General features: G+C 59.1%; 56 protein-coding genes and 1 riboswitch (2 of these 57 only partly in view). Of the genes, 36 read left to right on the plus strand and 20 right to left on the minus strand.

Annotated features, from left to right (window positions below; genetic code table 11):
- Together ACZ25R_RS07285 and ACZ25R_RS07290 are read right to left on the minus strand one after the other, a co-directional pair.
- Positions 1-445, minus strand: partial view of an amidohydrolase family protein gene (locus ACZ25R_RS07285; protein WP_472460585.1) — the 5' portion only. The gene continues 389 nt to the left of window position 1, outside the view; the window shows 445 of its 834 coding nt (coding positions 1-445); its start codon is at positions 443-445; the stop codon falls past the left edge of the window.
- Between the two features lie 17 nt (positions 446-462).
- Positions 463-1,266 (minus strand): IclR family transcriptional regulator, encoded by an 804-nt coding sequence (locus tag ACZ25R_RS07290; protein WP_374042760.1) that lies wholly within the window; start codon positions 1,264-1,266, stop codon positions 463-465.
- Between the two features lie 167 nt (positions 1,267-1,433).
- Between ACZ25R_RS07290 and ACZ25R_RS07295 the strand changes: the two genes are divergently transcribed.
- The 14 genes from ACZ25R_RS07295 (at position 1,434) to ACZ25R_RS07360 (ending at position 15,585) form a co-directional block, all read left to right on the plus strand.
- On the plus strand, positions 1,434-2,750 hold the full coding sequence (locus ACZ25R_RS07295; RefSeq protein ID WP_464661421.1) for an ABC transporter substrate-binding protein: 1,317 nt from the start codon (positions 1,434-1,436) through the stop codon (positions 2,748-2,750).
- Between the two features lie 108 nt (positions 2,751-2,858).
- The gene (locus tag ACZ25R_RS07300; RefSeq protein WP_288194393.1) at positions 2,859-3,755 is read left to right on the plus strand and encodes a carbohydrate ABC transporter permease; all 897 of its coding nucleotides are present in this window, start codon (positions 2,859-2,861) and stop codon (positions 3,753-3,755) included.
- A 1-nt stretch (position 3,756) separates the two neighbouring features.
- Entirely contained in the window at positions 3,757-4,623 is an 867-nt protein-coding gene (locus tag ACZ25R_RS07305; protein WP_464661420.1) for a carbohydrate ABC transporter permease, read from the plus strand.
- Positions 4,624-4,634: 11 nt separating this feature from the next.
- Positions 4,635-5,732 (plus strand): ABC transporter ATP-binding protein, encoded by a 1,098-nt coding sequence (locus ACZ25R_RS07310; RefSeq protein WP_472460586.1) that lies wholly within the window; start codon positions 4,635-4,637, stop codon positions 5,730-5,732.
- Positions 5,733-5,734: 2 nt separating this feature from the next.
- Positions 5,735-6,847, plus strand: coding sequence for a mandelate racemase/muconate lactonizing enzyme family protein (locus ACZ25R_RS07315; protein ID WP_472460587.1), 1,113 nt, complete (start codon positions 5,735-5,737; stop codon positions 6,845-6,847).
- Between the two features lie 4 nt (positions 6,848-6,851).
- Positions 6,852-7,181: an L-rhamnose mutarotase gene (locus tag ACZ25R_RS07320; protein WP_472460588.1), complete on the plus strand. Its 330-nt coding sequence runs from the start codon at positions 6,852-6,854 to the stop codon at positions 7,179-7,181.
- 195 nt (positions 7,182-7,376) lie between these two features.
- Complete coding sequence (locus tag ACZ25R_RS07325; RefSeq protein WP_472460589.1) at positions 7,377-8,465, plus strand: Gfo/Idh/MocA family protein; 1,089 nt, start codon at positions 7,377-7,379, stop codon at positions 8,463-8,465.
- The gene (locus ACZ25R_RS07330) at positions 8,466-8,915 is read left to right on the plus strand and encodes a MaoC family dehydratase (protein ID WP_472460590.1); all 450 of its coding nucleotides are present in this window, start codon (positions 8,466-8,468) and stop codon (positions 8,913-8,915) included.
- A 38-nt stretch (positions 8,916-8,953) separates the two neighbouring features.
- Complete coding sequence (locus ACZ25R_RS07335) at positions 8,954-9,688, plus strand: SDR family oxidoreductase (RefSeq protein ID WP_105731930.1); 735 nt, start codon at positions 8,954-8,956, stop codon at positions 9,686-9,688.
- A gap of 166 nt (positions 9,689-9,854) precedes the next feature.
- Positions 9,855-10,700 carry a fumarylacetoacetate hydrolase family protein gene (locus tag ACZ25R_RS07340; protein ID WP_472460591.1) on the plus strand — a complete coding sequence of 282 codons (846 nt, stop codon included), beginning with the start codon at positions 9,855-9,857 and terminating at the stop codon, positions 10,698-10,700.
- A gap of 37 nt (positions 10,701-10,737) precedes the next feature.
- Entirely contained in the window at positions 10,738-12,015 is a 1,278-nt protein-coding gene (locus tag ACZ25R_RS07345) for an L-fuconate dehydratase (protein WP_472460592.1), read from the plus strand.
- Between the two features lie 79 nt (positions 12,016-12,094).
- On the plus strand, positions 12,095-12,805 hold the full coding sequence (locus tag ACZ25R_RS07350; RefSeq protein WP_464661414.1) for a DUF1868 domain-containing protein: 711 nt from the start codon (positions 12,095-12,097) through the stop codon (positions 12,803-12,805).
- Positions 12,806-12,916: 111 nt separating this feature from the next.
- A riboswitch (cobalamin riboswitch) is annotated at positions 12,917-13,116 on the plus strand.
- A 125-nt stretch (positions 13,117-13,241) separates the two neighbouring features.
- On the plus strand, positions 13,242-14,486 hold the full coding sequence (locus ACZ25R_RS07355; RefSeq protein ID WP_288193477.1) for an aromatic ring-hydroxylating oxygenase subunit alpha: 1,245 nt from the start codon (positions 13,242-13,244) through the stop codon (positions 14,484-14,486).
- Positions 14,487-14,493: 7 nt separating this feature from the next.
- Positions 14,494-15,585 (plus strand): FAD-binding oxidoreductase, encoded by a 1,092-nt coding sequence (locus tag ACZ25R_RS07360; RefSeq protein WP_223612483.1) that lies wholly within the window; start codon positions 14,494-14,496, stop codon positions 15,583-15,585.
- A gap of 218 nt (positions 15,586-15,803) precedes the next feature.
- On the opposite strand, the gene purU is transcribed toward ACZ25R_RS07360, so the two are convergent.
- The 5 genes from purU to ACZ25R_RS07385 form a co-directional block, all read right to left on the minus strand.
- Positions 15,804-16,700, minus strand: coding sequence for a formyltetrahydrofolate deformylase (gene purU, locus ACZ25R_RS07365; RefSeq protein ID WP_346307385.1), 897 nt, complete (start codon positions 16,698-16,700; stop codon positions 15,804-15,806).
- A 4-nt stretch (positions 16,701-16,704) separates the two neighbouring features.
- A complete protein-coding gene (locus tag ACZ25R_RS07370; protein WP_472460593.1) occupies positions 16,705-17,502 on the minus strand; it encodes a 3-methyl-2-oxobutanoate hydroxymethyltransferase in 798 nt (265 codons plus the stop codon).
- Positions 17,503-17,518: 16 nt separating this feature from the next.
- Entirely contained in the window at positions 17,519-18,751 is a 1,233-nt protein-coding gene (locus tag ACZ25R_RS07375) for an NAD(P)/FAD-dependent oxidoreductase (protein ID WP_472460594.1), read from the minus strand.
- Positions 18,752-18,753: 2 nt separating this feature from the next.
- Positions 18,754-19,071, minus strand: a complete 318-nt coding sequence (locus tag ACZ25R_RS07380) for a MocE family 2Fe-2S type ferredoxin (protein WP_403184044.1) — start codon at positions 19,069-19,071, stop codon at positions 18,754-18,756.
- A gap of 74 nt (positions 19,072-19,145) precedes the next feature.
- Positions 19,146-20,240 carry a fatty acid desaturase family protein gene (locus ACZ25R_RS07385; protein WP_472460595.1) on the minus strand — a complete coding sequence of 365 codons (1,095 nt, stop codon included), beginning with the start codon at positions 20,238-20,240 and terminating at the stop codon, positions 19,146-19,148.
- 162 nt (positions 20,241-20,402) lie between these two features.
- On the opposite strand from ACZ25R_RS07385, the gene ACZ25R_RS07390 reads away from it, so the two are divergent.
- Both ACZ25R_RS07390 and ACZ25R_RS07395 read left to right on the plus strand, forming a co-directional pair.
- Complete coding sequence (locus tag ACZ25R_RS07390) at positions 20,403-21,434, plus strand: LacI family DNA-binding transcriptional regulator (protein ID WP_472460596.1); 1,032 nt, start codon at positions 20,403-20,405, stop codon at positions 21,432-21,434.
- Between the two features lie 126 nt (positions 21,435-21,560).
- A complete protein-coding gene (locus ACZ25R_RS07395; protein WP_472460597.1) occupies positions 21,561-22,394 on the plus strand; it encodes a TIM barrel protein in 834 nt (277 codons plus the stop codon).
- A 73-nt stretch (positions 22,395-22,467) separates the two neighbouring features.
- Here the strand turns inward: ACZ25R_RS07395 and ACZ25R_RS07400 are convergent, their stop codons facing one another.
- Positions 22,468-25,662 carry a GH92 family glycosyl hydrolase gene (locus ACZ25R_RS07400; protein WP_472460598.1) on the minus strand — a complete coding sequence of 1,065 codons (3,195 nt, stop codon included), beginning with the start codon at positions 25,660-25,662 and terminating at the stop codon, positions 22,468-22,470.
- Positions 25,663-25,699: 37 nt separating this feature from the next.
- On the opposite strand from ACZ25R_RS07400, the gene ACZ25R_RS07405 reads away from it, so the two are divergent.
- The 5 genes from ACZ25R_RS07405 (at position 25,700) to iolG (ending at position 30,794) form a co-directional block, all read left to right on the plus strand.
- Complete coding sequence (locus ACZ25R_RS07405) at positions 25,700-25,837, plus strand: hypothetical protein (RefSeq protein ID WP_464661406.1); 138 nt, start codon at positions 25,700-25,702, stop codon at positions 25,835-25,837.
- Between the two features lie 312 nt (positions 25,838-26,149).
- Positions 26,150-27,079, plus strand: a complete 930-nt coding sequence (locus tag ACZ25R_RS07410) for a sugar ABC transporter substrate-binding protein (RefSeq protein WP_223612491.1) — start codon at positions 26,150-26,152, stop codon at positions 27,077-27,079.
- A gap of 75 nt (positions 27,080-27,154) precedes the next feature.
- Complete coding sequence (locus tag ACZ25R_RS07415; RefSeq protein WP_472460599.1) at positions 27,155-28,696, plus strand: sugar ABC transporter ATP-binding protein; 1,542 nt, start codon at positions 27,155-27,157, stop codon at positions 28,694-28,696.
- A 28-nt stretch (positions 28,697-28,724) separates the two neighbouring features.
- A complete protein-coding gene (locus tag ACZ25R_RS07420; RefSeq protein ID WP_346307380.1) occupies positions 28,725-29,750 on the plus strand; it encodes an ABC transporter permease in 1,026 nt (341 codons plus the stop codon).
- 54 nt (positions 29,751-29,804) lie between these two features.
- Complete coding sequence (gene iolG, locus ACZ25R_RS07425; RefSeq protein WP_472460600.1) at positions 29,805-30,794, plus strand: inositol 2-dehydrogenase; 990 nt, start codon at positions 29,805-29,807, stop codon at positions 30,792-30,794.
- Between the two features lie 227 nt (positions 30,795-31,021).
- Here the strand turns inward: iolG and ACZ25R_RS07430 are convergent, their stop codons facing one another.
- Complete coding sequence (locus ACZ25R_RS07430) at positions 31,022-32,155, minus strand: Gfo/Idh/MocA family protein (protein ID WP_472460601.1); 1,134 nt, start codon at positions 32,153-32,155, stop codon at positions 31,022-31,024.
- 160 nt (positions 32,156-32,315) lie between these two features.
- On the opposite strand from ACZ25R_RS07430, the gene ACZ25R_RS07435 reads away from it, so the two are divergent.
- The 6 genes from ACZ25R_RS07435 (at position 32,316) to iolB (ending at position 39,175) form a co-directional block, all read left to right on the plus strand.
- Positions 32,316-33,158 (plus strand): MurR/RpiR family transcriptional regulator, encoded by an 843-nt coding sequence (locus ACZ25R_RS07435; RefSeq protein ID WP_472460602.1) that lies wholly within the window; start codon positions 32,316-32,318, stop codon positions 33,156-33,158.
- A 135-nt stretch (positions 33,159-33,293) separates the two neighbouring features.
- A complete protein-coding gene (locus ACZ25R_RS07440) occupies positions 33,294-35,225 on the plus strand; it encodes a bifunctional 5-dehydro-2-deoxygluconokinase/5-dehydro-2-deoxyphosphogluconate aldolase (protein WP_472460603.1) in 1,932 nt (643 codons plus the stop codon).
- Positions 35,226-35,248: 23 nt separating this feature from the next.
- Positions 35,249-37,099 (plus strand): 3D-(3,5/4)-trihydroxycyclohexane-1,2-dione acylhydrolase (decyclizing), encoded by a 1,851-nt coding sequence (iolD, locus tag ACZ25R_RS07445; RefSeq protein WP_472460604.1) that lies wholly within the window; start codon positions 35,249-35,251, stop codon positions 37,097-37,099.
- Positions 37,100-37,273: 174 nt separating this feature from the next.
- Positions 37,274-38,158 carry a myo-inosose-2 dehydratase gene (gene iolE / locus ACZ25R_RS07450; RefSeq protein WP_426137185.1) on the plus strand — a complete coding sequence of 295 codons (885 nt, stop codon included), beginning with the start codon at positions 37,274-37,276 and terminating at the stop codon, positions 38,156-38,158.
- Positions 38,155-38,376, plus strand: a complete 222-nt coding sequence (locus ACZ25R_RS07455) for a DUF3329 domain-containing protein (RefSeq protein ID WP_403184014.1) — start codon at positions 38,155-38,157, stop codon at positions 38,374-38,376. The genes iolE and ACZ25R_RS07455 overlap by 4 nt, the downstream gene beginning before the upstream one ends.
- Positions 38,377-38,380: 4 nt before the next feature.
- Positions 38,381-39,175, plus strand: coding sequence for a 5-deoxy-glucuronate isomerase (gene iolB, locus ACZ25R_RS07460; protein ID WP_472460605.1), 795 nt, complete (start codon positions 38,381-38,383; stop codon positions 39,173-39,175).
- A 169-nt stretch (positions 39,176-39,344) separates the two neighbouring features.
- On the opposite strand, the gene ACZ25R_RS07465 is transcribed toward iolB, so the two are convergent.
- Complete coding sequence (locus tag ACZ25R_RS07465) at positions 39,345-39,986, minus strand: NrsF family protein (protein ID WP_472460606.1); 642 nt, start codon at positions 39,984-39,986, stop codon at positions 39,345-39,347.
- The gene (locus tag ACZ25R_RS07470; RefSeq protein WP_472460607.1) at positions 39,973-40,530 is read right to left on the minus strand and encodes a sigma-70 family RNA polymerase sigma factor; all 558 of its coding nucleotides are present in this window, start codon (positions 40,528-40,530) and stop codon (positions 39,973-39,975) included. Before ACZ25R_RS07470 ends, ACZ25R_RS07465 begins: the two co-directional genes overlap by 14 nt.
- Positions 40,531-40,738: 208 nt before the next feature.
- On the opposite strand from ACZ25R_RS07470, the gene ACZ25R_RS07475 reads away from it, so the two are divergent.
- From ACZ25R_RS07475 to ACZ25R_RS07490, 4 genes are all read left to right on the plus strand, one after another.
- Positions 40,739-41,452 carry a DUF1223 domain-containing protein gene (locus tag ACZ25R_RS07475; RefSeq protein ID WP_288192640.1) on the plus strand — a complete coding sequence of 238 codons (714 nt, stop codon included), beginning with the start codon at positions 40,739-40,741 and terminating at the stop codon, positions 41,450-41,452.
- 143 nt (positions 41,453-41,595) lie between these two features.
- A complete protein-coding gene (locus ACZ25R_RS07480) occupies positions 41,596-41,883 on the plus strand; it encodes a pentapeptide MXKDX repeat protein (RefSeq protein ID WP_472460608.1) in 288 nt (95 codons plus the stop codon).
- Positions 41,884-41,952: 69 nt separating this feature from the next.
- Entirely contained in the window at positions 41,953-42,813 is an 861-nt protein-coding gene (locus tag ACZ25R_RS07485; RefSeq protein WP_346307678.1) for a cytochrome b/b6 domain-containing protein, read from the plus strand.
- Entirely contained in the window at positions 42,810-43,583 is a 774-nt protein-coding gene (locus tag ACZ25R_RS07490; RefSeq protein ID WP_472460609.1) for a molybdopterin-binding protein, read from the plus strand. Before ACZ25R_RS07485 ends, ACZ25R_RS07490 begins: the two co-directional genes overlap by 4 nt.
- Before the next feature lie 15 nt (positions 43,584-43,598).
- On the opposite strand, the gene ACZ25R_RS07495 is transcribed toward ACZ25R_RS07490, so the two are convergent.
- Complete coding sequence (locus tag ACZ25R_RS07495; protein ID WP_472460610.1) at positions 43,599-43,985, minus strand: RidA family protein; 387 nt, start codon at positions 43,983-43,985, stop codon at positions 43,599-43,601.
- A gap of 245 nt (positions 43,986-44,230) precedes the next feature.
- On the opposite strand from ACZ25R_RS07495, the gene ACZ25R_RS07500 reads away from it, so the two are divergent.
- Positions 44,231-45,652 (plus strand): coniferyl aldehyde dehydrogenase, encoded by a 1,422-nt coding sequence (locus ACZ25R_RS07500; RefSeq protein ID WP_472460611.1) that lies wholly within the window; start codon positions 44,231-44,233, stop codon positions 45,650-45,652.
- Positions 45,653-45,700: 48 nt separating this feature from the next.
- On the opposite strand, the gene ACZ25R_RS07505 is transcribed toward ACZ25R_RS07500, so the two are convergent.
- Positions 45,701-47,248, minus strand: coding sequence for an MFS transporter (locus tag ACZ25R_RS07505; protein WP_472460612.1), 1,548 nt, complete (start codon positions 47,246-47,248; stop codon positions 45,701-45,703).
- 228 nt (positions 47,249-47,476) lie between these two features.
- On the opposite strand from ACZ25R_RS07505, the gene ACZ25R_RS07510 reads away from it, so the two are divergent.
- The gene (locus ACZ25R_RS07510; RefSeq protein WP_472460613.1) at positions 47,477-48,355 is read left to right on the plus strand and encodes a LysR family transcriptional regulator; all 879 of its coding nucleotides are present in this window, start codon (positions 47,477-47,479) and stop codon (positions 48,353-48,355) included.
- A gap of 18 nt (positions 48,356-48,373) precedes the next feature.
- On the opposite strand, the gene ACZ25R_RS07515 is transcribed toward ACZ25R_RS07510, so the two are convergent.
- Entirely contained in the window at positions 48,374-48,985 is a 612-nt protein-coding gene (locus ACZ25R_RS07515) for a LysE family translocator (RefSeq protein ID WP_472460614.1), read from the minus strand.
- A 111-nt stretch (positions 48,986-49,096) separates the two neighbouring features.
- Between ACZ25R_RS07515 and ACZ25R_RS07520 the strand changes: the two genes are divergently transcribed.
- A complete protein-coding gene (locus ACZ25R_RS07520) occupies positions 49,097-49,558 on the plus strand; it encodes an Lrp/AsnC family transcriptional regulator (protein ID WP_223612513.1) in 462 nt (153 codons plus the stop codon).
- A gap of 754 nt (positions 49,559-50,312) precedes the next feature.
- Here ACZ25R_RS07520 and ACZ25R_RS07525 read toward each other — a convergent pair.
- From ACZ25R_RS07525 to ACZ25R_RS07535, 3 genes are all read right to left on the minus strand, one after another.
- Complete coding sequence (locus tag ACZ25R_RS07525; protein WP_472460615.1) at positions 50,313-51,323, minus strand: hypothetical protein; 1,011 nt, start codon at positions 51,321-51,323, stop codon at positions 50,313-50,315.
- A gap of 105 nt (positions 51,324-51,428) precedes the next feature.
- Positions 51,429-52,028: a hypothetical protein gene (locus ACZ25R_RS07530; RefSeq protein WP_472460616.1), complete on the minus strand. Its 600-nt coding sequence runs from the start codon at positions 52,026-52,028 to the stop codon at positions 51,429-51,431.
- Positions 52,029-52,088: 60 nt separating this feature from the next.
- On the minus strand, positions 52,089-52,313 hold the full coding sequence (locus tag ACZ25R_RS07535; RefSeq protein ID WP_472460617.1) for a hypothetical protein: 225 nt from the start codon (positions 52,311-52,313) through the stop codon (positions 52,089-52,091).
- A gap of 1,160 nt (positions 52,314-53,473) precedes the next feature.
- Between ACZ25R_RS07535 and ACZ25R_RS07540 the strand changes: the two genes are divergently transcribed.
- Positions 53,474-54,088 (plus strand): hypothetical protein, encoded by a 615-nt coding sequence (locus ACZ25R_RS07540; RefSeq protein ID WP_472460618.1) that lies wholly within the window; start codon positions 53,474-53,476, stop codon positions 54,086-54,088.
- A 117-nt stretch (positions 54,089-54,205) separates the two neighbouring features.
- Here ACZ25R_RS07540 and ACZ25R_RS07545 read toward each other — a convergent pair whose 3' ends face one another.
- From ACZ25R_RS07545 to ACZ25R_RS07555, 3 genes are all read right to left on the minus strand, one after another.
- Positions 54,206-54,703 (minus strand): hypothetical protein, encoded by a 498-nt coding sequence (locus ACZ25R_RS07545; RefSeq protein WP_472460619.1) that lies wholly within the window; start codon positions 54,701-54,703, stop codon positions 54,206-54,208.
- Between the two features lie 285 nt (positions 54,704-54,988).
- Positions 54,989-55,243 (minus strand): hypothetical protein, encoded by a 255-nt coding sequence (locus ACZ25R_RS07550; RefSeq protein WP_472460620.1) that lies wholly within the window; start codon positions 55,241-55,243, stop codon positions 54,989-54,991.
- Complete coding sequence (locus ACZ25R_RS07555; RefSeq protein WP_472462454.1) at positions 55,240-55,422, minus strand: helix-turn-helix domain-containing protein; 183 nt, start codon at positions 55,420-55,422, stop codon at positions 55,240-55,242. The genes ACZ25R_RS07550 and ACZ25R_RS07555 overlap by 4 nt, the downstream gene beginning before the upstream one ends.
- Before the next feature lie 289 nt (positions 55,423-55,711).
- Between ACZ25R_RS07555 and ACZ25R_RS07560 the strand changes: the two genes are divergently transcribed.
- On the plus strand, positions 55,712-56,828 hold the 5' portion of the coding sequence (locus tag ACZ25R_RS07560; protein ID WP_472462455.1) for a recombinase family protein. 503 nt of this gene lie beyond the right edge of the window; only the first 1,117 of its 1,620 coding nucleotides appear in the window; it begins with the start codon at positions 55,712-55,714; the stop codon falls past the right edge of the window.

Raw genomic sequence — 56,828 nt, forward strand, 5'->3', positions numbered from 1 at the left:
TGTCCATCTGGCGCGGCAGCACGCACAGATCAAAGGTCAGGCCCGATCCGCCCATACGCCGGATGTTCTCGCGGAACAGGGAACTTTCCGACAGATCGTCCGGCATGGTGTGCAGGATGCGGCGAAAACCCTTGACGAACGGGTTGGCCTGCTGGCGTTCAAGATAGGCGGCAAAACCGGCCTCTTCCGGGCGGCATGCGGCAATCGCCCCGGCAATCAGGTTGCCCTCCTGCTTCGCCAGGCTGGCGACGTAATCGATTTCGGTCTGGATTTCGGATGGGGTCACATCCACTTCCATGTGCAGTGCCCGGACTATTCCTGCCCGCTGCGCCTGCAGTGCATACTCGCCATAGAGAAAATCCCGGTTGAGCGCTTCGACGCCGGCAAGCCACGGATAATGCAGGGCCGACTGGTCGATGAGGTGAAGGTGTGTGTCGATGAACATGCCTGATCTGCTCCCGTTCACGCGTGGCGCACAACGCTGGAATGGATGACATCCGCGCCCGCAAGCTCGGAGAGTTTGTGTGCCGTCGTCACCAGCATTTCGCGCGCCTGATCGACGTCCGGGGCATCGGGGATGTTCAGGAGCTTGATATAGGGACAGGTCAGGGCCGCGATGGACCGGCCATCGGGGCCGAGAATCGGCGCGGATATATTGTAGACGCCCGCGGTCTGGGCGCTGGGCATGATTTCATAGCCGCGTGCGCGGATATGATCGAGCCGCTCGCGAAAATCCGCCGGCTGGGCAATGTCATCGGCATGTTTTTCATATTCGGCAATCATCATGGCGCGTTCCTCATCCGAGCGGAACGCCAGCAGCACGTGACCGGAGCCGGTATTGAAGAGGCTGATATGCGAGCCGACGCGGATGGAAATGCCCCAATAGTCCGGCGCCTCCTGCTGGGCGATGACGACCGCGGCGCCGCGGTCAAAGACGCTGAGCTGGTTGGCCTGCTTGGTCAGGACGGCAAGATCGCGCATCAGCGGCGTGGCATAGGAAGCGAGCCGGCGAACTGGCGCATGCAGCTGGGCGAGGCCGAACAGTTTCAGCGTCAGGGAGTAGCGGTCGCCTTCGAGCCGGGTGACATAGCCGCGCCGGACCAGCCGGTCGAGCATGCGGTAGAACTCATTGGGGCTACGGCCGAGATGCTTGGCAATTTCCGCCTGGGTAAGGCCGCCGTCAATGCCCGAAAGCAGTTCGAGAATGTCCAGTCCCTTGTCGAGTGCCGGGGCGCGATACCGGTCGCTGTCGTCTTCTTCCAACATGGTTGTCCCCCTCATTTCACTCAATGCATATACGAAGATTATCTTCATAGGAAAGCGTTTCCGCGCTTGACGGTCAAGCCTGTAAATGTTTGTATATGAATGACACGCCCATATATGGGTGAAGAAAAGTGCCGGGAGGCGGCACTCTGGATGTTGGGAGGAACTGCATGAAAAACCTGCTAGCCAGTGTTTCGGCCGGCGCTATCGCGCTGTTGAGCACAAGTTTTGCCTTTGGCGCCGAACTGCCGGGCAAATTCGCGGGCGTCACCATTGACGCCAAACTGATCGGCGGCCAGCAATATGAGCCGCTGTACGAGCGCATCGGTGAGTGGGAGAAGCTGACCGGCGCCAAGGTCAACATCCTGTCCAAGAAGAATCACTTCGAGCTCGACAAGGAGATCAAGTCGGATATCGCCTCGGGCAGTCTGAAATGGTGCGTCGGTTCGAACCATTCATCCTTCGCGCCGCAATACCCGAAGATCTATACGGATCTGACGGCGCTGATACCGGCGGCGGAAGTCGCGGCTTTCGTGCCGGCCAACATCAAGGCCTCGACGCTTGACGGCAAGCTGGTGATGCTGCCGCGCGCGCAGTTCGACGTTTCCGCGCTGTACTACCAGAAGAGCATCTATGCCGACGAAGCCAACAAGAAGGCGTTCAAGGCCAAGTATGGCTATGACCTGACGCCGCCCGATACCTGGCAGCAGGTGACGGACCAGGCGCTGTTCTTCACCAAGGCGCCGGATTTCTACGGCACGCAGTTTGCCGGCAAGGAAGAAGCGATCAATGGCCGCTTCTATGAAATGCTGGTCGCCGAGGGCGGCGAGTACATCGGCAAGGATGGCAAGCCCGCCTTCAACTCGGCCGCGGGCATCAAGGCGCTCGACTGGTTCGTCAATCTCTACAAGGCCAAGGCGGTTCCAGCGGGAACGACCAACTATCTGTGGGACGATCTTGGCCAGGGTTTTGCCTCCGGCTCCATCGCCATCAATCTGGACTGGCCGGGCTGGGCAAGCTTCTTCAACGATCCGAAGTCCTCGAAGGTTGCGGGCAATGTCGGTGTCAAAGTTCAGCCGGCGGGATCGTCCGGCAAGCGGACCGGCTGGTCCGGCAGCCATGGCTTCTCGGTCACGGAAGCCTGCGCCAACAAGGAAGCCGCCGCTTCGCTCGTCTGGTGGCTGACCAACGAAGACAGCCAGAAGCTGGAAGCGAAGGCCGGCCCGTTGCCGACGCGCACGGCGGTCTGGGCCTGGGATATAGAGCAGGCCAAGAGCGATCCGTACAAGACGGAAGTTCTGGCGGCTTTCCAGGAAGCGGCGAAGAATGCCTTCCCGGTTCCGCCGCTCGCCGAATGGATCGAGATTTCCAACGCTGTTTATCCGGAGCTGCAGGCTGCCATCCTCGGAGACAAGACCTCCAAGGAAGCGCTCGACACTGCTGCTCAGAAGGCAACCGATATCCTCAAGGATGCCGGCAAGCTTTGATGCGGTTGGGAGGCGGGGTGATGAATGTCACCCCCCTCTATCCTGCCGGACAGGGGGGTAACGCATGCGACCTACCCGAGAGCAGAGATTAAAAGGCCAATATCTCCGATGAAATTTCCCAAACTATCAGCACCGACGCTCCTGCTGCTGCCTGCCATTATCGTTCTGGCTGCGGTCATCGTCCTACCCCTGCTGTTTTCGCTCTACTCCAGCTTCACGCCGTTCCGGCTGACCAAACCCGAGACGATCTGGGTTCTCATCGGGTTCCGCAATTATATGAGCGCGCTGACGAGCCTGGAGTTCTGGACCGCGTTCGGACGGACCGTTCTCCTCCTGACCATCGCGCTCAACGCCGAAATGTTCCTTGGCCTTGGCCTTGCCATGCTGGTCAACAAGGCCACGCGCGGCCAGCGCCTGTTGCGCACGCTGATGATGTTCCCGATGATGTTCTCGCCGGTGCTCGTCGGCTTCCAGTTCAAGTTCCTGTTCAATGACAATATCGGCTTCGTCAACAATGTGCTGCAGTCGCTGGGGATAACCACATCGGCCATCCCGTGGCTGATCGACGGCAATCTGGCGCTGTTCTCGATCATTGTCGCGGAAATCTGGTCCTCGACCTCGGTCTTCGCCATCCTGATTCTGGCGGGCCTGCTCGCCATGCCGCAGGAGCCCGTGGAAGCCGCGCGGGTTGACGGCTGCACGCCGTGGCAGACCTTCCGCTATGTCACCTGGCCTTACCTCATGCCCTTCGCCATGATCGCCATGACCATCCGCTCGCTCGACGTGGCGCGCGCCTATGACATCGTCAAGATCATGACCGATGGCGGCCCAGCCAAACGCACGGAACTGTTGTGGACGCTGGTCGGCCGCACGGCCTACAGCGATGCGCGCATGGGCATGGCCAACGCCATGGCCTATATCTCGATCCTGCTTTCCATCCTGTTCACCGTGTATTTCTTCAGAAAGCTCGCCGCGGCGCGCCAGCAGATCGGAGCGGAGTGGTAAGATGGATCAGAACAACGCACATCGTCTCAAGCGTCGCGGCCTGAAAATCCTGCATCTGGTCGGCCTGTTCCTGGCCATGCTGGTCATCTGCCTGCCGGGGCTGTGGATCGTTCTCAATTCGCTCCGACCCACGGTGGAGATCATGGCCAAGCCGCCAGTGTGGATTCCGCAGGATATTTCGCTCGATGCCTACCGCTCCATGTTCGGCGGCGCCGGGCAGGGCGGCATTCCGGTCTGGGAGTATTTCCGCAATTCGCTGATCATCTCCATTACCTCCACCGTGATCGCGCTCATCATCGGCATGGCCGGCGGCTACGCCTTTGCCCGCTACAAGTTCAAGGGCAAGTCGGCGGTGTTCCTCGGCTTCATGCTGACGCGTGCGGTTCCCGGCATCGCGCTGTCGCTGCCGCTGTTCATGATTTTTGCCCGGCTCGGCATCATCGATACCCATTTTTCCATGATCCTGATCTATGTGGCCCTCAACGTGCCCTTCACCATCTGGCTGATCGACGGGTTCTTCCGCCAGGTGCCGAAGGATCTGGCCGAGGCCGCGCAGATCGACGGCTGCACGCGCTGGCAGGCATTCTGGCAGGTGGAGTTTCCGCTGGCGGGTCCGGGTATCGCCTCGGCAGGCATTTTCGCCTTCCTGACCTCGTGGAACGAATATGCGCTGGCGTCGCAGATCACCCGCTCGGTCAATTCGAAGACGCTTCCCGTGGGGCTGCTCGATTACACGTCGGAATTCACCATTGACTGGCGCGGCATGTGCGCGCTCGCCGTGGTCATGATCGTTCCGGCGCTGACCCTCACATTCATCATTCAAAAGCATCTGGTGTCCGGACTGACGTTCGGCGCGGTGAAAGGTTAAAGGCTCTACCCATGGCACCCGTAACCCTGAAAAAGCTGGTCAAGCGCTACGGCAATGTGGATGTCGTCCACGGCATTGATCTTGAGGTGAAGGACCGCGAATTCATCGCGCTGGTCGGACCGTCCGGCTGCGGCAAGTCGACGACGCTGCGCATGATTGCCGGGCTGGAAGACATCAGCGACGGCGTCATCGAAATCGGCGGCAAGCCGGTCAACGACCTGCCGCCGCGCGCCCGCAACATCTCGATGGTCTTCCAGTCCTATGCGCTCTATCCGCATATGACCGTGCGCGAGAACATGGGTTTTTCGCTGAAGATCGGCAAGGTGCAGCAGGCGGAGATCGACCAGCGCGTCAATGAAGCGGCTGCCATTCTCGATCTGGAAAAGTACATGGACCGCCGTCCGTCGCAGCTCTCCGGCGGCCAGCGCCAGCGCGTGGCCATGGGCCGCGCCATCGTGCGCAAGCCGGAAGTGTTCCTGTTCGATGAACCACTGTCCAACCTCGATGCCAAGCTGCGCACGCAGGTGCGCACAGAAATCAAGCGTCTGCACGCCAAGGTGCAGGCGACGATGATCTACGTGACCCACGATCAGGTGGAGGCCATGACGCTGTCCGACCGCATCGTCATCATGCGGGACGGCTATATCGAACAGGTCGGCACGCCGGAGGAAGTGTTCAAGCGTCCCGCCACGCGCTTTGTCGCCGGGTTCATCGGCTCGCCGCCGATGAACCTCAACGAGGCCACGGTCGATGGCGGCAGGCTGATATTGAAGGGCGGCCAGAGCCTGCCTTTGCCGCTCGAATTCCGCAACAAGGTTGTTGCGGGCGAAAAAGTCATCTTCGGCCTGCGTCCCGACGATATCTATCCGACCGGCCATGGCCTGAGTTCCGGCGAAGCAACCGACGTTCATGAACTGTCGCTGCCGGTCTCGATCACCGAACCGCTCGGCAACGAGACGCTGGTGTTCATCACGCTGGGCGAAAAGGAATGGGTATCGCGCATGCTCAATCCGCGCCCGCTCGCGGCGGGCGAAACGATCAAGCTGAGTTTCGACCTGTCGCAGGCGCATCTCTTCTCGGCTGAAACCGGCAAAACCCTGCGGAGCTGACCATGGCCAGAATTGAACGCGTCGAATTGCGGATGGTCGACCTGCCGCCGAAAGTGCTGCGGACCGATGCCATCCAGAGCTTTGTTTCGCAGGAAACGCCGATTGTCACGATCACCGACAGCGACGGTGCTGTGGGTACGGGGTACAGCTACACGATCGGCACCGGCGGCTCCTCGGTGATGCGCCTGCTCTCGGACCATCTGGTGCCGCGCCTGCTCGGCAGGGATGCCGACCAGATCGAGGCGATCTGGCGCGAGCTCGAGTTCGCCACCCACGCGACAACCATCGGTGCGATCACCGCGATTGCGCTCGCCGCCATCGATATCGCCCTGTGGGACCTGCGGGCGAAGAAACAGAACCTGCCTTTGTGGAAGCTGGCGGGCGGGGCAAAAGACCGCTGCCCGCTCTACACCACCGAAGGCGGCTGGCTGCATATCGAAAAGCAGGCGCTGGTGGATGATGCGCTGCAGGCGCAAGCCAAGGGTTTCAAGGGCGCCAAGGTGAAGATCGGCCGCCCGCACGGGTCGGAAGATCTCGACCGTCTGTCGGCGGTGCGCGCTGCGGTGGGTGCCGGTTTCGAGATCATGACCGATGCCAACCAGGGCTTTACGCTGGACGAGGCCATCAGGCGCTCGCAGGTGCTGCGCGATATTGACCTCGCCTGGCTGGAAGAGCCGCTGCCCGCCGACGACATCGACGGACATGTGCGCCTGTCCGCGGCGACGCAGACGCCGGTGGCCGTCGGCGAGTCGCTCTATTCGATCCGGCATTTCCGCGAATACATGCAGAAGCGCGCCTGTTCCATCGTGCAGGTGGATGTGGGCCGCATCGGCGGGATCACGCCCTGGCTGAAGGTGGCGCATACGGCGGAAAGTTTTGACATGCCGGTTTGCCCGCACTTCCTGATGGAGCTGCATGTCAGCCTCGCCTGCGCGGTGCAGAACGGCAGGTATGTCGAATATATCCCGCAGCTGGACGACCTGACACGCACGCAGATGCGCATCGAAGATGGCTACGCCATCGCGCCATCGGAACCCGGTATCGGCATCGATTGGGACTGGGATGCGGTGAAGGCACGCAGCATCGATGAATTCACCACGGAAATCCGGAGTTAGGCTGATGCAGCGCATGGGCATGATGATCGGACTGAAAGGTGACAAGGTGGCGGAATACAAGCGCCTGCACGCGGCTGTCTGGCCGGAAATCCTGGCGCTCATTTCAAGCTGCAACATCCGCAACTACACGATCTTCCTGCGCGAGCCGGAGAATATCCTGTTCGGGACGTGGGAATATCACGGCACGGATTTTGACGCGGATATGGCCCGCATGGCTGCCGATCCGAAAAACAAGGAATGGTGGGACGTCTGCATGCCGTGCCAGGTGCCGCTGGCAACGCGGGCGCCGGGCGAATGGTGGGCGATGATGGATGAAGTCTTCCATCTGGATTGAGGAATACAAATGAACAACCGTCCTTTCACCCCCCTCTGGGCTGCCGCCCATCTCCCCCACAAGGGGGGAGATCAGCCTGCATTGCCGTCTTCGCGAAAATTGAAACATTTCCTACTGTGCAAAGGTGTTGATGCCAATGTGATCTCCCCCCTTGTGGGGGAGATGCCCGGCAGGGCAGAGGGGGGTATCTGAAGCGTGCAAACACCTGCAAAATCCTTCAATCCATCCACCCTGCAGCAAAGCTGGCCGCTTCCGGCGACGCCGCGCCCTATCGTGACCTTCGGGGCGGGCAGCATTGTCGGCGATGCGCATTATCCGGCCTACCGGAAAGGTGGCTTTCCCATCGCCGGCCTGTTCGATCCCGATCAGGCGAAGGCCGCGAAAATTGCCGCTGAATGGAATGTGACTGCCTATGCGTCGGTGGTGGAAGCCGCAGCCGTGGAAAACGCCATCTTCGATCTGGCAACACCGCCCGCGCGCCATGCGGACGTGCTGAAAGCCCTGCCGGAGGGGTCCTTTGCCCTGATCCAGAAACCGATGGGCAGCGACCTTGTGCAAGCCTCGGAAATTCTTGCGATCTGCCGGGAGCGTAACATCACCGCTGCCGTCAATTTCCAGTTGCGGTTCGCCCCGATGATGCTGGCGCTGAAAGACGCGATCGCGCAGGGCTGGCTGGGCGAGGTGATCGATTTCGATGCCTGGCTGGCGCTCGACACGCCGTGGTCGCTGTGGCCGTTTCTCAACGGCCTGCCGCGCGTCGAGATCGCCATGCATTCGATCCACTACATCGATGTGATCCGTGAGATTCTCGGCAATCCGCTGGGCGTGCACGCGAAGACGCTGGGACATCCCGGCCACGCGGTGGCGCAGACGCGGACGAGCGCGATCCTGGACTATGGCGATCGGGTACGCTGCTCGCTGTCGATCAATCACGACCACAAATTCGGCCGCACATTCCAGGCCTGCGAGTTCCGCATCAGCGGCACCGAAGGCGCCGCCTATGTGAAGCTCGGGGTCAATCTCGACTATCCGCGCGGTGAACCGGACGCGCTGATGATCTATCCGAAGGGCGGCTCCGATTGGATCAATGTTCCGCTGCACGGCGCATGGTTCCCCGACGCCTTTGTCGGGCGCATGGCCAATCTGCAGCGCTTTGCCAGCGGCGAGGACAAGGCGCTGGTGAGTTCGGTCGAAGACGCGTGGCATACCATGGCGCTGGTCGAGGCCGCCTATCAATCAAGCGCGGCGCCGGCGACGCCGTTGGCGCGAAAGCCGGAGGCGTGAATGTCTGAACAGGCCATCTATTTCGAGGATTATGCCATCGGCCATGTGCGCACCACGACGGGCCGCACGATCACCGAAACCGATTTCGTCGTGCATGCGGGCCATACCGGGGATTTCTTCCCGCACCATATGGATGCCGAATTTGCCAAGACCACGCCGTTCGGCCAGCGGGTTGCGCATGGCACGATGATCTTTTCCATCGGTGTCGGCCTCACCGCCAGCCTGATCAATCCGGTGGCATTTTCCTATGGCTATGACCGTCTGCGATTCGTGCGGCCGGTCTTCATCGGCGACACGATCCGCACGCGCGTGACCATCAGCGCCAAGGAAGACGATCCGAAACGCCTCGGGAGCGGGCGCGTGGTCGAGCGCTGTGAAGTTCTCAATCAACGTGATGAAGTCGTGCTTGCGGCGGACCATATCCTGATCGCCGAGCGCAGAACAACTTGATATGACGGGCACCTCAATGTGCCAAATGGAGGTTTGAAATGACGGGTAAGCTTGCAGGCAAGCGGGTTTTGATCACAGCGGCAGGGCAGGGCATCGGCCGGGCTTCAGTGCTGGCTTTTGCGCGCGAAGGCGCGATCGTCCATGCCACTGACATCAACCAGCAATTGCTCGATGCGCTGCCGAAAGAGGCAGGGATCAAACCGCGCAAGCTGGATGTATTGAAAACCGAAGAGGTCAATCAGGTTGCAGGCGAGATCGGTCCGATTGACGTGCTCTTCAACTGCGCGGGGTTCGTCCATGGCGGTTCCATCCTGGAAATGCCCGATGCGGACCTGGATTTCGCCCTCGATCTGAATGTCCGGGCGATGATCCGCACGATCCGCGCCGTTCTGCCCGGCATGATCGAACGCGGCGATGGCGCGATCATCAACATGTCGTCGGTGGCCAGCAGCGTGAAGGGCGTGCCAAACCGTTTCGCCTATGGCGTTACCAAGGCGGCGGTGCTCGGCCTGACCAAATCGGTGGCGGCCGAATACATCACGCAGGGCATCCGCTGCAACGCGATCTGCCCCGGCACGGTGGAAAGCCCGTCGCTGGAACAGCGCATGCGCGCTGGCGGCGACTACGAAGCCGCGCGCGCGGCTTTCATTGCGCGCCAGCCGATGGGCCGTCTCGGCCTGCCGGAGGAAATTGCCGACCTTGCCGTCTATCTCGCCGGTGCGACCTACACGACGGGGCAGGCTTACAACATCGATGGCGGCTGGACCGTCTAGGAGACTTTGCCAATCCACCCTGATGGGCATCTGATGCGATTTTCTGCGCTTCCGGTGCTCATGGACGAAAATGTCCACTGCGCTCCGGTTCTCGAAAACCGCACCAGCTCCCTCATCAGGATGAATTGTCAGAAGCCTCCTCCCATGCAATCGGAAGGAACAGACGATGAAATTTCTACGTTATGGCGAACCGGGACAGGAAAAGCCTGGTGTGCTGGATGCCGAGGGGCACATCCGCGATCTCTCCGGCAAGGTGAACGATCTTGCCGGGGCCGTGCTCGACCCGGAAGCGCTGGCAAAATTGTCGGCGCTGGATGTGGAGAGCCTGCCTGCCGTTGAGGGCAATCCGCGCCTCGGCCCCTGCGTTGCCGGAACCGGAAAATTCATCTGCATCGGCCTCAACTATGCCGACCACGCGGCGGAATCCGGCATGGCCGTGCCGCCGGAGCCGGTGATTTTCATGAAGGCCACATCGGCGATATCAGGGCCGAATGACGATCTGGTCATTCCGCGCGGTTCTGAGAAGACCGACTGGGAAGTCGAGCTCGGCATCGTCATCGGCCGCACGGCAAAATATGTCGGCGAAGCCGAGGCGCTGGATTATGTCGCGGGGTACTGCACCGTGCACGATGTCAGCGAGCGCGCCTTCCAGACGGAGCGGGCAGGGCAATGGACCAAGGGCAAATCCTGCGACACGTTCGGTCCGACCGGCCCCTGGCTGGTGACGAAAGATGAAGTGGCCGACCCGCAGAACCTCGGCATGTGGCTGAAGGTGAATGGTGAGACGATGCAGAACGGCTCGACCCGGACCATGGTCTACGGCGTTGCCTTCCTCGTCTCCTATCTCAGCCAGTTCATGTCGCTGCATCCCGGCGACATCATCTCGACCGGGACGCCGCCCGGCGTCGGCATGGGCATGAAGCCGCCGCGCTACCTCAAGGCAGGTGACGTGATCGAGCTCGGCATTGACGGCCTTGGCACCCAGAAACAGGTGGCACGCGCCGACGTCTAACGCGTGCTGACCCGCAACATTATTCAAGAGGCATATTGTGACCCGCATTACCGATCTTCGCGTCTTCGACGTCCGCTTTCCCACCTCGCAGAGCCTGGATGGATCGGACGCCATGAACCCGGACCCGGATTATTCCGCCGCCTATGTCATCCTCGATACGGACAACAAGGCTTTGTCCGGCCATGGGCTGACCTTCACCATCGGTCGCGGCAATGAAATCTGCTGCCTGGCGATTGAAGCGATGAAGCATCTCGTCGTCGGGCTGGAACTGGACTGGGTGAAGGAAAATCCCGGCCGTTTCTGGCACTTCATCACCGGCGACAGCCAGTTGCGCTGGATCGGGCCCGACAAGGGCGCGATGCATCTGGCGACGGGCGCGGTGGTCAATGCGGTCTGGGACTTGCTTGCCAAGGAGGCGGGCAAGCCGGTCTGGCAGCTGGTCGGCGAGATGACGCCGGAAGAAATCGTCGATATCGTCGACTTCCGCTACCTCACCGACGTGCTGACGCGCGAGGAAGCGCTCGCTATCCTGCGCAAGGCGGAGAACGGCAAGAAGGAGCGGATCGCCGCGCTGCAGGCGGAAGGCTATCCCTGCTATACCACATCGGCGGGCTGGCTCGGCTATTCCGACGAAAAGCTGCGCCGTCTCTGTCAGGAAGCGGTCGACGCCGGTTTCAACCACATCAAGATGAAGGTCGGCCGCGATCTTGAAGACGATATCCGCCGCCTGACCATTGCCCGCGAGGTGATCGGGCCGGACCGTATCCTGATGATCGATGCGAACCAGGTCTGGGAAGTGGGCGAGGCCATCGACTGGGTCAACAAGCTTGCCTTCGTCAAGCCGTTCTTCATCGAGGAGCCGACCAGCCCGGATGACGTGGCGGGCCACCGCAAGATCCGGCAGGCAATCAAGCCTGTGAAGGTCGCGACCGGCGAGATGTGCCAGAACCGCATCATGTTCAAGCAGTTCATCGCCGAAGGCGCCATCGATGTGGTGCAGATCGATTCGTGCCGGATGGGCGGCCTCAATGAAGTGCTCGCCGTGCTGCTGATCGCCGCCAAATATGAACTGCCTGTCTGGCCGCATGCGGGCGGTGTCGGCCTGTGCGAATATGTGCAGCATCTGTCGATGATCGACTACATCGCCGTGTCGGGGACGAAGGAGGGGCGGGTGATCGAATATGTCGACCATCTGCACGAACATTTTGTCGATCCCTGCAACATCCGGGATGCCGCTTATATGCCGCCGTCGCTGCCGGGTTTCTCGATTGAAATGAAACAGGCGTCGATCGAGGAATATCTCCACCGGCCATAGAAAAGGGGCGGGGCTTCATCAGTCTGACAAAGAGCTGTCCTATGGCGGTTGCATCGTCTTCTCTCGTCACGGGGTTCCCATGCTCGACCTGATCAAGCCTTCGCTTGCCCGCTTTGCCGCCAGCCTGCATCCGGAACCGCCGGTGCATCTCGGCCGGCGCTACAACGGCGCGGGCGTCTTTCAGCCGGAACCCGGCAATACGGTGGTCTGCCATCTGGTGAAGGGCTCCGAGTCGGAAGCCTCGGTCATTGCCGTGCGCGACCGGATGCTGGCGATGCCCGATGCCGGCCAACTGGCCTTTACCCCCGTCTCCAGCCTGCACATGACGCTGTTTCAGGGCATTATCGAATATCGCCGCCGCCCGTCCTATTGGCCGGATGATGTTCCACTGGAGACAAGCATCGACGACATGACGCGGCTTTATGTGGATCGCCTGCAGGATTTCGAGGGATGCGGGCCGTTCAACGTCGAGGTGATCGACGTCACGCCCGCGGGCCTGACGGTGGCCGGTGCGAGCGAATATGACGAGCGCATCATGCGCGCCTGGCGCGACGAACTGGCCGTGCCGTTCGGTTACCGGCATCCTGATCACGACACCTATGTCTTCCACATCACGCTGGCCTATCCGATCGCGCGGTTCCCGGACGAAAGGCTCGGGGCCTGGCAGGAACTTCTGGATGATTGCCTAGCATTCATCCGGCGTGAATCGCCGGTCATTGCGTTGAATCCGCCCGCATTCTGCAGTTTTGCCGATATGAATCATTTCGAGGAACTGGTGGTTCTGGATTGAATCAGAGGCCGTTTGATCGCCAATCTGCGACATAGTGTACACGCGCCCGGCGTGTCGTCTTACGTAAATGCGATGTCGTTTCCGCACCTATTCTTTTTGGGTGCCGGATGCTTTTATCGGGGCACTTGAGGTGCCGCTTTTCTAGGGAAGCGGAGAATTGGGAAGCCGGTCGGAAACCCGGCGCTGCCCCCGCAACGGTAGTGGAGTGAAACACGGCATAACAGCCACTGGGTCACAACCCCGGGAAGGCGTCGTGACAGCCGATACGGCAACTCCAGAGCCCGGAAACCAGCCTCGGTACCAAAAACCGACTGATCGCGGTGGGCGATCAAGGAGCATGATTCTGTGCGGGCACCAGCCGGTGGCTGGCCGTGCAGGCGTTCTTCCTCCGTCACCACCAGTCAGTTCTTTCGCAACATCGAGGCGAGGACACGACATGGATATACGCAACGAACTGCTCCGGAACCTGAGAAACCGGAAACCCGGCTACGGCCTTGAACAGTCTTTCTATTCCGATCCGGATTATTTCCGGCTGGATATGGAGAACATCTTTTATCGCGACTGGCTGTTCATCGGCCATGATTGCGAAGTCGCCAAGCCCGGCAACTTCTTCACGGTGCAGGTCGGCGACTATCCCGTGGTCATCGTGCGCGACCGCCAGGGCCAGATCCGGGCTTTTCACAATTCCTGCCGCCATCGCGGCTCGCGCGTCTGCTCAGCCGAGCGCGGCACGTCGGCCAAGCTCGTCTGCCCCTATCACCAGTGGACCTACGAGCTCGACGGGCGCCTGCTGTTCGCCCGCCAGATGGGCGATGATTTCGACGCCAGCCAGCACAGCCTGAAGCCGGTGCAGTGCGAAAGCGTCGGCGGTTACATCTTCATCTGCCTGGCGCAGAATCCTGTCGATTTCAGCGCGACGCGCGCACTGATCGAACCCTATCTCGCGCCGCACCACCTCACCGAAACCAAGGTCGCCTATCAGAGCACCATCGTCGAAAAGGGCAACTGGAAGCTGGTCTGGGAAAACAACCGCGAGTGCTATCACTGCGTGGCCAATCATCCCGAGCTGTGCAAGACCTTCCCGGAAGCGCCGAGCGTGAGCGGTGTCCAGGGCGCCGCAGACGATCCGGAAATTGCCGCGCATTGGCAGCGTTGCGAAGCGGCAGGCCTGCCCAGCATTTTCCGCATGTCCGATGACGGCCAGTACCGCGCCACCCGTGTGCCGCTGCTGCGCGATGCGGAAAGCTATACGATGAGCGGGCGCCGCGCCGTCGGCCGGCAGCTCAGCGACAGTGTCAACGAGAAGCAGATCGGCTCGCTGCTGCTGTTCCATTACCCGACCACCTGGAACCATATCCTCGGCGACCATGCCATTTCCTTCCGGGTGCTGCCGCTCGGCCCGGATGAAACGCAGGTCACCACCAAATGGCTGGTGCATAAGGATGCGGTCGAGGGCGTGGATTACACCATCGAGGAACTGACGCATGTCTGGCTCGAGACCAATGACCAGGACCGCCGGATCGTCGAGGAAAACGCCTTCGGCATCCGCTCGCCCGCCTACGAGCCCGGACCCTATTCGCCCGAGCATGAAGGCGGCGTGCTGCAATTCCTCGAATGGTACTGCAGGTTCATGGAAGAGCGTCTCTCCGGCGGCGATACGCGGCTCAGCAAGGTAGCATAGGTACACAATGAACATGGGCGTTCCTCAGTCTTACCCGCACCTCGACCAGATGCAGCCATGGAATGACCGGCTGCATCTGCTGGAGTGTCTGTCGATCATCGAGGAAGCGCCGAATGTGAAGACCTTCACATTCCGTTCCGACAACCAGAACTGGTTCCGCTATGAGCCGGGCCAGTTCATGACCTTCGAGCTGCCGGTGCAGCCCGAAGCCGTCCTGCGCACCTATACGCTCTCCTCCAGCCCGTCACGGCCCTTCACCATCGCCGTGACGGTCAAGGCGCAGGAGAACAGCATCGGCACCCGCTGGATGCTGGATCATCTGACCCCCGGCATGCGGCTGAAGGCCTTCGGTCCGCTCGGCGATTTCTCCATGCGCAGGCATCCGGGGGAAAAGTACCTGTTCATCTCGGCCGGGTCCGGCATCACGCCGATGATGTCGATGACCCGCTGGATGCATGATTGCGCCCCGCAGAGCGATATCAGCTTCGTCACCTGCGCCCGCCGGCCCAGCGACATCATTTTCCGCCGGGAACTGGAATATCTGACAAACTGCATGCCCAACCTGAAACTGTCGTTCCTGATCAAGGAACACGAGATGGGGCAGGTGTGGACCGGTATCCGCGGGCGGCTGGAAGCGCCCAAGCTGCCGCTGCTGTCGCCGGATTTCAAGGACAGGACGATCTTCTGCTGCGGTCCGGAAGGTTTCATGCGCGATGTGCGCGGCATGCTTGAAGCCAGTGGTTTCGACATGGCGCACTATCATCAGGAAAGCTTCGGCCCGGCTGCCGAACCCGTCCTGCCCGCATTCGATGTGATGTCCACCGACGCCGTGGAAGCGTCGGCGACGATCACCTTTTCCATGTCGGGCATGGACGTGCCGTGCATGCCGGGAGATACGATCCTCAAGGCGGCGCGCGGCGCCGGTATCCGCATTGCGGCGGCCTGCGAATCCGGCCTGTGCGGCACGTGCAAGGTGATGAAACTCTCGGGCAAGTCCGAAATGGATCACAATGGCGGTATTCTCGACGAGGAAATCGACGAGGGATTTGTCCTCGCCTGCTGCACGAAACCGCTCGGCAATGTGGAGATCGAAGCCTGAGCGCCGCCTTTTTGAGGTATACTTCGTTCTCAAGTGCAGGCAATAACTGGCGGTGAAGGCTCGCATTGCGATTGTGCGTGGTTCGACAAGCTCACCGTGAGGGAGAGGGTTGGGCTGCAATGCTTAGTCACAAGGATTGCAGGATATGACTCCCTGAAGTCCTCATCCTCCCTCATGGTGAGCTTGTCGAACCACGCACCCTTAAAAAATGCCTGTGCTTAGAACACCACGGTCTTGTGGCCGTTGAGCATGACGCGGGATTCGAGGTGCTTCTTGACGGCACGGGCGAGCACCCGGCTCTCGATATCGCGGCCGGTGGCGACAAAGTCCTCGGCGCTCATGGCATGGCTGACCCGCTCGGTCTCCTGTTCGATGATCGGGCCCTCGTCGAGGTCGGGCGTGACATAATGCGCCGTCGCGCCGATCAGCTTCACCCCGCGCTCGAACGCCTGGTGATAGGGCTTTGCCCCCTTGAAGCTCGGCAGGAATGAATGGTGGATGTTGATCACCTTGCCGAACAGCCGTTTTGACAGGTTGTCCGACAGCACCTGCATGTAGCGGGCGAGGATGACGAGATCGGCGCCGGTGTCCTTGACGATCTTCAGCAGCGCCTCCTCCTGCGCCGTCTTGTTGTCCTTCGACACGGGCAGCACGTGGTAGGGGATGCCCTCATGCTCGGCAAAGCGGCGGCTGTCCTCGTGGTTGGAGACGATGGCGGCCACTTCCGCATCGAGCCAGCCGACCTTGATCTGGTAGAACAGGTGCAACAGCGCATGGTCGAACTTCGACACCATGATGACGATCTTCGGCTTCTTGGCCTGGTCGATCAGCGTGGTCTTCATGCCGAAGCGCTCGATGGCTGGCTTCAGCGCCCGCTCGACATCGTCCTTGGAGGTTTCTTCCGAGGCGGCAAAGGCGATGCGCATGAAGAAGCGGTTGGTCTGGCGGTCCCAGAACTGGTTGCTCTCGGCGATATTGGCATCCAGCGCCGCCAGCTCCGTCGTCACCGATGCCACGATCCCCGGCTTGTCTTCGCACGACAGGGTGAGGACGAAACCGTGCGTATAATCAGACGGCTGACGGGTGACGGGCGAGGTGGGGGACTGATGATCCATCGGTTCAAACTCCAGGAAGCTCTTTGAGAAAACGGTCCAGTTCGTCATGCGGAATTCCGACCACATGTTCGGCTGCCGGATAGTTTTTTGCGTGCACGTCTGCGACAAACTCGGAAAAGGCTGCGACCCTTTCCTGCTGCAGGCGGTCATATTCGGCGGAAAAGTTGCGGTAGGTCTTGGCATGGCGCGGATAATGGCCGCGGTTCGATCCAAGAATATCCTCGGCGAAGAGATATTGCGCATCGCAGCCGGCGCCTGCGCCCATGGAAATCATGAACAGCGGGGTGCGCTCGGAAATGGCGGTTGCAACCGCCACCGGCACCACCTCGATTTCGGCGGCAAACGCCCCGGCCTCTTCCAGTGCCTTGGTCTGGCGCCAGATATCGAGCGCGCTTTGCGCCGTCTTGCCGACAGCTTTGAAGCCGCCGGTCCAGGTCGCCTTTGACGGGATCAGGCCGACGTGGCCGCAGACAGGAATGCCTTCATCGCGCATGCGCCGGATGGTGGACAGGCTGGCCGCGCAATAGACCGCATCGCCGCCCGCACGCAAGACGGAAAAGGCGGCACGCACATAATCCTCCGCCGTGGCGAAATCGCCATATTCAAGCCCGGGAATGGTGAAACAGGATGGCGCGGCATCGCGGAAAGCGGGAGAGAGCAGCGCCGGCGGCACGGAAAGAATATCGACCCGCGCGCGCTCGGCGGCTTCCGCCTCCTCAAGCGTTTCGACCCGCAGCATGGTCAGCTGGCGACGGCCCTTCATTGCGAGAATGTCCGCCACCGTGGGGCGTTTGCTGGTCATGGTGTCTCCGTCCGTTTCAGGCTGCGAGCAGCGATTTGAGTTTGATGTCCGGGGCGGCAAGATGAGCCTGATCAGGACAGGCGCTGCGGGCAATCAGCATTTCCGCCAGCCTTATATCCCGGGCGACGCTGTTGCCGGGACCAATGCCGCTGGCAGCGACAAGGCGTCCATCCGCCGCGAGATGGAACAGGATGAACGCGCCGTCGCCGAGATCCCGGCGGATTGTCCGGGCACCTTCGTCGGCAAGCCCGGCGACCTGCAGCCCCAACTCGTACTGATCGGACCAGAACCATGGAACGGCGAGATGCGGCTCGCAAAGCCCAAGCATGTTGCGGGCGGCGAGCGTGCCCTGTTCCTGCGCATTGCGCCATGCTTCCAGCCGCACCTGGCGACAGCCATAGAGGGCAAGCGGAAACGTACAGCAATCGCCAGCAGCAAAAATATCGGGGTCTCTCGTCTGCAGATGCGCATTGACGAGGATGCCGTTGGCGGTTTCAAGACCGGCTGCCTCGGCGAGCGCCGTTACCGGTAGGGCGCCGATGCCGATGACGGCGAGGTCCGCGTCAAGCTTTTCACCATCGGCAAGCGTCATGGTGATGCCGTTGTCCCGGTCGGTGATCGCTGCAATGGCAACGCCGCAGCGGATGAGAACGCCTTCCCGCCGGTGGCGTGCCGCGATGACTGCGGCGATTTCCTCCGGTACGCCGCGCATCAGAATGCGCGCCTGGGTTTCGAGCACGGTCACCACGGCGCCGCGCTGGCGCGCACTGGCCGCAAGTTCAAGGCCGATGAAGCCGCCGCCGACAATGACAATGTGTGCGCCCGGCTGAAGGTGCGCCCGGATGGCCAGTGCGTCGTCATAGCTGCGCAGACAGGTGCAATGCCTGCTTGCCGCCGCCAGCGGCAGCGGGCGGGGGACGGCACCCGTCGCGAGCAGCAGCCGGTCATAGGCAAGACGTTTGCCACCGGCGAAGATGACGTCCTTCGCTTCCCGGTCTATTCCAATCGCGGTCGTGCCGGCAACGAAGCGGATGTCCTGTTCGGCGAACCGGTCCTCTCCCGCGATGGTTCTGGCGAGGGGATGCTCCGGTGAAATCATGGCGTCCTTGGACAAAGGCGGCCGTTCATAGGGAAGGTGTTTTTCCGCGCCGATCAGCGTGACCGGCCCGGCATATCCGTTCTCCCGCAGCGCGAAGGCGGCGCGGGCGCCGCATTCGCCGCCGCCGATGATGACCATACCGGCGGTCATCGTCAGGAAGCCAGCTGGATGAGGACCTTGCCGTCCTCGACTTTCACCGGATAGGTCTTCAGGTTGACGCAGACCGGCGCACCCTTGGCCTGGCCGGTCTTGTAGTTGAAGCGGCCATTGTGCTTGGGACACTCGATGATATCGTCCATGACGAGCCCGTCGGCCAGATGGATATGCTCATGGGTGCAAAGCCCGTCGGTGGCGAAGAATTCGTCATCGGGGCTGCGATAGATCGCAAAGGTCCGGCCCGCGTGGTCGAAACGCATGACATCCTCCTCGTCGATATCGTCCGCCGTGCAGGCCTCAATCCAGTCGCTCATGCTCTTTCCTCCCTTTGGCAGGAGCCGCGCAGGCCCTGCTATTGGTCTTGTTTGTAAGCTTTTTCTTACCAATTCTATTCCGCTGCAGCACGGGCATCCTCGCCGTGGAACTCCTCGCGGTAGGGTTTTGCCGTCAGCGGCAATTCACGCCTGAGGTAATAGTCTTCATTGCGCAGCTGGCGCAGGAAGGCGGGGATCATCTCGCGGTAGCCGTCGAGGATGGACGGATTGGGGGCGGGCAGGTCGTGCCTGATCATGGCATGCAGGCGTGGCAGCGCATGATAGGGCACCATGGGAAACATGTGATGCTCGACGTGATAATTCATGTTCCAGTAGATGAAGCGGCTGACGGGGTTCATCAGTACCGTGCGGCTGTTGAGGCGGTGATCGATGACATTGTCGGCAAGCCCGCCATGCTGGAGCAGGCCGGTCAGGACATGGTGCCACGCGCCATACAGGCGGGGCAGGCCGACCAGCATCAGCGGCAGGATCGAGCCTGTGTACACGGCCAGCGCAATGGCGGCGGCATAGATCGCCAGCCAGATGCGGGCGAAGCGCACGACCTTGTGCTGCTCCTGCGCGGGGATGAAGCTCTTTTCCTCGGCGCTGACAAACCCGGCGGCGTTGCGCAGCATATCCGCAACGGCATGCCATGCATCGAGAAGGCCGAAGAAATTCAGGAGGATGCGGACGAGATCGGGCGGGCGCATGACGGCAATCTCCGGGTCGCGGCCGACGATGACCGTGTCGGTGTGGTGACGCGCATGGCTCCAGCGCCAGGTCACCGGATTGCGCATGATCATGAAGCAGGCGATCTGATAGACCGTATCGTTCATCCAGCGGGTCTTGAAGGCGGTGCCGTGGCCGCATTCGTGCCAGCGCGAATCCGAAGCGGAACCGTAGAGCACGCCATAGGCGAGAAAGACGGGGATGCACCAGATCGTGCCCCAGAGAACAATGCCCAGCCCGGCAAGGACAACCATGCTGCCGAGCCAGATCGCCGTGTCGCGTATGGCCGGCCCGTCCTCGCGCTTCATCAGCTCCTTCATGGCCTTGCGCGGCACATCAGTGTGATACCACTCGGCGGCGGCCAGCCCGGTCTCGATGGCGCGCTGTGAATCGCGGCCAACGAGGCTGTAATCGCGTGATGCCGGTAATGCTGCGTCCATGGCAGGACCTCCCAATCCTTCGGCACACACTTCAAACACTGCGGCCCGATGGGAGAAGTGTAGCGATGGCAGGGGGCATGCTCAATTCGTGATGATAAAATCCTATCAATCTCCATCATCGGATGATACGGTTTCATGATAGAATCTATCATTCGAGACGATATGGCCAACAGACCGACAATTGCCGATCTTGCCCGGGTTTCCGGGGTCAGCGTGGCGACGGTGGACCGCGTGCTCAACAACCGCCTGCCCGTGCGCGAGGAAACGGCGCGGCGCGTCTATGACGCTGCCAACAGCATCGGCTATCACGCGGCGGGGCTGATCCGCCAGCGCATGCGGCAGGAACTGCCGGAATACAGGCTGGGTTTTCTCCTGCAGAAATCCGGCCAGCATTTTTATCAGGATTTTGCCCGCGAAATCGATCAGGCCGTGCATGCGGCGCCGCATTTCCGCGGCGTGCCGGTCGTCGACTTCTGCCCGTCGCTGGCACCGGAGGACATCATCGTCAAGCTGCGGTCTCTGGCCGGGCGCACCCAGTCGGTCGCGCTCGTCGCGCCGGACCATCCGTCGATCACGGTTGTGATCGAAGAACTGAAGGCGAGGGGCATTGCCGTTTTCTCCCTGCTGTCCGACTTTGCCGCTGGCGTGCGCGAGGGCTATGTCGGCCTGAACAACCGCAAGGCGGGACGCACGGCGGCCTGGATGATCGCCAAAACGACGCGCCGTCCGGGCAAGGTGGCGATCTTTGTGGGCAGTCACCGGTTTCAGGGGCATGAGCTGCGGGAAATCGGCTTCCGCTCGTTCTTTCGCGAAGAAGCGCCTGAGTTTACCGTGCTCGATACGCTGATCAATCTAGAGACACGGCAGATCACGCATGAAGCGATGCTCAATCTTTTGGAACACCATCCGGATCTGGCGGGGTGTTATGTTGCCGGCGGTGGGATGGAAGGGGCGATCGCAGCCCTGCGCGAGAGCATTCTGCCGGAGCCGCCGGTGATGATCTGCAATGAAATCACGCCGGAATCGCGCGCGGCGCTGGCTGACAATGTCGTCACGATGGCCATTGCCACCCCGCTGCCGCGTCTCTGCCGCGAGCTGGTGGAACTGATGGGCCATGTCATCGAAACCGGTGCGGCCAATACACCGGGACAAACCTTTCTGCCCTTCGATATTTATCTGCCTGAAAACATCTGAAACAGCCGAATCTATCAGAGATGATAGTTTCTGCGGCGTCAGGGCGATTGACTGACCGCTGAATGGAACAGATGTTTCGCGCGGCGCCGGCATTGTGCTGGCATTTCATTCCTGGGAGGTTTTCCGATGAGCGCGACGCGTTCCGCACCGGTTTTTGCAATCAATCACATGGTCACGCCGGCGTTGCGGCCGCAGGCTTTCTTCCAGCTGGCTCGCGCTATCGGCGTGCAGGACGTGGAAATCCGCAACGATCTCACCGGCAATGCCATCATCGACGGAACGCCGGCGGGCGATATTCGGGCGCAGGCGGCGGAGGCCGGAGTGAAGATCGCGACGATCAATGCGCTGCAGCGCTTCAATGAATGGACGCCCGGGCGCGAAAAGGAAGCCATTGAACTCGCCGATTATGCCAGGGATGCAGGCGCGGCGGCTCTCGTTCTGGTGCCGGTCAATGACGGGACCGGTCAGGAGGACGGCGCGCGGCAGAAGAGTCTGCGTGCGGCGCTGACAGCACTCAAGCCGATCCTGACGGCGCGGGGGCTTCTCGGGTTCGTCGAACCGCTCGGCTTTGAAATCTGTTCGCTGCGCTCAAAACGCGAGGCAGTCGAGGCCATCGAGGACATTGGCGGGCAGGACACGTTACGGATTGTTCACGACACCTTCCACCACCATCTCGCCGGGGAACCGGCGCTTTTCCCGCAATGGACCGGGCTGGTGCACATCTCGGGCGTGACCGATGCCGCCGTCTCCACAAGCGACATGCGCGACTCGCACCGCGTTCTCGTCGATGTGCAGGACCGTCTCGGCAACATCGCGCAGATCCGCGCACTTCTGGCCGGGGGCTATGCGGGGCTGTTCTCGTTCGAGCCGTTCGCCGAGGAGGTGCAGCGGTTGGACGATCCGGCTGGGGCGATCAGGGCAAGCATGACCGCGGTAAGGAATGGTCTTGCTCAATCCTGATCGTTGACGGCTGCCAAAAAGTGGGCGCCGGGGTGAGCCGGCGCCGGTTTTCAAGGTCAGAAATTTCATCACTCTACGGGATGATTTGCGCACCCGCGGGCGGTTTGGCTGTGGACTTGCTGTAATCGGCGTTTGGTCCTGAGGGTGGGACAAGACTGTCATCTTCACCCCATGCCGTTGGTGTCGCTGACAGCTTGAAGTTCAATTTGCCACCGTCCCTGATCTTGTCGAGGGGCAGCCACAGGCCTTGATAGGGTGTGTGATTGAGCGCCATTTCATTGATGTACCGGACATTGTCGAGCATTGCGTCCCTATCCGTTTTGATAAACAGCTTCTTGCCGTTGCCGAGCCAGACAGTTATGTCCGGGAATTGCGGTGTAGATACAGCCAGCCCGGGCGCAGAGGGAATGACCGGGTAGAGCCCAAGTGCCGCCCAGACGTACCACGCCGATGTCGCGCCCATGTCGTCATTGCCGGGCAATCCGCTAGGGTTAATGGAGAAGTTTTTGTTCATGATCACCGGGATGATGTACTGGGCATATTTTGGTGCAGCCGCCCAGTTGTAGGCCCATGGTGTCTGAAAGGCCGGTTCATTGCCGATGTAGTAACCAGCCGATGCTTCACCTCCGTTCAGGCTCTTTCCAGAAGGCTCTTGCTTTATGTTGCCGAATGCTGAGAGCGCGGGGATTGAAAACAGCGTATTCAACCTTGCAATGGCCGCATCCTTGCCGCCAAGCTTGCCGATGAGCGCGGTCCAGTCATGGGAAAATGCCCAGATGTAATTTTCCTCCGTCGATTCATGGAAACTGCCGTCCTGCCATTTGCCGGTCTTATCCTTGGCTCGCAGTTTCTTTTGGCCTGTATCAAAAATGTTCAGCCAGTTTGAGGCGCGTTTGAACAGAGCCTGGATGGTGTCCGGCTTGACACCTGCCGACGCGGGCAGACTGGCAAGGAAAGCAGCGGCGGACCGGTCGCTGGTTGTCATTTCAATAGTGGCAGAGGATGCGTGCCATTTTGCGGCTGCATCGGTAGCGATGTAGCCAAGTTTGAGATAGTCCGGCAAGGCGGGCAGACTGGCATTGCGCCCGACGCTGAGCTTGTCATTGCAGGCGCTTGTGGGATCGGACGTGGACTGTTCCATATATTTGCGTGCATTGGCCAGATCAAATTTCCGGGCCCCGAACATATAGGAGCCGGCAATGACATTGAGGGCATGATCGCCCTGCATGGGGATGGTGTCCTCGCTGCCATTCACCCAATGCGGAAATGCACCGCATTGCTGCGCGTCGGCAACGAGCGATTGCATCATCTCACTGGCCTCGTCAGGAGTGACAAGAGCCACCAGTTGCGCGGCGGAACGGTAGGTGTCCCACATGGAGAAGCCGGAGTAGTGCGTCTTGTAGCCGCTTTCCTTGCCGTCCAGCGTGAATTTGTAATTGGCCACGTTCTCGGTTGTGCGGTCAGGCAGAGTGTCGCTTTCCGGAAAAGGTGCCGTCTGTTTCATGCTGCGGTAGTCGCCGTTGACATCGCTGAAAACGGTGGGGCCGCTGTAAACGCGATAGAACGCCGTATAGAATTTCGTCAGATTGGTCTTGATAGTCGGCTGTTTGTCCGATGGAAGCTTCGCTTGTTCCTCCGCTTTCGCCAGACTGATCTGGATGGTATTGAGGCGCTTGTTCCAGATAGCGTCTGATTGCTGCCTGACAGTATCGAATATCCAGCCATTGTTTTCCGTTTCAAGATTCTTCCTGGCATTGTCAGCACTGACTGATGAAATGCCGATCTTGACCTGAACGGTTTTGTCCGTATCGGTGAGATTGAATTGCAGAGTGGCCGCACCGTCTTTGACCGAAGATGTGTCCTTCAAAGGTTTGTCAAAAGCGGCATGGAAATAGACGGGCTGATCCCATGTTCCGCCACAGAAGCTCCCGGCGAACGCCTTGCCGGAAATCGTTCTCCTATCCTCGCCCAAGGTGATTGTGGCAAGATTGGCAACGATGTTTTTGGCTTTTGGTTTTGCCCGGTTGTTGAGCGTGGCGTCAATGACGAGGAAAGCCTTGTCCTTGTCGGCGTAGGAGAAACGCGCCATGCCGGTTCTCGTCGTCGCGGTCAGTTCGCTGAGGATGTTGTTGAATTTGACCCGGTAGTAGCCGGGTTGCGCCGATTCATCGGCGTGGCTGTATCTTGCGCCGTTGCTCGATATCAGGCTGTTAATTTCCTGTGGCAGAATGGCCACCGCACCCTGACCGCGGCAGCCGGGGCCGTTGAGATGGGTCATGCTGAAATACTGAATTGCTCCATCGTCGTAATAATAGCCGCCTGATCCTCTGCCGAAGTCAGTTCCGCTTCCCTCTGTATCCGGCCCGAAGCTGACCATGCCGAACGGTGTCTGCGCGCCGGGATTGACATTGCCGGAATGATTGCTGCCTGATGGGGCCCCGCCACTGTCTGTAATGGTTGTGCCGATGAACGGATTGACAAACTGGGTCAGGGGCATATCCGTTCGTGGCTGCAAAAAATCAAGCGAGTCTTCAAACGCGATCAGGCGTGAATTGAAAGCTCTGATTTCACCGTTGCTGTTTCTCGTCAGCGCTTCAATCGCGATCGACAGACTGACGATTTGGTCTGTCAGCGCTGTTATCGATGCGGCATCGGCTTTGGTTTTCACCGTTTCCAGCAATTGCCGGATAGCATCATTCGTTGATGTTAGAGTGGCGCGGTCCGCGTCGAATTTGGTGCTGGCGGCAACCAGATCAGTCGTTGCTTTTTCAAGGTCACCGGCCAAATTCTGCAGGCGGGCCCGGTCCGCCGCCACCAGCGGGAAATTGGTCTGCAGCAGATCGATGCGCTGCCGCAGATTGTCTGCAAATTCTATCAGCGGGCTGAATCTGGACGAGCTGATGTCACCCAGTTTCAGTGCAAGCGCGGCTGCATCGTCTTCCGCCTGCGGCAGATTGAATCGCCGCAATTTGGTAAGGTCGTTTTCTGTCTTCGCGGCGGTTACGCCGGCTTCCAGAGTCTTCAGGGTTTGCTGGACCTCGCCAAGCGTTACTCGCAAAGCCGCAATGTCGGCATCGCCCTGAGCTTGTTTGACCTGTACTGCTTGGCTGATTGTGTCCGATGGTTGAGATACCTGCGTGTTCAGGTCCTTGGCTGCTCCATCGAATGTTCCTTGGGATGCCGCAGCGTCCTTGTCATCCGAGCCGGTACAACCCACCAATGCGACGCAGCTGAACAAGCCCGCAATAAGCGGTGCCTTTAGTCTCATAATGTCCTCCCAAAAATTTTTTGTCGTTGAAAATGGAATGCAGCTGCAAATGTCGCCGCCGCTGGCAAGCCTCGCCCAAATCGGTCCCTCCAAAGTCGATTTAAAACGATTGAAAGCGATGATTTTATCAATTCAGGATGCGGGTCAATTATCAATAAGTCTGAAGAATACCTGATGTGAAGGTAAAAACCGGCGTTGAACACAGGCAATCCGGTTGCGCAGCTGTGCAAAATTTACCCCTCAATTATTACCCGGTTTTCACGAACCCCGCTTGACGCCTTCTTGAGAAAATGGAATAAATATTTCAGAAACTGGATGCGACGGTTTTTATATTCCGTATGACAAGTCCAGAAAAGTTTGCGCGACGTTTCGCGCACTCTAGGGGCAGAGGCATCGCTGGCAGCAGGGGTTGCGTGGCTACGATGCCGACGTTCGCGGAGCTTCCGGATCAGGACGGTGTGGCCGGGCACCATGTGGAGGAGACGAAATGAAAAAACTGATATTGAGCGTGGCTGTTGCAGCCTTGATGAGCACGTCGGCATTGGCCGCCAATATTGGCGTGTCGATGGCGCAGTTCGACGACAACTTCCTGACGGTCCTGCGCAATGGTATGCAGGATTATGCCAAGACGCTGGATGGCGTGAAGCTGCAGGTGGAAGACGCGCAGAACGACGTTGCCAAGCAGCAGAGCCAGATCCAGAACTTTATCGCCTCGAAGGTCGATGCCATCATCGTCAATGCGGTGGATACGGACGCGACGGCCGCCATGTCGAAGCTGGCGACCGCAGCGGGCATTCCGCTGGTCTACGTCAACCGCGAGCCGGTCAACGTCAACGAACTGCCGGCAAAGCAGGCCTTTGTTGCATCCAACGAAGTCGAGTCCGGCACGCTGGAAACCAAGGAAGTCTGCAAGCTCCTGAAGGGCAAGGGCAAAGTCGTTGTCATGATGGGCGAGCTGTCCAACCAGGCGGCGCGCCAGCGCACGAAGGACATTCACGACGTGATCGCCACGGATGAATGCAAGGGCCTTACCATCGTCGAGGAGCAGACCGCCAACTGGTCGCGCACCCAGGGTGCCGACCTCATGACCAACTGGCTCTCCGCCGGTCTGGAATTCGATGCCGTCATTTCCAACAATGACGAAATGGCTATCGGCGCGATCCAGGCCCTCAAGGCCGCCGGACGCAAGATGGACACGGTTGTCGTGGCCGGTGTCGACGCGACGCAGGATGCGCTCGCTGCCATGGCTGCCGGTGATCTCCGCGTGACCGTGTTCCAGAATGCCGCCGGTCAGGGCAAGGGTGCGGTCGACGCCGCATTGAAGCTGTCGAAGGGCGAAAAGGTTGAGACCAAGGTCTATATTCCTTTCGAGCTGGTGACGCCGGACAATCTGTCGAAGTACCAGTCCAAGAACTAAGGCACCGCGCCTTGCATCGGAACGCGCCTCCGGGCGCGTTCCGGCCTTTGCTCAATGTCTCGGGAGGAGACGATTATGGCAGTCAGCCCAACAACGATGGCTGCGGTTCGCGCCAGTGGTGCGGTGCCGAACGCCGAATATCTGTTGAATGTCGAAAATATCCGCAAGGAATTTCCCGGCGTCCTGGCGCTGGACGATGTGTCGTTCCGCCTGAAGCGCGGGACAGTGCACGCGCTGATGGGCGAAAACGGCGCCGGCAAATCCACGCTGATGAAGATCCTGGCTGGAATATATGTTCCAGATCAGGGCGAGGTGTTTCTCAAGGGGCTGCCGATCCGGCTGAAATCGCCGCTCGATGCGCTGGAGAACGGCATTGCCATGATCCATCAGGAACTGAACCTGATGCCGTTCATGACGGTGGCCGAGAATATCTGGATCCGGCGCGAGCCGAAGAACATGTTCGGCTTTGTCGATCACGGCAAGATGTTCGCAATGACCGCCGAGCTGTTCAAGCGGCTGAACATCGCGCTTGATCCGGAAGCGCAGGTGCGGGACCTGAGCGTCGCCAACCGGCAGATGGTCGAGATCGCCAAGGCGGTGTCCTACGAATCCGATGTGCTGATCATGGATGAGCCGACCTCGGCGCTGACCGAGCGCGAGGTGGCGCATCTGTTCGAGATCATCCGCAGCCTGCGCAGCCAGGGCATCGGCATTGTCTACATCACCCACAAGATGAACGAGCTGTTCGAGATCGCCGATGAATTCTCGGTGTTCCGCGATGGCCGTTATATCGGCACGCATGCGTCCACCGACGTGACGCGCGACGACATCATCAAGATGATGGTCGGGCGCGAGATCACCCAGATGTTTCCGAAAGAGACCGTGCCGATCGGCGACGTCGTCCTCTCGGTGAAAGACCTCGCGCTGAAGAATGTGTTCAGCGGCGTTTCCTTCGATGTGCGGGCCGGTGAAATTCTCGGCATTGCGGGGCTGGTCGGGTCGGGCCGCTCCAATGTCGCCGAAACCATATTCGGCGTGACGCCCGCCACGACGGGCTCAATGACCATCAATGGCAAGCCGGTTGCCATCGCCTCGCCGAACCAGGCGATCCAGCATGGCATGGCCTTCATCACCGAAGACCGCAAGGAAACCGGCTGCCTGCTCATTCTCGACGTTTTGGAGAACATGCAGATCGCCGTGCTGCAGGACCGGTTCGTCAAATTCGGCTTTGTTTCGGAAAAGGGCATTGCCGCGGCCTGCAAGGTGATGAGCGACAAGCTGCGGGTCAAGACGCCCAATCTGCAGGAGCGGGTCGAAAATCTTTCCGGCGGCAATCAGCAGAAGGTGCTGATCGGCCGCTGGCTGCTGACCAATCCGAAAATTCTCATTCTCGATGAACCGACGCGCGGCATCGATGTCGGCGCCAAGGCGGAAATCCACCGCCTTGTCTCCGAACTCGCCAAGCAGGGTGTCGCCGTCATCATGATCTCGTCGGAAATGCCTGAGGTTCTCGGCATGAGCGACCGCATCATGGTGATGCACGAGGGCCGCGTCACCGGTTTCCTGGATCGGGAAGAGGCAACCCAGGTAAAAGTCATGGAGCTGGCTTCCAAGTGAAGCCGCTGCCGGACGGGGAGGAACTACAATGACAAGCGAACAAGCAACCGCAAAGGCAGCCGCACCGGCGGTCTCGAAGCAGGGGCGCCGGCTGCCGCCGGAGGTCAGCATCCTCCTGGTCCTGATCGGCATCGCTCTGATCTATGAAGTGCTCGGCTGGATTTTCGTCGGGCAGAGCTTTCTGATGAACCAGCAGCGCCTGACCATCATCATCCTGCAGGTGTCCGTCATCGGCATTATCGCTGTTGGCGTGACGCAGGTCATCATCACCGGCGGCATCGATCTGTCATCGGGCTCCGTTGTCGGTATGACGGCGATGATTGCCGCGAGTTTCGCGCAGGCCTCGACCTGGGCAAGGCCTGTCTATCCCAGCCTGACGGACCTGCCTTTCATCATCCCGCTGGCCATCGGTCTCGGTATCGGCCTGATCGCCGGTATTATCAACGGCGCGCTGATCGCACAGACCAAGATTCCGCCGTTCATCGCGACGCTCGGCATGATGGTGTCGGCGCGCGGCGTCGCCAAATGGTATACCAAGGGCTCGCCGGTTTCAGGGCTCACGGACCAGTTCAATTTCATCGGCACGGGCATCTGGCCGGTGGTGGTGTTCCTGGTCGTGGCGTTCATTTTCCATATCGCGCTGCGTTATACGCGCTACGGTAAATTCACCTATGCCATCGGCGCCAATGTTCAGGCGGCGCGCGTCTCCGGCATCAATGTCGAGCGGCACCTGATCAAGGTCTATGCCATCGCCGGCGTGCTGGCCGGTCTTGCGGGTATCGTCACCGCGGCTCGTGCTCAGACGGCGCAGTCGGGCATGGGCGTAACCTATGAGCTGGATGCGATTGCGGCTGCCGTCATCGGCGGCACCTCGCTGACCGGCGGCGTCGGGCGCATCACCGGCACGGTTATCGGCGCCATCATTCTCGGCGTGATGATTTCCGGGTTCACCTTCCTGCGGGTCGATGCCTATTACCAGGAGATCATCAAGGGCGTGATTATCGTTGCGGCTGTGGTCGTGGACGTCTATCGCCAGAAGAAGAGAAAAGTCTGAAACCAATCTGTAATGCCCGGAACCCATCCGGGCATCTTTCCAAGAGGTAATGAAATGACTGTACGCTTTGGCCTGCTCGGTGCGGGCCGTATCGGCAAGGTTCACGCAAAGGCCGTGATGTCCAACCCGCAGGCGAAACTTGTTGCGGTGGCGGATGCGTTTGAACAGGCGGCAAAGGATCTCTCCAGCGCCTATGGCTGTGAAATCCGCAGCATCGATGAGATCGAAAAGGCCGGGGATATCGATGCGGTCATCATCTGCACGCCGACCGATACGCATGCCGATCTGATCGAGCGCTTTGCCCGCGCCGGCAAGGCGATCTTCTGCGAAAAGCCGATTGATCTCAATGTGAAGCGCGTCGAGGAATGCCTTGCCGTCGTCGATGAAACCAAGGCCACCCTGATGGTCGGTTTCAACCGCCGCTTCGATCCGCATTTTGCCGCCGTGCGCAAGGCCATCGATGACGGTGCCGTTGGTACGGTCGAAATGGTGACGATCACCTCGCGTGATCCGGGTGCACCTCCAGCCGACTACATCACCCGTTCCGGCGGCATTTTCCGCGACATGACGATCCATGATTTCGACATGGCGCGCTTCCTGCTGGGCGAGGACCCGGTGGCCGTGACCGCCCATGCTTCGGTTCTGGTGGACAAGAAGATCGGTGAGCTCGGCGATTATGACAGCGTCAGCGTCATTCTCTCGACTGCCTCCGGCAAGCAGTGCGTCATCTCCAATTCGCGCCGCGCCACCTATGGCTATGACCAGCGCATTGAAGTGCATGGCTCCAAGGGCATGGTTGCCGCGGAGAACCAGCGTCCGGTGTCGATCGAAGTCGCCAATGGCAACGGCTATACCCGTCCGCCGCTGCATGATTTCTTCATGACCCGCTACACGGAAGCCTATGCCAACGAGATAGCCGCTTTCATCGATGCGATTGCAACGGGCGCCAAGGCCGCTCCGAGCGGCAAGGACGGCTTGATCGCGCTGGCGTTGGCCGATGCCGCCTTGCGGTCGGTCAAGGAAGGCAAGACGATCAGTCTCTGAGTTTCAATGAAAAACGCCCTGCCGGTGCGGTCACCGGCAGGGCGGTTATATGCAGGGTGGTCGTGCGTGGTTCGACAAGCTCACCATGAGGGAGAGCGAGGATTGCAGGGCGCACTATTCTGCAGCCTATCAGGTTGGCATTGCAGCCAAACCACCTCCCTCATGGTGAGCTTGTCGAACCACGCACCGCAAACCCGCAATCCACAGGGTGAAGAGGGAAATCCCCCTTACCGCACATCCACCCAGCGCTGTTCACTGAATGACCGGGCCATGGCGTGCACGGTGCGCTCGATCTCCAAACCGTCCTCAAACCCGATCAGATGCGCTGCCTCACCATCGATGCGCTTGATCAGTTCATGGCACTCGATGATCTTGAGGTCGTTGAAGCCGAGACCGTGGCCGGGAGCCGGGATGAAGCGGCCATAGGGATCGTGATGCGGCGCGGTCAGGATCGTCCGGTAGCCCTGTTCCGTTGGCCGGTCTGCCGTGACGTAGAGCTGGAATTCATTGGCGCGTTCCTGATCGAACAGGATCGAGCCTTTCGAGCCGAAAATCTGCAGGGCAATACGTCCCTTGCGACCCCAGGCGGAACGGTTGACCTGCAGCGTGCCAGCCACGCCGTTCTCCATATGCAGGAGCACGCTGGCGCTGTCATAGGTTTCAACTGCCTTCATGCCGCCGTCCTGCGTCCGGCGCTCGGCATAGGGTTTTGACATGTCGCACATGACCCGGCTGACCCGGCCAAACAGCGCCCAGAGCAGCGACAGGGGATGCACAGCAAAGTCGTCGAGCGCGCCATAACCTGACGTTGCAGCATGCTTCCAGTAGAACAGCGCGTCGGGATCGGCCATGAAATCCTCGTCCATCTCGATGCGCAGATGATTGACGTCGCCGATGATCTTTTCCGCCAGCAGCTGGCGGATATGGCGGATGGCCGGACCCTGGATGTAATTATAACCGAGCGCCGCAACCTTGCCGGACTGTTTCGCCGCAGCGGTCATGGCTTTCGCGTCGTCGAATGCCGGGGCCATGGGCTTTTCGCACCAGACGTGTTTGCCGGCCTGAAGCGCGGCCAGCGCCATTTCCGGATGAAACTGGTTGGGCGTGGTGATGGAGACGACGTCAACATCGGGATCGTTGATCACGGCGCGCCAGTCGCCCGACGCCTTGGCAAAGCCGAACTCGGCGGCACGCTGGCTGGCAAGCTCGGCATTGGCTTCACCGAGATGCACGAGACGGACCGGAGGGACATCACCGAAAACCGCACGGACGGAATTCCAGGCCAGGGCATGGCATTTGCCCATGAACCCGGTTCCGATCAGCCCTACACCCAGTGCGCGCGCATTCCCATGACCCGACATGTCTTCACTCCCACGACATTTGAGGATGTCTGCATCTCTTGCAGATGTTGATTGAAGTAATCTATAACGGATGAAAATGGAATAACTGATCCGTTTTGCGGAATGGATTATTTTGGTAGTCTCGCCATCCGTATCGCAAAACCAAGGGGAACGATTCGCAATGGGCAGCACGGCCACAGAAGCAACTCTGCCGCAGGACTTCGATGCCTTGCGCACGCTGATCCTGGATCGCCGTCAGCTCCTGCCCAAGCGGCTGGCACAGATCGCAGCCTATGCCCTCGGCAATCCCGATGAAATCGCCTTCGGCACGGCGGCAAGCATTGCCCAGTCGGCCGGCGTGCAGCCCTCCACGCTTATCCGCTTTGCCCAGCATCTGGGTTTTGACGGGTTTACCAGCCTGCAATCGGTGTTCCGCGAACGCCTGCGGGAGCGGCAGGGCTCGTATGAAGAACGGCTGTCGGGCCTGCGCGGCGATACGCCGGGCCTTTCCAAGAACCGCGTCATTCTCAATGGGTTCCTGTCGGCGGCCAGCCAATCCATCCAGACCATTTCCCGCAGCGCCGAGGAGGATGTGCTGGAGCGCGCGGTGGAAATTCTGGCGCATGCGGACACGATCTATCTCATCGCCCGCCGCCGGTCCTATCCGATCTCCGCCTATATGGCCTATGCCTTCGGCAAACTGAAAATCCGCAATCAGCTGATTGAATCGACGGCCGGTATCGACCCGGAAATCCTTTCCTTTGCCCGGTCGCAGGATGCAGCGATTGCCATCAGCTTTTCGCCCTATGCCTCGGCAACGGTCGAGCATGCGGCAGCGCTGGCAGCGCGCGGTGTGCCTGTCGTTGCCATCACCGACAGCGCGTTTTCGCCGCTGGCACAATCGGCCAGCGTCTGGTTCGAGGCGGCGGAAGGAGATTTCTCTGGATTCCGGTCTCTCTCCGGGACAATGGCGCTCGCCATGGCGTTGACTGTCAGCGTAGCGGAACGGCGCCGCAGCCTGTAACAGCGCCAAATGAAATGCGGGAAATCTAAAAAGAATATACATTCCATATTGACGATTTGATAGAATTATTATTTCATATGCAAAAATTCCCGGCCTGTTTTCAGCGGGATGGATCAGCATATCGGGAGGATCGTCATGGGCAGCGCTGCAACAGGCAAAAAGCTTGATGTCATCACAATTGGCCGCTCGTCGGTGGATCTCTACGGTCAGCAGATCGGCTCCCGCCTCGAGGATATCGCGTCCTTCGCCAAATCCGTCGGCGGCTGCCCGGCCAATATCGCCATCGGCACCGCCCGTCTCGGATTGCGCTCGGCACTTCTGAGCCGTGTTGGCGACGAGCAGATGGGCCGTTTCATCCGCGAGCAGATGCTGCGCGAAGGCGTGGCCGTCGATGGTGTCATCACCGATGCGGAACGGCTGTCGGCGCTGGTCATCCTGTCGGTCGAGAACGACAAGAGCTTTCCGCTGATCTTCTACCGCGAGAACTGCGCCGACATGGCGCTGAACGAGGACGATGTCGATCCGGAGTTCATCCGCTCGGCCCGCGCCGTGGTGGTGACGGGCACGCATTTTTCCAAGCCCAACACTGATGCCGCCCAACGCAAGGCGATCCGCCTGATCAAGGAAGCCGGCGGCAAGGTGGTGTTTGACATCGATTACCGGCCGAATCTCTGGGGGCTTGCCGGTCACGGGGCAGGCGACAGCCGCTATATCGCCTCCGATGCCGTGTCGCGCCATTTGAAGACGGTGCTGGCCGACTGCGACCTGATCGTCGGCACGGAAGAGGAAGTGCTGATCGCCTCCGGCGAGGCTGATCTGCTTGCGGCATTGAAGACCATCCGCGCGCTTTCCGCCCATGCCACCATCGTGCTCAAGCGCGGCCCGATGGGCTGCATCGTCTATGAGGGCGCCATATCCGACAATCTCGAAGACGGTATTGTCGGCAAGGGATTTCCCATCGAAGTGTTCAACGTGCTGGGCGCGGGCGACGCCTTCATGTCCGGCTTCCTGCGCGGCTGGCTCGGCGGCGAAAGCCTTGCCACGGCGGCGACCTGGGCCAATGCCTGCGGCGCCTTTGCGGTGTCGCGTCTCCTGTGCTCGCCGGAAATTCCGACATTCGAAGAGCTGCAGTTCTTCCTTGAACATGGCAGCCCGCAGCATGCCCTGCGCAAGGACGAGGCGATCAATCATGTGCACTGGGCAACCACGCGCCGCCATGACATTCCTTCGATGATGGCCTTTGCCATTGACCATCGCGTGCAGCTTGAGGACCTTTCCCAGAGGCTTGGCGCGGATATCGGCCGGGTGCAGGCATTCAAGGAACTGGCCGTCAAGGCCGCCGCACGGGTTGCGGATGGCCGCAGCGGTTATGGCATGCTGCTCGATGAAAAGTTCGGGCGCGAGGCGATGTTCGAATTTGCCCGGCACAATTTCGACTGGCTTGGCCGCCCGGTCGAACTGCCGGGCTCGCGCCCGCTGCGGTTTGAATTCTCGCAGGATATCGGGTCGCAGCTGGCGGAATGGCCGGTGGATCATTGCATCAAGTGCCTGTGCTTCTATCATCCGGACGATCCGGCTGAACTGAAGGCGGAACAGCAGGCCAAGCTGCGCGCCCTGTTCGAGGCGGCGCGCAAGGTCGGACGCGAACTGCTGATCGAGATCATTGCCGGAAAGCACGGGGTGCTCGACGACATGACCATTCCGCGGGCGCTGGAAGAGCTCTACGCGCTTGGCATCAAGCCGGACTGGTGGAAGCTGGAGCCGCAGGCTTCGGCCGCCGCATGGAAGAAGATCGAGGCGGTGATCGAAAAGAACGATCCGTGGTGCCGTGGTGTCGTCCTGCTCGGGCTGGAAGCGCCGCAGGATGAGCTGGAAGCAGCCTTCGCTGCCACCGCAAACGCCCCTGTCGTCAAGGGCTTTGCAGTTGGACGCACCATTTTCATGGACGCCGCCGAACAATGGCTGGCGGGAAAGATATCCGATGAGGCGGCGATTGCCGATATGGCGGATCGTTTCGAAAAATTGACCAGGGCATGGCTTGCCAGCCGCAAGCAACAAGCGGCATAGCATCAGGCCGGGAGGAGATTGACATGACCAAGACGATACGCCTGACGATGGCGCAGGCATTGACGCGTTTCCTTGCCAGCCAGATGACCGTGATCGATGGCCGGAAGGTGCCGGTGTTTGCCGGTGTCTGGGCGATTTTCGGCCACGGCAACGTGGCGGGTCTCGGCGAGGCGCTGTATCAGGTGCGCGACGAACTGCCGACCTACCGCGCCCACAACGAGCAGGCCATGGCGCATGCGGCCATCGCCTTTGCCAAGGCCAGTTTCCGCCGCCGCATGATGGCGGTGACGAGTTCCGTCGGACCGGGCGCGACCAATATGGTCACCGCGGCAGCGCTTGCCCATGTCAACCGCCTGCCGCTGCTGCTTTTGCCCGGTGATGTCTTTGCCAACCGTATTCCCGATCCGGTTCTGCAGCAGGTGGAAAGTTTTGGTGACGGCACGGTTTCGGCCAATGATTGCTTCCGCCCCGTCTCGCGCTATTTCGACCGGATCACCCGGCCCGAACAGATCATTCCGGCACTCGCCCGCACCATGGCGGTGCTGACCGATCCGGCCGAGTGCGGCCCGGTGACGCTGGCGCTGTGCCAGGATGTGCAGGCGGAAGCCTATGACTATCCGGAAAGTTTTTTCGACGAACGCGTTTGGACGACGCGCCGCCCGCGCCCAGACCGCGGGGAACTGGCTGCCGCCGTCGAACTGCTCAAATCCGCGAAAAAGCCGCTGGTCATTGCCGGCGGTGGCGTCATCTATTCGCAGGCATCGAACGAGCTGACAGCCTTCGTGGAAGCGACAGGTATTCCCGTCTGCGAAACGCAGGGCGGCAAGTCCTCCCTGCCTGACAACCATCCCCTGAACATGGCGGCCATCGGCGTGACCGGCACATCGGCGGCCAACCGTCTGGCGGAAGAGGCGGATGTCATTCTGGCCGTCGGCACGCGCCTGCAGGATTTCACCACCGGTTCCTGGGCGCTGTTCCGCAATGGCGGCAAGAAGTTCATCGGGCTGAACGTGCAGGCTTTCGATGCGGGCAAGCACCGCGCAGCGGCTCTCGTTGCCGATGCGCGGGAAGGGCTGCTGGAACTGGCTGCCGCGACCGCCGGTTACAAGGCACCCGTGAGCTGGACCGAAAATGCCAAACAGGGCAAGGCCGAGTGGCAGAAGGCCGCCGCCGAGGTCACCGGACCGACGAATGCGGTCCTGCCGTCGGATGCGCAGGTGATCGGTGCCGTGCAGCGGACCATGGGCAGCGCGGCGACCGTCCTGCATGCGGCGGGCGGGTTGCCGGGAGAAATGCACAAGCTGTGGCAGGCGGGAGCACCGGGCTCCTATCACGCCGAATACGGCTTCTCCTGCATGGGCTACGAGATCGCGGGCGGCCTCGGGGCAAAGATGGCCAAGCCGGATGACGAGGTGGTCGTGATGATCGGCGACGGTTCCTATCTGATGCTGAATTCGGAGATCGCCACTTCGGTGATGCTGGGCCAGAGGATCACTATTGTCCTGCTCGACAATCGCGGATTCGGCTGCATCAACCGGCTGCAGATGGGCACAGGCGGGGCGAACTTCAACAACCTCTTGAAAGACTCGCGCCACGAGGTTCTGCCTGACGTCGATTTTGCCGGCCATGCAAAAAGCCTTGGTGCCATTTCTGAGAAGGTTGCATCGATTGCGGAACTGGAATCTGCACTTGCACGCGCTAAACACAACGACCGGACCACGGTTGTCGTCATCGACACGGACCCGCTTGTTTCCACCGATGCCGGCGGCACCTGGTGGGATGTGGCTGTGCCCGAGGTCAGCCAGCGCCCGCAGGTCAATGCCGCGCGCAAATCCTATGAAGAGAAGCTGAAACTGCAGCGCGTCGGCGATTAACCCGATTTGTAGATAAATAGTGCGTGGTTCGACAAGCTCACCATGAGGGACGTAGATGATGACAGGAAGTCATATTCTGCAATCTTTGCGATTGGTGCTGCAGTCAACTCACCTCCCTCATGGTGAGCTTGTCGAACCACGCACCCCGCACACAACAACTGAAGGAAGACAAGAATGATCCGTATCGGGGCGAACCCAATCGGCTGGTCCAATGACGACATGCTCGAAATCGGCGGCAATATCCCTCTGGAAACCTGTCTGGAACAGGCGAAGGCCGCCGGGTTCACCGGCATGGAGCTGGGCAACAAGTTTCCGCGCACGGCGGACAAGCTGCGCCCGATCCTCGATGCGTTCGGACATAGTCTTGTCAGCGGCTGGTACTCGACCGAGCTGCTGGTGCGTGACGTGGATGCCGAACTGAAGGCTGTTGTCGGCCATGCCACGCTGCTGAAGGACATGGGCTGCAAAGTCCTCATCGCGGCCGAGACGTCGAACGCCATTCACTCCAACAAGGATCTGCCGCTGTCGGCCCGTCCGGTTCTGGAAAAGTCGGCATGGGCTGAATTCGGCAAGCGTTACACCGCCTTTGCCGAAGCGGTGAAGCAGACCTATGGCCTGCAGGTGGTCTATCATCACCACATGGGCACCGTGGTGCAGACCGAATCCGAGATCGACCGGTTCATGCAGGTAACGGGCGACGCGGTGCATCTGCTGCTCGACACCGGCCATGCCACCTGGGGTGGCGGCGATCCGGCACGTCTCGCCCGCCACCATAAGGCGCGTATCAGCCATGTGCATTGCAAGGATATCCGCGAAGCCGTGATGTGGCAGTCCAACCGCGAAGACTGGTCCTTCCTCGATTCCGTCCTTGCCGGCGTTTACACGGTTCCCGGCGACGGCATGATCGACTATGTTCGTGTTCTCAAGGAACTCCAGGGCTATAGCGGCTGGGTGGTTGTCGAGGCAGAGCAGGACCCTGTGAAGGCTGATCCAGCCGTCTATTCCAAGCTTGGCCATGCCAATCTCAGCCGCTTCATCAAAGAGGCAGGATTGGTTTGACCAGCGATTCCAAGCATCCGTTCTTTCGTCCCCTGTGGCGGCGTATCGCCGTCGTGGCCTTCTGCGTGGCATGGGCCATTTTCGAGTTCGTCACGGGCACACCGTTCTGGGGGACGATAGCGCTTGGTTTCGCCGGTTATGGCGTCTGGCAGTTTTTCATCGCTTTTGACCCATCCGAACCGGCCAAGCCGGCGGATGCGGACGGGAAAGAGGAATAGAACCATGTCGAAATTGTTGCTCAAGGCGAAAACCGGCACCGGCCGCGTGGCGCATGTCACACCGGAAACCGCCGGCTGGACCTATGTCGGCTTCGACCTCAATCGCGCTGCGCCCGGGCAGACCATTGCCGGGCGCAGCGGCGACACGGAAGTATGTCTTGTCTTCGTGACGGGCAAGGGATTTGCACAGGTGAACGGCCACGATCTCGGTTTGCTGGGCGCGCGCATGTCGCCGTTCGAGGGCAAGCCGTGGTCGGTCTACATGCCCGCCAATTGCGACTGGTCGGTGGTGGCTGATACGGCTGTCGAACTTGCCGTCTGCTCGGCGCCAAGCCTTGGCGGCGATCTGCCGGTGCGCGTGATCGCGCCTGATGATCTCGGCCAGGAAACACGCGGCAAGGGCACCAACACGCGCTATGTCACCAACATCCTGCCGGAAAGCGAACCGGCGGATTCACTGCTCGTGGTCGAGGTGATCACGCCGGGCGGACACACATCGAGCTATCCGCCGCACAAGCACGATCAGGACAACCTGCCGGCGGAATCCTGTCTGGAGGAAACCTATTACCACAGGCTCAATCCGCGCCAAGGTTTTGCCTTCCAGCGGGTCTATACGGATGACCGGTCACTGGATGAGGCGATGGCGATCGAGGATGGCGACGTGGTCATGGTGCCCAAGGGCTATCATCCCTGCGCTGCCTGCCATGGCTATGACCTTTATTATCTCAATGTCATGGCTGGTCCCAAGCGCACGTGGAAATTCCACAACGCGCCCGAGCATGAATGGCTGATGAAGTAGGCTGGGATTGCAATATTATGGTGCGTGGTTCGACAAGCTCACCATGAGGGAGGTATGCGGGCTGCAAAGCTAAAGTGATAGGCAGTAGAATATGGCGCCCTGCAATCCTCAACATCCCTCATGGTGAGCTTGTCGAACCACGCACTGTCAGTCCTGCAGCGGCTACAATCTACCACCGCAGAATGAAGCGGCCGGCAATCGCGCCGATCAGGCTGGAGGAAATCACACCGAGCGTGTACCAGATGGCGATGAACGGCATGGCGCTTTCATCGCAGTGGAACGAGTAGATGAGCGCTGCAATCGACCCCGCCGCAAGGCCCGCTGCGATCCCGGCAACCGTGGGCCGCGTCGGCGCCAGGCCGCGCAGCACCCAGAAGGCGCCGAACAGCAGCGGCAGCGACAGCACCACGATGTTGAAGGTACAGACCGTAATCGTGTGCCCCTTCATCATGTTGGCGTAGTGATCGCGCGGCGACATGGCGAGCTGGGCGAAGGCAAGCATGCAGATGAGGGCAATGGCGACCGCCATCACGGCAAGGCTGATGCGGATGCTGCCAAGCGGGTAGGCAATGCGCTTGACGGCCCAGGCGCCGCCCACGGCAAGCGCGAGCGTATAGGTGAACTTGACCCAGAAGGCCATGGTCCCCGCCGCGGTCATCAGGTCCGGGCGCATGCCCAGCCACGACCACATGAGAACGGCGGAGGCGACCGAGCTGATGCCAAGGCCGATGCCGATCCGCCGCAGCACGGCTTTGCGCGATACCGGCGTCAATTCGCTGGCGAGACGCTCGATCAGATCATTTGTCGTCATCGGCTGCCTGTCCTCTCAACTTCGCGGCTATGGCCTTCAATCCCCTGTGAATGCTGACCTTCACGAGCGATTCGGAAAGGCCGGTGCTTCGGGCCGCTTCCGCGATCGACTGCCCTTCTATTTTGGTCCGGTAAATCAGATCCCGTGATTTTTCCGGTATGGTCTGCAACAGCCTGTCCACATCCATGCGGTCTGCGGCGGCGTCTGAATTGTCCTGCAGAAACAGGTCTTCCACATCGTCCAGCGGCACGGTTGCCCGGATGCGGTTGCGCCGGAAATGATCGATCAGCTTGTAGCGCGCAATCGCATGCAGCCACGCGGTGAAGGGCCGATCCGGCTCATAGGTCTGCCGCCGCGTGTGCAGGGCGAGCAGTGTTTCCTGCACCAGATCGTCCGCGTCGCCGCGGCGGGCATCGGCCAGACGGCGCAGAAAATACCGGCGCAAAAGCTTGGCCACCTCATCGAGCAGCACACGATAGCTCTGCGCGTCGCCCGCAAGGCTTGCGAGCATCAGTTCCTTCAAACGCGCTTCGACCGAATGCACCCTGGTTCATTCCTTTATTCGCAGCAACGGCGAAAAGGTTACAGATGCGCCGATCATATCGACAGCGGTTACCGCATGCCAGTGGCCGCTGGCCGAACTTTTCGATCACCAATCCGTGATCGGTGTAACCAAATTCCAGCTTCCGGCGAATTGCCTGATGTGACCGGCCGACAGGTCCGGATCACACTACGGAAATCAGGAGGCCGTTATGGGGTCGCGCAAAAATATCGGATATGTGTCTGCAGTGTCTGTGATTGCAGGATTGCTGAGCCTTGGCGCCAGCACCGCCTTTGCCGGCAATGGCAAGCCGTTGACTGTCGTTGAACTCTTCACCAGTCAGGGCTGCTCGTCCTGCCCGCCTGCCAATGCCAATCTGATCGAGATCAGCAAGCGGCCGGATGTTCTGGCCCTCAGCTTCGGCGTAACCTATTGGGACCGGCTCGGCTGGAAGGATATCTTCGCCGCGCCTGAATATACGGACCGGCAGGTTACCTATGAAACCCCGCTCGGCCGCGACGGGCCATTCACCCCGCAGATGGTCGTCAATGGCCGCGCGGATGTCGTCGGCAACCGTATCGGCGAGATCGACCACCTGATCGCCACGGCGCCAAAGCCCGATCCCTTGTCTGTGACGATCACCGGCAATTCCCTCGCCATCGCTGCAGGGAAGGCACCGGCGAGCGGTGCCGATATCTGGCTGGTGACCTATGATGACAAAACCGTCAACGTTCCCGTCAGCCGTGGCGAAAATACCGGCCACACGCTGCCGCACAAGAACGTGGTCCACAGCCTTTCCAATCTTGGAAGCTGGGACGGCAAGGCGGTCAGCCTCCGCATTTCTCCGGCCAAGCCCGGCCTGCGCACGGCGGTCCTGATCCAGGCGCCGCATGGCGGGCCGATCCTGGCCGCCGCCACCAACTGAATTCCGCGGCTGCGGACAAAGAATTCCTGGCATGAACAGCTGTGAGACACGCAGCGCGATGCCCAGGAAGTGTGGATGACCGCATGGCATCCGAAACTCAACGGCACGCAGATACGTGTCTTATTCAAATCGAGGAGACCACCATGAACATTCTTGCACGCCGCATCGCCCTGTCGGCTTTCGTTCTCGCTTCCGGACTGGCCGGCATCAACAGCGCCCTTGCGGAAGATGCCATGAAGGCAGACCCTATGAAGATGAGCAGCATGAAGGCTGACTGCATGAAAAAGGCCGGCATGGAGAAAGACTCCATGAAGAAGGATGCCATGACCAAGGAATGCGACAAGCAGGCCATGGCCAAAGATGCGATGAAGCCCGATGCCATGAAGAAAGACGCGATGAAGCCGGACGCCATGGCACCGAAAAAGAACTAAAATCCCTCCGGTGCCGTCTCCCTGACGGGACGGCACCGGATCCATTGCCCGACAGCCAAGGATAGCATCATGACGAGCGTAACTGATCATGAAACGGCACGGCCCAGGAAAATCCTGTTCTACCGGCATTCGATTGCCGTGCGGCTGACCCACTGGCTCAATGTCCTGTGCCTCAGCTTCCTCCTGATGAGCGGTTTGCAAATCTTCAATGCCCATCCCGATCTCTATTGGGGACAGTACGGCGCCGATGCCGATCATTCCTTCATCTCGATCGGTGCCGTCAGTGATGGCGACACGATCAAGGGCATCACCCGCGTCGGTTCGATTTCCATCCCGACGACAGGCGTTCTCGGCGCATCGACGGTCGAGGGCGAGCTGACGCCGCGCGCCTTTCCAAGCTGGATCACCATTCCGGGTTATCAGGATCTTGCATCAGGGCGGCGCTGGCATTTCTTTTTTGCCTGGTTCTTTGTCATCAACGGCTTCGTCTACCTGCTGTACGGCCTGATCGCCGGACATTTCCGCAGGGATATCGTGCCGACGAAGGACCAGTTGACGCCGCAGCATCTGGCGCATGAGATTGGCGAACATGCCCGCCTGCGCTTTCCCAAGGGCGAAGAGGCGCGGCGCTACAACAGCCTGCAGAAACTGACCTATATGGCGGTCATTTTCATCCTTCTGCCGCTGATGGTGCTGACCGGCCTCACCATGTCGCCGGGCTTCGATTCCATCTTCCCGTGGCTGCTCGATGTTTTCGGCGGACGCCAGTCGGCGCGCACCATTCACTTCATCACCGCATCGCTGCTCGTCGCCTTCGTCATCGTGCATCTGGTGATGGTGCTGGTATCCGGCGTCTGGAACAATCTGCGCTCGATGATCACCGGCTATTACGGCCTGACGGTCGAGACCGACAAGGAAACAGTGAAATGAAGTTCGAACTCTCACGCCGCCGTTTTCTCATCGGCTCCAGCGTTGCCGCGACCGGGCTTTTGACCGGGTGCGACGCTCTCGTGGAAAATGCCAGCGTCAACAATATCCTGCAGAAGGCCGAAGCCTTGACCATGGGTTCCCAGCGTCTCCTGCAGGCGCACGAACCATTGGCGCGCGAATTCACCGAGGCCGACCTGTCACCCATATTCAAGGCCAACGGCACGCAGATGCCGGACAGCGAAGACTATGCGAGGCTGATGGAGGGCAATTTTGCCGACTGGCGGCTGGTGGTCAACGGCATGGTCCGCACCCCCCTCAGCCTGTCGCTGGCCGATCTGAAGGCGATGCCGTCACGCACGCAGATCACCCGGCATGATTGCGTTGAAGGCTGGAGCGCCATCGGCAAATGGACCGGCGTTCCCCTCGGCCTGGTCCTGCAGAAGGCGGGCCTTGCCCCCGGCGCGCGCTATGCGGTGTTCTATTGTGCCGACGAGTACGAGAAATCACTGGATGGCAGCGGCCAGTATTACGAGAGCGTCGATCTCATCGATGCCTTCCATCCGCAGACCATCCTGTCCTACAGCATGAACGGCAAAGACCTTGAGGTGGCGCACGGCGCGCCCCTGCGGCTGCGGGTTGAACGGCAACTGGGTTACAAGCATGCCAAATATCTCATGCGGATTGAACTGGTCGACAGTTTCAAGGGCCTGTGGGGCGGGAAGGGCGGTTTCTGGGAAGATCGCGGCTATGAATGGTATGCGGGTATCTGAGTGGTTTGACCGAGTTCAGGCAGCGGCGATGACCTCGATTTCGACGAGCCAGGCATCGGACAATGTCTGGGCGGCAATGGTTGTCGTGGGGATCGTGCGGCCACCCAGCGCCGCCACCCGCGCATTCTGGTTGGCTTCGGCAAAGGCGGGATCGCGCAGGTAACTCGTCGTCCTGACGATGTTGTCGACCGTCATCCCGGCGCTCGCAAGGATGGCCCGGATGTTGTTCCAGACAAGATCGAGCTGTTCGGCCAGGGTCGTGCCGGCTACGCCATCCTGGTCGAGGCCCATGGTGCCGCTGATGTAGAGGAAGCGTTCCGGCTGCTGCACTTCCAGTGCATGGAGATAGTCCGGCGTTGCCGGATAAACGCCGTTGCGGGGATTGCGCGGGATCAGTTTCATGATCTCAGTTCCTTTCGTGGCACGTTGCGGGATGTCTTGGGCCGATGAGCTTCGGATTGCCGGTCGCTGTCGCTGGGGATGCGCAGCACTCCGGGAGGCAAGGCGGGTTCTTCGCTCTTCGACGGACCGGGGGAAAACTACCACGGCCGCACCCCTTCGGAAATGGGCTGTTCCATTGAAAGTGCTGACGGGTACCCTCACATCCGTGGTAGAACACAAGGCGGAGAAGACCGGAGGAAAACGCCATGGACATGAACGCCACATCTGCCGATGCCTTGGTGCCGACCCTCCATCGTCTGCGAACCGCGTGGCTGGCGCACCGGCCCGATTACGCCCAGCGCCAGGACGATCTGAAACGCTTGCGCGCGGGGCTGAAGGACCGGCTCGAACCGATGGTCAAGGCGATCAGTGCGGATTTCGGCCATCGCTCACGTCATGAAAGCATGCTGGGCGAAGGCATGACCGTCTTTGGCGAGATCGACCACATGCTCGCGCATCTGAAATCCTGGATGAAGCCGCAGCGCCGTTCGGCCGGCTGGCACATGTGGCCGGCCAGGGCGGAAGTGCGTTATGTGCCGCTTGGGGTTGTGGGTGTCATCGCCCCGTGGAACTATCCGGTCAACCTGGCGCTGACGCCGCTTGCCACCGCCATCGCTGCCGGCAACCATGTTTACCTCAAACCGTCCGAACACACGCCGCGCACCAGCGAGTTCCTGCGGGAACTGCTCGCCGATGTCTTTCCGCCGGACCGCGTTGCCGTGGCGCTGGGCGGCTCCGATGTGGGTGGGGCGTTTGCCGGTCTGCCCTTCGATCACCTGCTGTTCACCGGCTCCACCGCCGTCGGCCGCAAGGTCATGGCATCGGCCGCCCCGAACCTGACGCCCGTCACCCTGGAACTCGGCGGAAAATCACCCGTATTCATTGGCGAGGACGCGCCCTTGGCCAAGGCGGTGACGCGCATTGTCACCGGCAAGCTCTACAATGCCGGCCAGACCTGCATCGCGCCGGACTATGCGCTGGTGCCGCTGGCGCGGCGCGATGAATTTGTCGAGGCCGTGCGGGCGGAGGTCAAGTCCCGCTATGCACAGCTCGATGCCAATCCAGACTACACCCATATCGTCAATGAGGGGCAGTATCGCCGCCTGCGCGGCCTGCTTGACGATGCGCGGGCACGCGGGCTTGACGTGATGACGCTGGTGGAGCCGAAAGATGCGGCACGGGCGGAAACCGAGCGCCTGCTGCCGCCGACGCTGGTGCTCGATCCGGGCGATGACAGCAAGATCATGCAGGAGGAAATCTTCGGGCCGATCCTGCCGGTCAAGACCTATCGCAGCGCCGATGAGGCCATTGGTTATATCAATGGGCATGACCGGCCGCTGGCATTCTACTGTTTCAGCAATGACAAAGCGGAAACGGAAAAAATGCTGGCGAACATTGTGGCCGGCGGCGTCTGCGTGAACGAAACGCTGTTCCACAATGTCTGCAACGATCTGCCGTTCGGCGGCGTCGGGGCCAGCGGCATGGGCCATTATCACGGACGCGAAGGCTTTCTAACCTTCAGCAAGATCATGCCGGTCCTGCATCAGGCCAGGATGCCGCTGACCGACCGGATCAAGCCGCCCTACAGGGGATTGGCAAACATAGTGGTCAGGCTCTTCGCGCGCTGAAATTCACGGGAACGGTCGTGTCGATGACCTTGAGTACCGATGCTGGCTTCAAAGGTTTGCGGCGGTCGCTTCGCTCAGGCGTTTCCTCGGCCCGAAGATCAGGAAGCTGATCACTGCCAGAACCCAGACACCGGCACCGCCATAGAGCATGATCAGGCCAAAACCGTGGATCAGGGCATCATGGACGAGCGTTCCGGCCGGGTCCAGAGCCGTGAGTTCCGGAAAGGTCTGCGGGAGGCTCGCAAAGTTTCCGGCGGCGATTTTTTCCGCCAGCAGGCGCAACCGGGACGGGTCGAACGACCCGGCAAAGACGCTTCTCAGATAAGACAGCGTGCCCTCCAGCAGGATAAAGCCCATCAGCGCGATATTGATGGCGAGCGTGATCAGCCGGGCACTCATGTCGATGCCTGAGGCCATGCCGGCGCGGGTGCTCGATACCGAACCGGTGGTCGTGTTGGTGACGGGCGTATTGGTCAAACCCAGCCCGATGCCCGCCAGCAGGCAGCCGGGCAGCATGGTCAGCCAGCTTGCGTGGTCAACGCTGCTGCCAAAGCGCATCAGCATGAAGCCGAGGCCGATGGTGAACAGCCCAAGCGGAATGACGATGCCGGGCCGGTAGCGCAGCGAAAGGCGCTCCGCCAATGGCGGGGTGACCAAAGTAGGCAGCGTATAGGCCAGCAGCGACAGTCCCGCTGCGACAATATCGTAGCCGAGACCGCTCTGAAAATAGATCGGCAGGTAGATCATCAGCGGCCAGAAGCTGAAATTCATGCCGATGGAGCCGAGGATAGCCCCGGAAAAGTTGCGGATGCGGAAGACGGAAAAGTCGAACATGGGATGGGGGCTGCGGTTTTCCGCGACGATGAAGGCGACGAAGCTCGCCGCCGATGCGCCGATGATGGCCAAAGCGGTGATGCTGGTAAAGCCGAGATCGGGGCCCTGCGTGATGAAATAGGTGAGCCCGAAAACCGCCAGCGACAGGGTGGTGATGCCGAGGACATCCAGTTTTTTCGCTTCGGGATCGCTGGATTCCCCGATGCTGCCGAAGACGAGAATCAATGTGAGGATGGTGAGGGGGACGTGGACCAGGAACACCCATTCCCAGCTGGTCAGCGCAACAATGATGCCGCCGATGATCGGCCCGAAACCAAGGCCGATGCCGAAGACAATTCCCCATACGCCGAAGGCCTTGCTGCGCTCGCGCCCCTCCTGAAACTGATGCGATAGAATGGCAATCTGGCAGATCAGCATCGCGCCGGCGGCAATGCCCTGGAGAAAGCGGCTGACGATCAGAATTGCGGCATCCTGCGCCAGCCCGCACACGAAGGACGTAATGGCAAACAGCACGAGGCTGATGACGAAGATGCGCTTGCGGCCATAGCGGTCAGCCAGGGTGCCGACCGCCATCAGCACGGTGGTGCAGGCAATGGTATAGGCGTTCATGATCCACTGCATGTCCTTCAGGGTGCCATGCAGGACCTTTTCCAGGGTTGGCAGAATCACCGGCACGCTCGAAATTTCGAGGCCGAACATGAGGGACGACAAACATATGGCAGCCAGCGCCACCATATTCTTGCGGGACGAGGAGAGCGACATGGATGGTTCTTTCCAAGGTTGCATCTGACAATGGAACGCACCTTCGCCGGCACGCATGCGGTGTCGGTGAGTTCCGGGCCAAGTCGGGACGAAAAAGCACCGGACCGGCGGAATGACCGGTCCGATGTTCGCCGAAGCGAGTCATGCATCACCTTAGGTCAGTTCGTATCATGACAAAAATGATTTAATTTACTGGAATAAATTAGCAATTGTCATTAATCTGCCGGCATGGATTTCGACCCCACACTGTTACGCGCCTTCGTGGCTGTCAAAGAGGCGGGAAGCTTTACCCGGGCGGCCCGACGGCTGAACCTGACGCAATCTGCCGTCAGCCACCAGATCCGGCGGCTGGAGGAGCAGGTTGGCCGGTCGCTGCTCTACCGCACCACGCGCAGTGTCAGGCTGACGGAAGATGGCGACGATTTCCTGCGCTATGCCTGCCAGATCCTGCATTCGCTCGATGCCTTGACCCGCCGCTTTCAGGCATCGCCGGTGTCCGGCATCGTCCGCTTCGGCGTTCCGGAGAATTTCATCGGGGACCGGCTGCCGACATTGTTGTGCCAGTTTGCCCGCACCAATCCGGAGGTTCAGCTGGACGTGAATGTCAGCATGAGTCTCGATCTTCATGCGATGGTCAGGGCCAGCGAACTCGATCTGGCGGTCGTGCTGACATTGCCGGAGGCGGCCAACGGCAAAGTTCTCAAGCAGACGCAGTTCGTCTGGGTGGCGGCCGAAACGTTCAAAGTGCCGCCGGGCACGTCATTGCCTTTCGCCTTCATCCCGGCTCCATGCCTCAACCGCAAGGTCGGCGTCGAAGCGCTGGACCGGACGTCGATCGATTGGCACGTCGTCTTCACGTCGGCGAGCATGCAGGGCATTCGCGCGGCCGTGCTGTCGGGGCTGGCAATGACCGTGATGACCCGGGATGACCTTGAACCGGGAATGAAGATCCTTGACGGCCAGTATGGCTTGCCGCCGCTGCCGACGGCGGTTTTCAGCCTGATCTGGAGCGAAGAGGGGCAGACGCCCGCCACCCGGGAATTCGGTCAGCTCGTCGTCGACATGCCGGAACAGGCGGCTGCGGCAAAACTGGTCAGGATCGGCTAAGGCCGTACACACCCGCGTTCATTTTGCCGCTATCAGACCGGCGGCAACGATGAGCAGCCCGCCAGCGCTGCCTTCGACGATTCTCCGGCGCCGGTCGCTGAAACCGCCGCGTCCGGCCAATCGCCCGATGACCAGACTGAGAATCACATAGACGATGGCGCACCAGAGGACGAAGACAGCCGACAGGGCAGCTGCCTGCAGCGCAATGCTGCTGCCGGACTGGATGAATTGCGGCAGGATCGCAAAATAGATCATCATACCCTTGGGATTGAGAAAGGCTGTGAGGAAGCCGCGCTGGAGCTGCCGCCTCGCCGGTCCGGCGGCGACGGTCACCCGCCCGGCCCGCAATGCCGACGCGATGAGCTTGCAGGCGAGATACAGGAGATAGGCGATGCCGATCCAGCGCAGCGCTTCAAACAGCAGCGGCGACGCCGCCACGATGGCAGCGAGGCCGAGGGCGACGAGGGTGGAGTGGACGAGGTAGCCAAGGCATACGCCGGCTGTCGCGCGCAGGCCCGCGGCGCGTCCGTCCGCAATCGCCTGCGATGCAACGAACAGCATGTCGGGTCCCGGTGTACAGATCAGCGGCAGTACGGTCGCCGTAAACAGCAATAGCGTGTGTATTTCCATGATTGGAACAGTACTGCACACGGCGCGCAATCGGATTGCAAAGATATCAGGATATGGTGTTTTACTGGCATAATTACTGTATTCTATTGGAAATATTGGCAGGAAATTTCAATGATGCTGGATGAGATCGACAAGCGTATCCTTCGCGCGCTTCAGAAGGACGGGCGCATGCAGAATGTGGAACTTGCCAGGGAGGCCGGCCTGTCGCCGTCGCCCTGCCTGCGCCGCGTGCGCCTGCTGGAGGAGGCCGGTGTCATTGACCGCTATGTCGCCGTGCTCAATCCGGCCAAGGTCAATTTATCGCTTTCGCTGTTCGCGCGGGTGTGGCTGACGGCGCAGGATGCCGAAACGATCGATCATTTCATGGATGCGATGAAGAGGCTGCCCCAGGTGGTGGAATGCTACATCATGCTTGGGGAGAGCGACGCGCTGCTGCGGGTTGTGGTCGCAGATCTCGACGACTACCGGCACTTTCAGGCCTCTCATCTGACGCGGATCAACGGCATCCAGAATGTCAAAACCGATGTGCCGAGCCAGATTGTGAAGCAGACCTATGCTCTGCCGCTCGATTGACCGGTAAAAAGCCGAAAACATGCGGCAAACCGCAATTCGCGCCGCGCCGATCTGAAAACCGCCTTCTTTGGAAAGACAATGGTAGCGAAGGTTCGTGTTGATCACCTCCCCCAATACCTGTTGGGAACACTACTTCTCCGACCCAGAACCCGCACACTGCTGGAATTATTGAGAGCCGATTTTATTAATCTTATCGAACAAGAAGGTGATCGAATAAATGCTTAGGAATACATAGTGGCAAATAAATAGTAAAACCAAGAATGTTGATGTCCTATAAGCGTAAATGTATTGCTCACCGAACAGGTATGAAAATTTTATATTGTATATAAACAGGTATGCAACAATGAAAATTATACCTATTGAGCAAAGATAGCCAAATAGTAGGCTTGCATATTGGCGCAGTGTCAGCGTTTCAAGAAATCTCTGGTTGTCTGTGTTGCTCCATACATAAATCTCAGCATTCGTTCCTTTAAGCGGGTCATCTAAACCCTTTCTTTCAAACGTTGCAAAAGCCGCGAGCGCAGCAAGGTGAAACGGCACTACAAAAACCATGAACTGGAAAAGTAGCTGCGAAAAACTAAAGAGAAAATCCGGCGCAAAAGCTTTTGGCACGAACAAGAATAGAATAAATAACGGCACTGAGACAGCCAATGGCAGGACAATCTCGTAGATACGCTTAGATTTCCAAAAAGAATTATCGCCCCTAATTATCAGAAATCGGAAGCAGGTGAGAAGTTCCTTTATCCACCACATTTCAGTTCCAATGTTTTGCGGTATTAAGCGTCTTCTTGGCGAACTTCATAATTGGTTGATAGAATTCAGCGTAGCACTCAACGACATCGTCTCCCAGATCTGTAATAGCAACTGTCTTGCAGTACCGCATATCCGCTTGGTCAAGTTGATCAATTTCTATCGCTTTGGTGTTGGCAATAGTTTGACCGCCTTCATCCACGAGTTCTAGGTTCAACGCTTCGAAATTAATTATGTCCAGTGTTTGCCGCACGTGGTCTATTAGTTTTTTTACTTTCGAGAAATCCTCGGTTGGAGCAATTCTTGCCGTCAATTGCACATCAAGTCGTTGAATTTTTGGCTCACTCGCTTCTCCCTGAAATTCAGTGCTACCGCGAACTAGCTTGAACCCACCAATGCGTCCCTCCTCCAAATCTTTCTTCAGGCTAGCGTTTTGCTGCGGATTGAACGAAACAGTAGGGCGATATTGAATTGTCTCCGCCTGTTCCTTTGCATTTCTTCGCTTTTTTTCTGCAATGAATTTCTCTGGAAATTCTTCAGCATACCGGGCCATCAGGGCCGTCAGGAAGTCGCGGGCCAAAGCTTTGCTGATGCCCCGCGTTCGCTCCATTGCCATTCGATGGCGACCTTGATCGTTACCTGAAGCAATAAGCTGTTTTGAAATTACAATGTGGGCGGAAGCGCCTGGAACGTCGCCTGGTTCGTCAGAAGTTATGGTTTTCACAGTCCGAGTTTTGGGGTTTACGAAACTCGGCAGGCCCCGTTCGGGATCTCCTCGAACTAGCAAAAGAGAAAATGTTTCGTTGGTGTCGTCCAAATCAGAGATGTAAATGGCGTTCGAACTATCCTGATCACTGGCTGGTTTGCCGGCACTCGTTTTGATGGGGAAAAGAGCGTCATCCTTATCATAGTAGTGTTTGCAGACCTCGATAAGGGTGCTCAACGTTACTTCGACACTAACAGCAGGATACCTGCCCATGCTCAATTTCATGAGATGCAAAAAATGATCTGACACTTGTTCCCCCGAGTAATGCAATACGCCAGACAGAAGACAGTATTTTGTTACAAAAGCGAGACGCAAATGAGGATTTCCTCTGCTTTATTACTTTTATCGTAAAATCTAATCTGCGGAACCTCGCTGCCTTTGGGCAGCTAAGGCTACTAGCGCCAGATTTCGATATCTGAGGATCGCCTTTGGCGATGAGGATGATGGATTTATTTTGAAAGCTTCCAGCTCTTCGATATTACCTGCTTCTATCAATGAAAATACATCTGCGAGCTTCTTTCGAAAACGTGCGTGGGTTGGTGCGCTGAAATCCGGTGGCGGGGGCAAAATGCCCTTTTCGGCAGCAGCAAGGACCGCCGCACGCTGCCCTCCGGCGCGCAGCGCAGCTTTCTCGGGCGCATTGGCGGTCAGTTTCTTTGTTTGCGCTTCCTGCGGTTTCCTGGCCGGTTTACCAACGGATCGAGCATCTGCAATCATTTCTTTGGGGACAAGAACGGTGAAATCCTCCTGCGTGATCGCATAGATCAGCGGGTTTTTGTTGGCGTGTTCCTTGGACAGGCGATCGGCGATCGTGATCGCTTCGGCAAGGGTCGCGGCTGGCTCATTGATTTTGAAGTCCGGGCCGCGACGAAGATGGACGCTAAAACTTTTGGCTGCTTCGGCCTGTGCGCGGGCGGCGATATCGGCGGGATGTGTTTTGGCGATCTTTGTCATGGTCTGTCCTCTCCTATTTGGATGGACAGACCAGTTATAGGCACTTTGAAAGAGTGCAACTCAGCAGATGATTATTTCTTCTCTCAACTTCACAGCATGATCGCGGGCATTTTTCCACAGATGTGAAATAGCGCGATCGCCGAAGTTCACCTCGCGTAGTGCATGCGTGATAGCAGCCTCGTCATTAAGATCAGTTTTTTGATCGGCAAGAATATCTGACATTTGTTGAAGGAGGATTTCCGCGATCTCGGCTCGCTGTTGGTCTGTCGCTTCTAGAATTTTCATTTGGTGCGCTTTCTCATCGGACAGAGCATATGCTCACTCATACCAGCAATGAAGCCGGACGATATTTTAGCCCGGCTTCTACAATTGACGCATTTGTTGCTCAACGTTGCCGGAGCAATCACCGTGGAGCAACCAGAAACTCGAAAATTTTAAGAAAATTTTGCCGGACAATTTTTCGGCTATCCGGACATCTGCCGGACAAAAATGCCGGGCGACAACGCACCGACATTTTTCCTTCAAGACAGGAGATCGTCTTAGCATGAAGATTTCACAACGAGCAGCGATCACAAGAAGTTCGCTCGCGGGATTGCTATTTTGATCAGTTGTGTGACTTGGCCGGGCATAGGACATAGGGCTGGCTGTCAAGCATCGCGACGGTGAACGGTTCGGACGAGGAATAGCTGCCGAAGTCGATTTAACGAAGTGCAGCGAGCCGATCAAGCGCCAGACGGATCGTTGGCCTCGAAATCGCGCAGCGAGCGGCAATCTGATCAACATGAAGGCTCACGACCCCGCCACGGTTTGCAGTTGCAGCGATGCCATGAGCGAGCCGGAACGCTGATGGCGGCATGCGATGATCGCGCCGTGCGCGCTCAAGCCAACGGTTCTTCCAATTCATGCTCGTAGCCAATTCGAAGCCTCGTATCCTGGTTGTCGGTGCAAGTCGGCCCAATAGCGCTTCACAGCCGTTGATGGCCATCAAAGCAATTGATTTCCTTTGATAAAACAATTTCTGAAACACAACCCAACTGCGATTTTGAAAGATTGAAATACATTCAAAGATCGGGGGGCGGCGGCTCCGCGCCTTGGAGGGCGTTGGAAAGGTACCTAAAATGTAAGCGCATCGGTGAGTAACCCGGTGTCGCCAATCTCTATCAAATCGGTTTCGCGCCGAGTATGACTTTTGAAGTGATGGGATTGTTATTTCTCAATGTACAATCTTGAGGTAGATCTTGAAAAGAAGGGGAGACTAAGTTGAAGTGCTTTGTAACAATCGTCGATAGTAATCGCGCGCAAAAGACCCCTTCAGGCGATATGTGCACCAGCAGCAATGGCAACACAATTCATGATGCAGACGGCAAGCCGGTAAAGTAAGCCGAATGGCGGAAAGTTTATCAGGACAAGCCAGTCAGTATATCGGACATTCTGAAAGCCTTTGAATGAAACCTAGACGTTTACTCCTGTATGCGATGGCCGGTATTTTGGCGGCACTAGCTCTTTGGCATTTCACTTGGATAAAGCCCGATCAAGTTTCGTGGCCTCGATGGATCGAACACGCACTTAACCGGTATCAAACGCTGGTTGCAGGTGGCGGCGCGATTGCAGTGGCTTGGCTTAGCGTGCGGAAGATCAGTGAGCAGATCACCTTGCAACGCGATCAGGCGATTTCGGACAAGCGATTTGCAGTACGACATGAACTAGCTGCACTTGCAGAGTGCCACATGGTCTTCGACCAGTTGGCAAGTATGGCCGATGAAGGTCCACATGCAAAACCGGGGCTTCCTGACCTTCCGCGTTCCGGCGACTATCTCGAATACTGCATTACGGAACTGCTGACACACCACAAGCAATTTCTTCCTACCACCGTCACGCACTGTATTGATGAGGCTCGATCTTATCTAAAGCGCTACAACAACTATAACGCAATGAATGCCGAGCAACAGGACCACAATGGGCCGCGCGAGATGCTCCATAACCGTATCGATTATTTAGTAGGCGAGTTTCATACGGCGGTGCTTGATGCAGAACGAGAACTGAATTCCTATCTCAAGTAACCAAAACATCGCGCAATACTCCGCATCTAGGCGGCAAATTTCCCGATGCGCAGGCAATGTGCAACCGCGAGGTCCGAATTTGCGCTAATGGGGATCGATCAGCCTGCTTGTCCAAAATTACGAACTTCTTCTGACACATTTTATGAAGCGACGCTGTAGGGAGGTATTGCGTTCTCGGTTGTTGGTGCGCTTACGCCCTGCGGCCTGTTTTTTCAGATCTGACGCCGTATGCCCCATTGCCCCGATCATTCGGATGCCGAGATGTAGTCGAGTATCTACATCCAATTCGGCCATATCAGCAGCCCGCTCATTCGTGAAGAAGCAAAGAGAGTGGCCGCAGCCGATCGCCAACTGCTCGAGTAGCGACACATCGATGGTCGGGAAGAACTTTGTCCCCCATGCGATCATCCTGCCAACCCGATCGGCTCTCTGCGACAATGGATCGTGCACGATCGCATTGAACGCCAGTGTCAGCATCTCATACTCATCAGCTTCCGGAAGGTCGTGCTCGCGGCGATATAAGAGCAACGTCTCGATGTTTGCGAGACGGTGGGTAAGTCGCGATTGACGTGGCTTTTGCTCATCACTTTCTTTTGCGCGCGTACTAGCCGTCATGCGCGCCTCCCAGTCGGTTGGGTGTGAATTGAAGCGAAGGGATCAGCCTCCAGTAGAGCGTTAAGCTGATGGATACGGGCGTCAAGAACGCTAAGAACTCTGGCTGTCTCCTTGTCAACCACTTCAGGCGGAACGCCGCGTACGGAATAAAAAGTAGCGATTGCCCGTGCAGTATTGACGCGGGATGCAGTGTGCGTTCCGGCGACAATCCGCATCGCTTCGCGGTCCAGCCAGGCCGCACGCTCGCGAAGTAGCAACGGGAGGCCAAATGATCCGGCGATAACGTTATTCACTGTCGTTGGCGTCATATTCGCCTCCCGCAATTCGAGAATTTGAACTTTTTCCTGCCAGCAGAGATGCTAGAAGCTCGACTTCTCCTCGATGGGCGCACAGGTATTTCAGATTTCGTGTAACCATTTCGGCGTCTGCTGCCTGTTGCCGGGCCACAACGCCACTGTTGCGCCCGGCTGGTGTCTCGGTCCGCTGCCGCCTCGGCCATGACCGGGCAGCGGCGTGAGCCCAGTTGAGAGTTTTCGTCATGAGCGCCCTCCCGAAACAAGTTCGTTGTAAATTCTCTCTGCGAACGAGCGAGGGATGAGCCGCCGCCGACCAATCGAAACCGAAGGAACGTCGCCGCTCTTAATGGCATTGTAAATTAGATCATGGCTGACGCCGAGTTTCTGCGAGAATTCCTCGACAGAGATGCTCAGCGTTTGCACCGGGTCATGGGACAAAATTCTACTCCCCTGATTGGGATTGCGGGACAGATTTTGAATTTGCTGAATTTGTACTGAGCGCTAATCTTGCTAGAATTTACACCAAGGGAGGTAGGCATTCAAGCGCCTAAATAGTTGATATAAAACGATAAAATGTTGGAAATAATATCATTTCTAGATGGATTTGCGCTTATATTTCTTTGGAAATAGGTCTAGGGTTTTTGGCTGAAAAGGTGGCGCTGCGAAGTCTGCGGCCTTAACGTGATCCAGAAATCGATAGTGGATGAATTCAATGCCTAAACGCAAAGCTGCGATCTATGCCCGATATTCGACGGACCTTCAAAAGGATCGATCAATCGACGATCAAGTAGCGCTATGTCGATCATTCGCAACAAAAAACGACGTAACAATCTCCAAGGTCTACGCCGATCGAGCGCAGACGAGCGCCTCTATCATCGGACGCGACGGCATCATGCAGCTGATGGACGATGCCAAAGCGGGGCTTTTCGACATGGTGATTGTTGAAGCCCTGGATCGCATTTCCCGCGATCAGGAGGATTTGGCGGGAATATACAAACGGCTAAGCTTTGCCAATGTGGAGATCGTTGCTGTTCACGATGGTGTCGCCGACGCGGTTCAAATTGGTATCCGGGGGCTTGTTGGCTCCCTTTTCATGGCCGATCTTAAGCATAAGGTCCGGCGCGGCTTGGCAGGCGTCATTTCGGATGGTCGCAGCGCGGGTGGCCGGGCTTACGGATATCGGCCCATTTTAGGCAGGCCGGGCGAGCTTGAAATCATCGAACATGAAGCCGATGCGGTTCGCCGAATTTTCCAGCTTTATGTCGATGGCGACACGCCGCGAGATATCGCCAAAACGCTTAATGAAGAAAAAGTTCCCCCGCCTCGCGGTGGTAGCTGGAATGCTTCAACGATCAATGGGAGCAGGGATCGAGGCAATGGTATCCTTTTGAACCCATTATATCACGGAAAGATCGTCTGGAACCGCGTCCGTATGGTCCGCGACCCTGATACCGGCAGGCGGGTCAGCCGCATTAATCCCGAAAGCGAGTGGAAAACAGCGGACGCTCCACATCTAGCCATAATTGACCCCGCGATTGCTGACGCGGCGGCAAAGCGCCGCGAACAGCGTTCGTTTGCTCAGGCCAATGGTCGAAACACTCAACGACCTAAAAGGCTTCTGTCGGGGCTGATGAAGTGCGGTGTCTGCGGTGGTGGGATGTCCATGCATGACAAGCATGCCAGCGGCGCGATTAGGATTAGATGCTCAACAAACCGGGAAAGCGGTTCATGCACTAACATTGAAAAATATCGCCTAGATCTGATTGAACGGGCTGTCGTCGATCGCCTGCGCGATGCATTTTCCAACCCTGCGTATTTGGAAGCTTATA

The organism is Phyllobacterium sp. RCAM01083 (assembly GCF_055685835.1).

Bases quoted from the DNA above. Each gene is read 5' to 3' on its own strand.
- ACZ25R_RS07290 (WP_374042760.1), bottom strand. From the start codon at position 1,266: ATGTTGGAAGAAGACGACAGCGACCGGTATCGCGCCCCGGCACTCGAC.
- ACZ25R_RS07295 (WP_464661421.1), top strand. From the start codon at position 1,434: ATGAAAAACCTGCTAGCCAGTGTTTCGGCCGGCGCTATCGCGCTGTTG.
- ACZ25R_RS07300 (WP_288194393.1), top strand. From the start codon at position 2,859: ATGAAATTTCCCAAACTATCAGCACCGACGCTCCTGCTGCTGCCTGCC.
- ACZ25R_RS07305 (WP_464661420.1), top strand. From the start codon at position 3,757: ATGGATCAGAACAACGCACATCGTCTCAAGCGTCGCGGCCTGAAAATC.
- ACZ25R_RS07310 (WP_472460586.1), top strand. From the start codon at position 4,635: ATGGCACCCGTAACCCTGAAAAAGCTGGTCAAGCGCTACGGCAATGTG.
- ACZ25R_RS07315 (WP_472460587.1), top strand. From the start codon at position 5,735: ATGGCCAGAATTGAACGCGTCGAATTGCGGATGGTCGACCTGCCGCCG.
- ACZ25R_RS07320 (WP_472460588.1), top strand. From the start codon at position 6,852: ATGCAGCGCATGGGCATGATGATCGGACTGAAAGGTGACAAGGTGGCG.
- ACZ25R_RS07330 (WP_472460590.1), top strand. From the start codon at position 8,466: ATGTCTGAACAGGCCATCTATTTCGAGGATTATGCCATCGGCCATGTG.
- ACZ25R_RS07335 (WP_105731930.1), top strand. From the start codon at position 8,954: ATGACGGGTAAGCTTGCAGGCAAGCGGGTTTTGATCACAGCGGCAGGG.
- ACZ25R_RS07340 (WP_472460591.1), top strand. From the start codon at position 9,855: ATGAAATTTCTACGTTATGGCGAACCGGGACAGGAAAAGCCTGGTGTG.
- ACZ25R_RS07350 (WP_464661414.1), top strand. From the start codon at position 12,095: ATGCTCGACCTGATCAAGCCTTCGCTTGCCCGCTTTGCCGCCAGCCTG.
- ACZ25R_RS07355 (WP_288193477.1), top strand. From the start codon at position 13,242: ATGGATATACGCAACGAACTGCTCCGGAACCTGAGAAACCGGAAACCC.
- ACZ25R_RS07360 (WP_223612483.1), top strand. From the start codon at position 14,494: ATGAACATGGGCGTTCCTCAGTCTTACCCGCACCTCGACCAGATGCAG.
- purU (WP_346307385.1), bottom strand. From the start codon at position 16,700: ATGGATCATCAGTCCCCCACCTCGCCCGTCACCCGTCAGCCGTCTGAT.
- ACZ25R_RS07370 (WP_472460593.1), bottom strand. From the start codon at position 17,502: ATGACCAGCAAACGCCCCACGGTGGCGGACATTCTCGCAATGAAGGGC.
- ACZ25R_RS07375 (WP_472460594.1), bottom strand. From the start codon at position 18,751: ATGACCGCCGGTATGGTCATCATCGGCGGCGGCGAATGCGGCGCCCGC.
- ACZ25R_RS07380 (WP_403184044.1), bottom strand. From the start codon at position 19,071: ATGAGCGACTGGATTGAGGCCTGCACGGCGGACGATATCGACGAGGAG.
- ACZ25R_RS07385 (WP_472460595.1), bottom strand. From the start codon at position 20,240: ATGGACGCAGCATTACCGGCATCACGCGATTACAGCCTCGTTGGCCGC.
- ACZ25R_RS07390 (WP_472460596.1), top strand. From the start codon at position 20,403: ATGGCCAACAGACCGACAATTGCCGATCTTGCCCGGGTTTCCGGGGTC.
- ACZ25R_RS07395 (WP_472460597.1), top strand. From the start codon at position 21,561: ATGAGCGCGACGCGTTCCGCACCGGTTTTTGCAATCAATCACATGGTC.
- ACZ25R_RS07400 (WP_472460598.1), bottom strand. From the start codon at position 25,662: ATGAGACTAAAGGCACCGCTTATTGCGGGCTTGTTCAGCTGCGTCGCA.
- ACZ25R_RS07405 (WP_464661406.1), top strand. From the start codon at position 25,700: ATGCAGCTGCAAATGTCGCCGCCGCTGGCAAGCCTCGCCCAAATCGGT.
- ACZ25R_RS07410 (WP_223612491.1), top strand. From the start codon at position 26,150: ATGAAAAAACTGATATTGAGCGTGGCTGTTGCAGCCTTGATGAGCACG.
- ACZ25R_RS07415 (WP_472460599.1), top strand. From the start codon at position 27,155: ATGGCAGTCAGCCCAACAACGATGGCTGCGGTTCGCGCCAGTGGTGCG.
- ACZ25R_RS07420 (WP_346307380.1), top strand. From the start codon at position 28,725: ATGACAAGCGAACAAGCAACCGCAAAGGCAGCCGCACCGGCGGTCTCG.
- iolG (WP_472460600.1), top strand. From the start codon at position 29,805: ATGACTGTACGCTTTGGCCTGCTCGGTGCGGGCCGTATCGGCAAGGTT.
- ACZ25R_RS07430 (WP_472460601.1), bottom strand. From the start codon at position 32,155: ATGTCGGGTCATGGGAATGCGCGCGCACTGGGTGTAGGGCTGATCGGA.
- ACZ25R_RS07435 (WP_472460602.1), top strand. From the start codon at position 32,316: ATGGGCAGCACGGCCACAGAAGCAACTCTGCCGCAGGACTTCGATGCC.
- ACZ25R_RS07440 (WP_472460603.1), top strand. From the start codon at position 33,294: ATGGGCAGCGCTGCAACAGGCAAAAAGCTTGATGTCATCACAATTGGC.
- iolD (WP_472460604.1), top strand. From the start codon at position 35,249: ATGACCAAGACGATACGCCTGACGATGGCGCAGGCATTGACGCGTTTC.
- iolE (WP_426137185.1), top strand. From the start codon at position 37,274: ATGATCCGTATCGGGGCGAACCCAATCGGCTGGTCCAATGACGACATG.
- iolB (WP_472460605.1), top strand. From the start codon at position 38,381: ATGTCGAAATTGTTGCTCAAGGCGAAAACCGGCACCGGCCGCGTGGCG.
- ACZ25R_RS07465 (WP_472460606.1), bottom strand. From the start codon at position 39,986: ATGACGACAAATGATCTGATCGAGCGTCTCGCCAGCGAATTGACGCCG.
- ACZ25R_RS07475 (WP_288192640.1), top strand. From the start codon at position 40,739: ATGGGGTCGCGCAAAAATATCGGATATGTGTCTGCAGTGTCTGTGATT.
- ACZ25R_RS07480 (WP_472460608.1), top strand. From the start codon at position 41,596: ATGAACATTCTTGCACGCCGCATCGCCCTGTCGGCTTTCGTTCTCGCT.
- ACZ25R_RS07485 (WP_346307678.1), top strand. From the start codon at position 41,953: ATGACGAGCGTAACTGATCATGAAACGGCACGGCCCAGGAAAATCCTG.
- ACZ25R_RS07490 (WP_472460609.1), top strand. From the start codon at position 42,810: ATGAAGTTCGAACTCTCACGCCGCCGTTTTCTCATCGGCTCCAGCGTT.
- ACZ25R_RS07495 (WP_472460610.1), bottom strand. From the start codon at position 43,985: ATGAAACTGATCCCGCGCAATCCCCGCAACGGCGTTTATCCGGCAACG.
- ACZ25R_RS07500 (WP_472460611.1), top strand. From the start codon at position 44,231: ATGGACATGAACGCCACATCTGCCGATGCCTTGGTGCCGACCCTCCAT.
- ACZ25R_RS07505 (WP_472460612.1), bottom strand. From the start codon at position 47,248: ATGTCGCTCTCCTCGTCCCGCAAGAATATGGTGGCGCTGGCTGCCATA.
- ACZ25R_RS07510 (WP_472460613.1), top strand. From the start codon at position 47,477: ATGGATTTCGACCCCACACTGTTACGCGCCTTCGTGGCTGTCAAAGAG.
- ACZ25R_RS07515 (WP_472460614.1), bottom strand. From the start codon at position 48,985: ATGGAAATACACACGCTATTGCTGTTTACGGCGACCGTACTGCCGCTG.
- ACZ25R_RS07520 (WP_223612513.1), top strand. From the start codon at position 49,097: ATGATGCTGGATGAGATCGACAAGCGTATCCTTCGCGCGCTTCAGAAG.
- ACZ25R_RS07530 (WP_472460616.1), bottom strand. From the start codon at position 52,028: ATGACAAAGATCGCCAAAACACATCCCGCCGATATCGCCGCCCGCGCA.
- ACZ25R_RS07535 (WP_472460617.1), bottom strand. From the start codon at position 52,313: ATGAAAATTCTAGAAGCGACAGACCAACAGCGAGCCGAGATCGCGGAA.
- ACZ25R_RS07540 (WP_472460618.1), top strand. From the start codon at position 53,474: ATGAAACCTAGACGTTTACTCCTGTATGCGATGGCCGGTATTTTGGCG.
- ACZ25R_RS07545 (WP_472460619.1), bottom strand. From the start codon at position 54,703: ATGACGGCTAGTACGCGCGCAAAAGAAAGTGATGAGCAAAAGCCACGT.
- ACZ25R_RS07550 (WP_472460620.1), bottom strand. From the start codon at position 55,243: ATGACGAAAACTCTCAACTGGGCTCACGCCGCTGCCCGGTCATGGCCG.